General features: G+C 45.2%; 48 protein-coding genes (2 of these 48 only partly in view). 29 read left to right on the top strand and 19 right to left on the bottom strand.

All coding sequences use genetic code 11. From position 1 onward, the window contains the following. On the top strand, positions 1-810 hold the 3' portion of the coding sequence (locus tag JO154_RS03860) for a DUF3857 domain-containing protein (protein WP_291941970.1). Its footprint begins 1,101 nt before the window's first position; only the last 810 of its 1,911 coding nucleotides appear in the window; its start codon lies beyond the left edge, outside the window; the stop codon is at positions 808-810. An 82-nt stretch (positions 811-892) separates the two neighbouring features. On the opposite strand, the gene JO154_RS03855 is transcribed toward JO154_RS03860, so the two are convergent. Continuing rightward, positions 893-2,176, bottom strand: a complete 1,284-nt coding sequence (locus JO154_RS03855; RefSeq protein WP_291941968.1) for an OmpA family protein — start codon at positions 2,174-2,176, stop codon at positions 893-895. Positions 2,177-2,632: 456 nt separating this feature from the next. Between JO154_RS03855 and JO154_RS03850 the strand changes: the two genes are divergently transcribed. The 4 genes from JO154_RS03850 (at position 2,633) to JO154_RS03835 (ending at position 5,817) form a co-directional block, all read left to right on the top strand. After that, positions 2,633-2,830, top strand: coding sequence for a hypothetical protein (locus JO154_RS03850; protein WP_291941966.1), 198 nt, complete (start codon positions 2,633-2,635; stop codon positions 2,828-2,830). A 69-nt stretch (positions 2,831-2,899) separates the two neighbouring features. Then, positions 2,900-4,099: a glycine betaine/L-proline ABC transporter ATP-binding protein gene (locus JO154_RS03845; protein WP_291941964.1), complete on the top strand. Its 1,200-nt coding sequence runs from the start codon at positions 2,900-2,902 to the stop codon at positions 4,097-4,099. A 19-nt stretch (positions 4,100-4,118) separates the two neighbouring features. Continuing rightward, a complete protein-coding gene (locus tag JO154_RS03840) occupies positions 4,119-4,952 on the top strand; it encodes a proline/glycine betaine ABC transporter permease (RefSeq protein ID WP_291941961.1) in 834 nt (277 codons plus the stop codon). A gap of 22 nt (positions 4,953-4,974) precedes the next feature. Continuing rightward, entirely contained in the window at positions 4,975-5,817 is an 843-nt protein-coding gene (locus JO154_RS03835; RefSeq protein WP_291941959.1) for a glycine betaine ABC transporter substrate-binding protein, read from the top strand. A gap of 66 nt (positions 5,818-5,883) precedes the next feature. Here the strand turns inward: JO154_RS03835 and JO154_RS03830 are convergent, their stop codons facing one another. After that, positions 5,884-8,163 carry a right-handed parallel beta-helix repeat-containing protein gene (locus tag JO154_RS03830; protein ID WP_291941957.1) on the bottom strand — a complete coding sequence of 760 codons (2,280 nt, stop codon included), beginning with the start codon at positions 8,161-8,163 and terminating at the stop codon, positions 5,884-5,886. A 200-nt stretch (positions 8,164-8,363) separates the two neighbouring features. Here JO154_RS03830 and clpB point away from each other — a divergent pair, with 200 nt between their 5' ends. After that, a complete protein-coding gene (gene clpB / locus JO154_RS03825; protein WP_291941955.1) occupies positions 8,364-10,964 on the top strand; it encodes an ATP-dependent chaperone ClpB in 2,601 nt (866 codons plus the stop codon). Between the two features lie 112 nt (positions 10,965-11,076). Continuing rightward, positions 11,077-11,556: a nucleoside deaminase gene (locus tag JO154_RS03820; protein WP_291941953.1), complete on the top strand. Its 480-nt coding sequence runs from the start codon at positions 11,077-11,079 to the stop codon at positions 11,554-11,556. Positions 11,557-11,575: 19 nt separating this feature from the next. Here the strand turns inward: JO154_RS03820 and JO154_RS03815 are convergent, their stop codons facing one another. From JO154_RS03815 to JO154_RS03800, 4 genes are all read right to left on the bottom strand, one after another. Further along, complete coding sequence (locus JO154_RS03815) at positions 11,576-11,935, bottom strand: anti-sigma factor (RefSeq protein ID WP_291941951.1); 360 nt, start codon at positions 11,933-11,935, stop codon at positions 11,576-11,578. Positions 11,936-11,950: 15 nt separating this feature from the next. Further along, a complete protein-coding gene (locus JO154_RS03810; protein ID WP_291941948.1) occupies positions 11,951-12,532 on the bottom strand; it encodes a sigma-70 family RNA polymerase sigma factor in 582 nt (193 codons plus the stop codon). Between the two features lie 220 nt (positions 12,533-12,752). After that, positions 12,753-13,895, bottom strand: a complete 1,143-nt coding sequence (locus JO154_RS03805) for a zf-HC2 domain-containing protein (RefSeq protein WP_291941946.1) — start codon at positions 13,893-13,895, stop codon at positions 12,753-12,755. Further along, positions 13,885-14,460 (bottom strand): sigma factor-like helix-turn-helix DNA-binding protein, encoded by a 576-nt coding sequence (locus JO154_RS03800; protein WP_291941944.1) that lies wholly within the window; start codon positions 14,458-14,460, stop codon positions 13,885-13,887. The genes JO154_RS03805 and JO154_RS03800 overlap by 11 nt, the downstream gene beginning before the upstream one ends. Positions 14,461-14,555: 95 nt before the next feature. Here JO154_RS03800 and JO154_RS03795 point away from each other — a divergent pair, with 95 nt between their 5' ends. After that, positions 14,556-15,326, top strand: a complete 771-nt coding sequence (locus JO154_RS03795) for a C40 family peptidase (protein ID WP_291941942.1) — start codon at positions 14,556-14,558, stop codon at positions 15,324-15,326. A 155-nt stretch (positions 15,327-15,481) separates the two neighbouring features. Here the strand turns inward: JO154_RS03795 and JO154_RS03790 are convergent, their stop codons facing one another. From JO154_RS03790 to purE, 4 genes are all read right to left on the bottom strand, one after another. Next, complete coding sequence (locus JO154_RS03790) at positions 15,482-16,021, bottom strand: inorganic diphosphatase (RefSeq protein WP_291941941.1); 540 nt, start codon at positions 16,019-16,021, stop codon at positions 15,482-15,484. 162 nt (positions 16,022-16,183) lie between these two features. Next, complete coding sequence (locus JO154_RS03785) at positions 16,184-16,678, bottom strand: DUF4878 domain-containing protein (RefSeq protein WP_291941939.1); 495 nt, start codon at positions 16,676-16,678, stop codon at positions 16,184-16,186. Between the two features lie 141 nt (positions 16,679-16,819). After that, on the bottom strand, positions 16,820-17,773 hold the full coding sequence (locus JO154_RS03780; protein WP_291941937.1) for a PhoH family protein: 954 nt from the start codon (positions 17,771-17,773) through the stop codon (positions 16,820-16,822). 97 nt (positions 17,774-17,870) lie between these two features. Continuing rightward, positions 17,871-18,326 (bottom strand): 5-(carboxyamino)imidazole ribonucleotide mutase, encoded by a 456-nt coding sequence (gene purE, locus JO154_RS03775; RefSeq protein ID WP_291941935.1) that lies wholly within the window; start codon positions 18,324-18,326, stop codon positions 17,871-17,873. A 262-nt stretch (positions 18,327-18,588) separates the two neighbouring features. On the opposite strand from purE, the gene JO154_RS03770 reads away from it, so the two are divergent. Then, positions 18,589-21,240, top strand: a complete 2,652-nt coding sequence (locus JO154_RS03770; RefSeq protein ID WP_291941933.1) for a PAS domain S-box protein — start codon at positions 18,589-18,591, stop codon at positions 21,238-21,240. Between the two features lie 9 nt (positions 21,241-21,249). Next, a complete protein-coding gene (locus tag JO154_RS03765) occupies positions 21,250-21,639 on the top strand; it encodes a response regulator (protein WP_291941931.1) in 390 nt (129 codons plus the stop codon). Here JO154_RS03765 and rpe read toward each other — a convergent pair. The 5 genes from rpe to thrA all read right to left on the bottom strand — a co-directional run bounded on the left by rpe (position 21,625) and on the right by thrA (position 28,153). Continuing rightward, positions 21,625-22,308, bottom strand: coding sequence for a ribulose-phosphate 3-epimerase (gene rpe / locus JO154_RS03760; RefSeq protein WP_291941929.1), 684 nt, complete (start codon positions 22,306-22,308; stop codon positions 21,625-21,627). The genes JO154_RS03765 and rpe overlap by 15 nt on opposite strands. 34 nt (positions 22,309-22,342) lie before the next feature. Next, positions 22,343-23,359, bottom strand: a complete 1,017-nt coding sequence (locus JO154_RS03755; RefSeq protein WP_291941928.1) for a tetratricopeptide repeat protein — start codon at positions 23,357-23,359, stop codon at positions 22,343-22,345. Positions 23,360-23,370: 11 nt separating this feature from the next. Continuing rightward, positions 23,371-24,696: a threonine synthase gene (gene thrC / locus JO154_RS03750; RefSeq protein WP_291941926.1), complete on the bottom strand. Its 1,326-nt coding sequence runs from the start codon at positions 24,694-24,696 to the stop codon at positions 23,371-23,373. Positions 24,697-24,718: 22 nt separating this feature from the next. After that, complete coding sequence (locus JO154_RS03745; RefSeq protein ID WP_291941924.1) at positions 24,719-25,645, bottom strand: homoserine kinase; 927 nt, start codon at positions 25,643-25,645, stop codon at positions 24,719-24,721. A 66-nt stretch (positions 25,646-25,711) separates the two neighbouring features. Then, complete coding sequence (gene thrA / locus JO154_RS03740) at positions 25,712-28,153, bottom strand: bifunctional aspartate kinase/homoserine dehydrogenase I (protein WP_291941922.1); 2,442 nt, start codon at positions 28,151-28,153, stop codon at positions 25,712-25,714. 862 nt (positions 28,154-29,015) lie between these two features. Here thrA and JO154_RS03735 point away from each other — a divergent pair. Both JO154_RS03735 and hppD read left to right on the top strand, forming a co-directional pair. Next, positions 29,016-30,173 carry a homogentisate 1,2-dioxygenase gene (locus JO154_RS03735; RefSeq protein WP_291941920.1) on the top strand — a complete coding sequence of 386 codons (1,158 nt, stop codon included), beginning with the start codon at positions 29,016-29,018 and terminating at the stop codon, positions 30,171-30,173. Between the two features lie 93 nt (positions 30,174-30,266). Continuing rightward, the gene (gene hppD / locus JO154_RS03730; protein WP_291941918.1) at positions 30,267-31,397 is read left to right on the top strand and encodes a 4-hydroxyphenylpyruvate dioxygenase; all 1,131 of its coding nucleotides are present in this window, start codon (positions 30,267-30,269) and stop codon (positions 31,395-31,397) included. Positions 31,398-31,455: 58 nt separating this feature from the next. Here hppD and JO154_RS03725 read toward each other — a convergent pair whose 3' ends face one another. Then, positions 31,456-32,145 carry a VIT1/CCC1 transporter family protein gene (locus JO154_RS03725; protein WP_291941915.1) on the bottom strand — a complete coding sequence of 230 codons (690 nt, stop codon included), beginning with the start codon at positions 32,143-32,145 and terminating at the stop codon, positions 31,456-31,458. Positions 32,146-32,509: 364 nt separating this feature from the next. Here JO154_RS03725 and JO154_RS03720 point away from each other — a divergent pair, with 364 nt between their 5' ends. The 14 genes from JO154_RS03720 to JO154_RS03655 all read left to right on the top strand — a co-directional run bounded on the left by JO154_RS03720 (position 32,510) and on the right by JO154_RS03655 (position 51,385). Next, entirely contained in the window at positions 32,510-33,322 is an 813-nt protein-coding gene (locus tag JO154_RS03720; protein WP_291941913.1) for a hypothetical protein, read from the top strand. 270 nt (positions 33,323-33,592) lie between these two features. Continuing rightward, positions 33,593-34,342, top strand: coding sequence for a L,D-transpeptidase family protein (locus JO154_RS03715; protein WP_291941912.1), 750 nt, complete (start codon positions 33,593-33,595; stop codon positions 34,340-34,342). A 154-nt stretch (positions 34,343-34,496) separates the two neighbouring features. Beyond that, positions 34,497-35,072, top strand: a complete 576-nt coding sequence (locus tag JO154_RS03710) for a gluconate 2-dehydrogenase subunit 3 family protein (protein WP_291941910.1) — start codon at positions 34,497-34,499, stop codon at positions 35,070-35,072. 88 nt (positions 35,073-35,160) lie between these two features. Next, entirely contained in the window at positions 35,161-36,861 is a 1,701-nt protein-coding gene (locus tag JO154_RS03705; protein WP_291941908.1) for a GMC family oxidoreductase, read from the top strand. A 10-nt stretch (positions 36,862-36,871) separates the two neighbouring features. Then, positions 36,872-38,569: a GMC family oxidoreductase gene (locus JO154_RS03700; RefSeq protein ID WP_291941907.1), complete on the top strand. Its 1,698-nt coding sequence runs from the start codon at positions 36,872-36,874 to the stop codon at positions 38,567-38,569. 151 nt (positions 38,570-38,720) lie between these two features. After that, the gene (locus tag JO154_RS03695; RefSeq protein ID WP_291941904.1) at positions 38,721-39,293 is read left to right on the top strand and encodes an RNA polymerase sigma factor; all 573 of its coding nucleotides are present in this window, start codon (positions 38,721-38,723) and stop codon (positions 39,291-39,293) included. Positions 39,294-39,439: 146 nt separating this feature from the next. Beyond that, positions 39,440-40,603 (top strand): FecR family protein, encoded by a 1,164-nt coding sequence (locus JO154_RS03690; RefSeq protein WP_291941902.1) that lies wholly within the window; start codon positions 39,440-39,442, stop codon positions 40,601-40,603. 275 nt (positions 40,604-40,878) lie between these two features. Continuing rightward, positions 40,879-44,202: a TonB-dependent receptor gene (locus JO154_RS03685; protein ID WP_291941900.1), complete on the top strand. Its 3,324-nt coding sequence runs from the start codon at positions 40,879-40,881 to the stop codon at positions 44,200-44,202. A gap of 10 nt (positions 44,203-44,212) precedes the next feature. Continuing rightward, a complete protein-coding gene (locus JO154_RS03680; protein ID WP_291941898.1) occupies positions 44,213-45,787 on the top strand; it encodes a RagB/SusD family nutrient uptake outer membrane protein in 1,575 nt (524 codons plus the stop codon). Between the two features lie 37 nt (positions 45,788-45,824). After that, positions 45,825-47,333, top strand: a complete 1,509-nt coding sequence (locus JO154_RS03675; RefSeq protein WP_291941897.1) for a redoxin domain-containing protein — start codon at positions 45,825-45,827, stop codon at positions 47,331-47,333. 345 nt (positions 47,334-47,678) lie between these two features. Further along, the gene (locus tag JO154_RS03670) at positions 47,679-49,496 is read left to right on the top strand and encodes a beta-galactosidase (RefSeq protein WP_291941895.1); all 1,818 of its coding nucleotides are present in this window, start codon (positions 47,679-47,681) and stop codon (positions 49,494-49,496) included. Positions 49,497-49,631: 135 nt separating this feature from the next. Next, positions 49,632-50,231 (top strand): TetR/AcrR family transcriptional regulator, encoded by a 600-nt coding sequence (locus tag JO154_RS03665; RefSeq protein WP_291941894.1) that lies wholly within the window; start codon positions 49,632-49,634, stop codon positions 50,229-50,231. 116 nt (positions 50,232-50,347) lie between these two features. After that, positions 50,348-50,833 carry a DUF2938 domain-containing protein gene (locus JO154_RS03660; RefSeq protein ID WP_291941893.1) on the top strand — a complete coding sequence of 162 codons (486 nt, stop codon included), beginning with the start codon at positions 50,348-50,350 and terminating at the stop codon, positions 50,831-50,833. 105 nt (positions 50,834-50,938) lie between these two features. Further along, complete coding sequence (locus JO154_RS03655; protein WP_291941892.1) at positions 50,939-51,385, top strand: CBS domain-containing protein; 447 nt, start codon at positions 50,939-50,941, stop codon at positions 51,383-51,385. A gap of 66 nt (positions 51,386-51,451) precedes the next feature. Here JO154_RS03655 and JO154_RS03650 read toward each other — a convergent pair whose 3' ends face one another. The 3 genes from JO154_RS03650 to JO154_RS03640 form a co-directional block, all read right to left on the bottom strand. Next, positions 51,452-53,890 carry an outer membrane beta-barrel protein gene (locus JO154_RS03650; RefSeq protein ID WP_291941891.1) on the bottom strand — a complete coding sequence of 813 codons (2,439 nt, stop codon included), beginning with the start codon at positions 53,888-53,890 and terminating at the stop codon, positions 51,452-51,454. Positions 53,891-53,942: 52 nt separating this feature from the next. Beyond that, on the bottom strand, positions 53,943-54,188 hold the full coding sequence (locus JO154_RS03645; protein ID WP_291941889.1) for a hypothetical protein: 246 nt from the start codon (positions 54,186-54,188) through the stop codon (positions 53,943-53,945). Between the two features lie 77 nt (positions 54,189-54,265). Next, positions 54,266-55,534 carry an aspartate kinase gene (locus JO154_RS03640; protein ID WP_291941888.1) on the bottom strand — a complete coding sequence of 423 codons (1,269 nt, stop codon included), beginning with the start codon at positions 55,532-55,534 and terminating at the stop codon, positions 54,266-54,268. A 147-nt stretch (positions 55,535-55,681) separates the two neighbouring features. Between JO154_RS03640 and fbp the strand changes: the two genes are divergently transcribed. From fbp to JO154_RS03625, 3 genes are all read left to right on the top strand, one after another. Continuing rightward, the gene (gene fbp / locus JO154_RS03635; protein ID WP_291941887.1) at positions 55,682-56,695 is read left to right on the top strand and encodes a class 1 fructose-bisphosphatase; all 1,014 of its coding nucleotides are present in this window, start codon (positions 55,682-55,684) and stop codon (positions 56,693-56,695) included. Between the two features lie 140 nt (positions 56,696-56,835). After that, positions 56,836-57,498: a GNAT family N-acetyltransferase gene (locus tag JO154_RS03630; RefSeq protein WP_291941886.1), complete on the top strand. Its 663-nt coding sequence runs from the start codon at positions 56,836-56,838 to the stop codon at positions 57,496-57,498. A gap of 128 nt (positions 57,499-57,626) precedes the next feature. Next, positions 57,627-57,671, top strand: the 5' end (the start) of a protein-coding gene (locus JO154_RS03625) for a CAP domain-containing protein (protein ID WP_291941884.1). The gene runs 444 nt beyond the window's last position; 45 of the gene's 489 nt are visible here — the first part of the coding sequence; the start codon lies at positions 57,627-57,629; its stop codon lies beyond the right edge, outside the window.

Raw genomic sequence — 57,671 nt, 5'->3', positions numbered from 1 at the left:
GATTGGTTTAATCACGTGATTGCATGCGTTCCTGGCAAGAAAGATACTACATGGCTGGAATGTACCAGCGCATACCTGCCTGCTGGTTACCTGAGTGGCTTTACTGGCAATAGGGCAGTAGTCGTGTTGGATTCACTGCATAGTAAACTGACACATACGCCACATTATGGTCAGAAACATAATCACAAAAGCTCCCTGGTGAATGCTGTAGTAGATGAAAATGGAAATATGAAGATAAAGGCGGAAATCCGCTCCACTGGCATGATGCAAGACGAGCTTTCTGCAATGATCAACAATATAAGCAAGCAAAAACAGTTGGAAATATTGCGAAATGGCCTGGATTTTTCCAATTATGATGTAACTGCTTACGAAACCAGCGAAGACAAAAAATTACTGCCTACATTAACGGAGAAGTTGGAAATAACGGCAACTAATTATGCTACGGTAACGGGTAAACGAATGTTCCTGCTACCCAATGTCATGAGTAGATACGGTATCAAATTAGAAGAAGATTCTGCGCGATTTTCACCCATCGCTTTTCCGCTGGCATACAGTAAAACAGACACTGTCAACATCACTATTCCGGCTGGATATAAAGTAGAAACGCAACCTAGGCCACAGGTGCTGACTAGCAAATACGGTTCATTATCTACTACCCTGGCGGTGAATGGAAATACCATTATGTATATACGAAAATTAGACATCAATGGAGGTACGTACGCTGTTGCGGAATACAATGAGATCATGAATTTTGCAAATACAATTTATAAAGCAGACCGGAACCGGTTAGTGCTGGTGAAGGAACAGTAGTGTTGGATTTCAAAGATAAAAAAAGGCGCCGGATTTGCATGTCCAGGCGCCTTTCTCTTTGTTATGGGTAGATATGGCTGTTTTATTTTTCTCTTACACTGATACTGATATGCCTGTCTTTTTTCCTTTCTGCATCTGGCGCATTGGCAGCCGCCTTTGCAAATTCAGATCCATACCCTTCAGCACCTTCCAGTTGATTGGGATCCACACTGAGCTTTTTCAGACCCGTTACTACAGCATCGGCACGTTCTTGAGATAGTTTCTTATTAGCGGCAGCATCACCTGTTTTATCGGTATATCCGCCTATTTTGATTTTTGTTTTCGGGAATGCTTTCAGGATGGCAGCAATATTACTTACCTGCTGCATACTTTCTTCTGTTAGCTCCGCACTGCCGGTTTTGAAGTTGAGGTTATCAAAATCAAACCATACATCTTTACCAGCAGCTTTACTATTGTCTTTCAGGAAGGTTACCAACTGATCTTCAATACCACCTTTGAATGCATTGAGTACAGTGCCGTCAGGTAATGTCACCTGAATACTTTCTCTAACGGTTTCTGTATTCATTGGAGCGGCTGTACCAGCAGAATCAGCTAGTTGATTGGTGGTTACACTGTCTACCACTGTTTCTCTGCCTTTATTGCCACCACAACCACGCATCAGGTACCAAAGCAGGATAATAGCCACTAGGATCAATAGTAAAGACCAGATCCATTTGCCGCCACTGCCACCGGCTTGTTTTACAGTATTCACGGTAGAACTGGCTGCACTGCTCATAGTATGACCCAGACTACTAGCCATACCACTCAGTTTGGAACCAATTTCTCCCAGTCCGCCTAATCCCAGCAATCCAGCCAGGTTTACGCCACCAGGAATAGCGCCAACAATTTTATCTTTTTGAGAATGTAGGAAAGACGCGAATCCACCAGCATTCAAATTGTTCTGTATAGCATACTGCCCCACGGTGCCAAGTGTAGCCGGAGCCGCTGATTGCATAAGTGTCTCGGCAGAAGATTCCTTGATGCCTGCATAAGAGGAAATCATGGAGGTAATTCCTGCCGCTTTATCGCCAAATAGGGTCTTTAAAAAACCTGCCCCTTTGGTCAACAGACTGCCAGCTCCCCCTTGCAGGGCTGTACCAATGCTGGAAGGAGATGCCTCTGCTGCAGCTCCTTTCACCATATTCAGTAAACCACCGGCATCACCGCTACTCTCCGTCTTGTGTAACAGTCCAGTTAATACAGTCGGAACAATAGCGGATATCGCTTTCTGGATCCCTTCTTCACTCTCGCCTAATTTGGAGGCGGCCTGACTGATTAAGTTGCCGCTAAAAAGATTTTTTGCACTCTCTAATAAGTCGAATCCCATAATTTAAGGGTTTAATGATGAAGAAAATATATCGGGGTGAAATGTATTTTTTTCTAATAGCCTATAGTAGCCCGTGGTCCGTTTAACATCACTATAACAAAGCTGCCGCCGCCCTTGTTCACAGTTTTTTAAGAATTCGTTTGGCTTCCTGTCCTTTTTTTCGTACCTTCGCTTCGCTTTAACGCATTTTTTAGACTGTTTCAAGTGCCTTCCGAGCACGCTCATTACGATAGAACAGTCAATATTTATTGGTATTGATCATTTCGGGCCACATCGTGCCCGGTTTCATTTCCGAATAACTGTTTCAGTGCAGAAACTGCACAGGAATTCCTGTGTCGCAGAGGAAAACGATCAGCATAAACATATTATAACTATGACTGCTATGATTGGAGAATCATGGATGGTTAGGACCTCCTATGCCATTACATCAACTGTGGCCAACTGTATAACGAAAGAATGAAAATTATCTGCTGCTTGCTCTTTTTCTTTCCATTGATGACTAACGGTCAAGATAGTACGAAAATTAATGAGAAGCCCACACTACATATCGGAGGGGCATTGCGATTTAATTACAATAACTCTTCCTGGAAAAAAGAACAGGTGAAAAGAGGAGGAGATTTCGGATTCGATATGTTCCGCATCAACGCAATTTAAAAATACGGTAGATATGGCACAGCCGCTTTAATGTCAATATCGGTTACTATTTCTAATAAAAATAAACGAATGATGATACCTAAACTGAAAATTGAAAATATTACACTGATCTTCGGACACGATCGAGAGTCCGCTTTAAACTTGCTCCAGGAAGGGGCCAGCAAGGCGGAGATCCTCGCGGAAACCGGGTGTACAGTGGGTGTGAAGGAGGCTTCATTTGACATCCAACCAGGTGAATTCTTTGTAATCATGGGCCTCTCAGGAAGTGGAAAATCTAGCCTGCTCAGATGCCTCAACCGATTGATTGAGCCTACTTCAGGAAATATCTTCCTCAATGATACGAACATCACTGCGCTCAACGATAAAGAGCTCCAACAGATTCGTCGGAAAGAGATTAGTATGGTCTTCCAGCAATTCGGATTGCTCCCACACCGTACTGTCATGGAAAACGTGGCTTTCGGCTTGGAATTGCAAGGCGTTCCTATCACAGAAAGAAAGGAAAAAGCAGCCCAGGTAATTGAGCTCGTAGGCCTCAAAGGCTATGAAGAACAACTGCCTTCTGGCCTCTCCGGTGGTATGCAACAACGTGTAGGCCTGGCCAGAGCCCTCGCCAATGATCCAGAAGTACTGCTGATGGATGAGGCGTTCTCTGCCCTGGACCCACTCATCCGCACACAGATGCAGGATGAACTACTAGACCTCCAAGAGAAAATGCATAAAACGATTGTCTTCATTACGCACGACCTTGACGAAGCTATTCGCCTCGGCGATCGCATCGCGATCATGAAAGATGGAGAAGTAATCCAGGTGGGCACGCCAGAGGAAATCCTCACGGCGCCTGCTACGGAATACGTGTCTTCCTTCGTAGAAAAAGTAGACCGCAAAGCGGTGATTACTGCCTCTTCTCTCATGGATACCAACCCCGTTACCGCCGTTTTTAGAAAAGACGGCCCAGAAGGGAGTCTCCGTAAAATGCGTACCACCGGCCTTAACATCCTCCCCGCTGTCACCATTGATAAACATTTCTTAGGCTTCGTATACCTCCATGAAATACTGGAAGTAAAACGACGCGGCGATAAAACCATCGAAGCGGTCATCCATCGGGAAGTGCCTGTGGCCTACCCAGATACTACTGTAGAACAAATGCTGCCCTTTATCGCAGAAACAGATAAACCCGTTGCAGTAGTAAACCCCGAATCCAACAAGCTGTTGGGACTGATTTCCCAGACTGCACTGATTATTGAAACAACAGGGAGTCAGACTTTATAACCCTTACGATTATACGAATATGATTAAAATTGGAAAATATATAGAACATTTCATTAACTGGCTAACATTGCATTTCGGACCTTTTTTTAAATCCGTGAAGCACGTGGTAGAAGCCATGGTAAACGGAGTGCAATGGGTGCTGGGTATTATGCCCTGGTATGTACTTATCCTGCTGCTGGCCGTTTTCGCATGGCGTAGAGCCGGATGGTCCGCTGGGATATTCACTCTGCTAGGATTAGGCCTGATCTATGGTATGGGCTACTGGCCACAAACAATGGAAACATTAGCGCTCATTTTAGTAGCTGCCTGTATTGCACTGCTGATGGGCATACCCTTTGGCATCTGGGCAGCCAGAAATAAAATGGTAGGCAAAATATTGCGGCCTATCATGGACTTCATGCAAACTATGCCTGCTTTCGTCTACCTAATACCTGCCGTCCTATTCTTCGGATTGGGTAAGGTGCCAGGTGTCTTCGCAACGATCATCTTTGCTATGCCGCCTGCAGTGCGACTCACTACACTAGGTATCCAACAGGTGCCCAAAGACATAGTGGAAGCTACGCGCTCATTTGGAGCGACCTCTACGCAATTGCTCTTAAAGGTGGAATTGCCCCTGGCCATGCCCACTATTTTGGCTGGTGTGAACCAGACCATCATGATGGCGTTATCTATGGTGGTGATTGCGGCCATGATTGCTGCTGGAGGACTCGGAGAAATCGTACTGAAAGGTATCACACAGTTGAAAATAGGTATCGGTTTCGAAGGTGGTATTGCTGTAGTAATATTGGCTATCATCCTAGATCGTATTACACAATCCTTCGGCAAAAAGAAAATTAAAAAAACCAGTAATTAAATAACGAGGAAAACACATGATGATGAGAAAAACAATGCTGGCAATACTGGCGGTGTTACTGATAACGGTATCCGCTTGTCAGAACAATAATCCCGGTGAAAAGAAAATAACCATCGCATATGTCAACTGGGCAGAGGGTATCGCCATGACGCATCTAGCAAAAAGTATCCTGGAGCATAAAGGATATACCGTCACCCTAAAAAATGCGGATGTGGCGCCCGTTTTCGCGGCAGTAGCCGGCGGTGATGCAGATGTATTCCTGGATACCTGGATGCCGGTAACCCATAAAACCTATATGGAGAATTTCGGTGAAAAGATAACCGTCCTCAATACCAACTTCGAAGCGGCTAAAATCGGCCTCGTAGTTCCAGATTATGTAGATGTAAATAGCATTGCGGATCTGGAGAAATATAAATCAACATTCGATGGCAAGGTGGTAGGCATTGATGCAGGTGCAGGTATCATGACGAAGGCGGAAGAGGCCATTCATGACTACAGTCTGGATTATCAACTGCAATCGTCTAGCGAAGCAGCCATGCTAGCTACTTTGAAGAAAAGTATCACAGAGAAACAACCCATCATAATTACAGGCTGGCAGCCTCATTTTATGTTCACGGAATATAAACTGCGTTTCCTGGAAGATCCTAAGAAAGTATTCGGAGATACAGAAAAAATCCTGACCATCGCCAACAATGAATTTACCACGCGCGATACAACTGCCGTGAGTTTCTTCCGCAAATTCAAAATGACGGATTCACAACTGAACTCCCTCCTCGGCGATATTGCAAAAGCGGATGGCAACGAGGAAAAAGGTGTCCGTAACTGGATGGCAGAGAACCCGGAATTAATTCAATCTTGGGAATAACCGTTCATCGTTGTTAATTCCAAACATCTGAAAATGCGCCACTAGCGCATTTTCAGATAATCCCTCTTATAGTGTAACTGCACGTTGTCCTCTGAACACGGTTATTTTAGTATGGCCACCTATCTGTTCTGCAATGGCTTTAAACCCTTGCAATTGGCTGATTTTCTTAGTGCCAACTTGTAAAATAACATCGCCATCTATCAACCCGTAAGCAGGTTGTGGCGCCTTAACCACCAATACGCCTTCACTATCCGGCATACCCGTCGCGGAACGTTCTCCTAAAGTTTCTATATTCTTGAATATGCCACCTTTCCAGGTCCAAGTTGCGGCCTTTTCTGTAGTAGCAGTGACAAGTGCAGGAAACACTGGTTGTTGCGCTATTTTTTTCAGCCTGGCGGATGTAACGCCAAAGTGCTGATCGAAATTGCGAAAACCTGTTTGTAATGCAGCAGGGGCATTGACATGATAATCCCCGTTTTTCGGGTTGCTGAACTGCGGATCGCCGTAACTGCTATGGGCATCTGTAAATACCTGCGCTGCATGCAGACTCTCTTCATCCGGGAAGAAGTTATGATCGATCTCTTGGCCCCAATATTTAATACCAATGGGCCTATAGGCGGTCATCACGATATTATGTACAAATACATCCCCGCTGTATTTAAACCATACGTGTGGATGAAAGGAGTTATTGATGATGATATTGTTATACACTTTGCGGTTAAACCCTTCTCTTAATTTCAAACCGCCATGCAAACAAACATTGCTGTAAATTTCATAATTGGAGGAACCATCGTCCAGGTCGATATCCCAACCATGATCACAACGAAAACGATTGTAACGAAGAATATTTAGGGAGACGGCATCCTGTCGGACCAACCATGGATACAAGGCGGCTAGGCTGTCCATTTCCTGGCGGTCAGGATACCACCAGCGATCCCTGCCCCAGGAGTTGAAAGAGCCGTGATCTCCTGTTTCCAGGACGGTATTGAACACATCGTTGTATTCAATGATATGGCCACCCCAGGTGCCCTCATTGATGTTGATCCCAGCCCTAGGTAGGTTATAAATACTATTATGACGTACCAGGATATTGGCTGCCATGGATATTTGCACACCGGCTACTTGCTTTTCAATGGTGCCAATATCATGAATCAGGTTGTCGATCGCTGCACAGGAATCCGGATAATGATTGTTTTTAGGCCCTTTGGCGGTGTCTATCCTATTGAAATCCTGTCGTTGGTTGTATTCAAATAACGGCGACCTTACTGCATCTGGGTTCCCCACGAAGCATATGCCGTTGCCGCCGATGTCCTGGATGTGGTTGCCGGATATCGTGTCTCTCCGGTTATAATTACTCAGAAATACTGCATTTCCGCCATTATTGCGGAAGTCACAATTTTTGACAGCGCAATTACGGGTGCCATCCATTAAAATAACCCCTCTCCGGTATATGGCCCAGTCGCTCCGCAGCAGGGGCTCACGGGTATCCATAAACGTAGCTGCACACTGTACAAATCGTATATCCTTCACCGTAAAATTCTTGACAGGCTGATCGGCAGTCCCTTTAAATACGATTAGTTCTTTATGTCGGGAAACCACCGCAGTGGCCCCTTTCAAATTGGTCCCGGGAACTGGCTTATAATACAAATACCTGTTGGCCTTATCATAATACCATTCATGCGCCGTGTCCAGCTCTTCTTTAATATTCTCCACAAACCGGATACTATTATGCATGCCCATCTGACGGTTGTTCTGATAACCGCCTTCCAGTTGCAAAGTGCTGTCTGCATTTACACCGATGATACGGTAATGATAACCGCCCCATTCCGCTCTGTGCAAGGCATGGATATAACCTCCTGCTGGATGCTGCCAACTGGCCACTCGCACTTTGCTGATCGCATCGGCGGCAGTGCCATGATAATGCCTGGCAGAGGCGTCGTAATTGGGATACCTAGCTCTTACCTGCTGTTGCCCGTTGATATATAACTGGTCAAATTCATAAGGAATATCCACTGCTGCCCGGTATATGCCATTTTCCCCCGCTTCCCACTGCGGTTGCAACTGTTGGCCTCCGCTGAAAATCACCTTGTCAGGCGTGCCTTGTAATACCGTGTATCCTTTGCCGTTAGTCAATTCGGCAGTAATCACCATAGTACTGTCTAGGTACCAGGTGCCAGGTTTACACTGCAATACCAGGTTACAATCCGGGTACTTGGCCCGGTATTGCTGGATGACAGGCACTACCTCCCGAGGAGTAACTGTCAGCCTGAAGGTTTGTCCCATCGCCGGACAAAAATGCATTACCAACGCGCACGCACAAACGATAAAGTACAGGTGTCTCTTCATAATCATACTTATGAGGCGAATATAATATAGGTGAAGGAAGAGATATGATGCAAAATTAGCAGGTACTATTATTATTTTCTGCTAAAACTGCAGTTGATGTAGCAAAAAGCTGTCAAAATTACCGGTTGGAAAACATTGGTTTACGCTTTGTTGTTAGAAAGAAACGTTTGATGACGCAAAAAAGGAGAAAACATTAACTTATGAATCTTAATAATTTCACTATTAAATCGCAGGAAATACTGCAACAGGCGCAACAATTGGCGTTCAACCATCAGAACCAGGCCATAGAAACGGGGCATATCCTAAAGGCCCTGCTGGACGACCAAGACAGCCCGATTGAGTATCTGTTGAAGAAGAATGATGTAAATACCACCTTCCTCAATAGTAAGCTCAACGAAGCGTTGCAAAAATATCCCCGCATGGCAGGTGGGGAAGGCGGGCAAATGCTCGGCCGTGATGCTAATAACGCCATGCTCCGCGCTGGCGCCGCTATAAAAGAATTTAAAGATGAATTTGTGAGCGTAGAACACCTGTTACTAGGTGTACTCGGTGGCAACGACGATTCCGCTAAACTGCTGAAAGATGCCGGCCTAACTGAGAAAGGGCTGAAAGCAGCTATTAAAGAATTACGTAAAGGGGAAACGGTGAACTCCCAATCCGGCGGTTCACAATACAATACCCTCCAGAAATACGCTAAAAACCTGAACGAACTGGCCCGCGAAGGAAAGCTCGATCCGGTAATCGGTCGTGATGAGGAAATCCGCAGAACACTGCATATCCTCTCTCGCCGATCTAAAAACAACCCTATTCTCGTAGGTGAACCTGGTGTGGGTAAAACCGCTATCGTGGAAGGCCTGGCCCACCGTATTCTCAATGGCGATGTGCCTGAAAACCTGAAATCAAAAATCATCTATGCACTGGATATGGGTGCACTGATGGCAGGCGCTAAATACCGCGGTGAATTTGAAGAACGTTTGAAAGGGGTGGTAAAAGAAGTGGCAGAAAGCGATGGGGAAATTATTCTCTTCATTGATGAAATTCATACCCTTATTGGCGCAGGTGCTATGGAAGGCGCAATGGATGCGGCCAATATCCTGAAACCTGCCCTGGCCCGCGGTGAACTCCGTGCAATAGGCGCTACCACACTGAACGAATACCAGAAATATTTCGAAAAAGATAAAGCGCTGGAACGTCGATTCCAGAAAGTAATGGTGGATGAACCTAGCGTGGAAGATGCGATTTCCATCCTCCGTGGTTTGAAAGAAAAATATGAAAACCACCACCATGTTTTAATCAAAGATGAGGCGATCATCGCAGCAGTAGAGTTGTCTCACCGCTATATCACTGATCGCTTCCTCCCAGATAAGGCGATTGACCTCATCGATGAAAGCGCTGCTAAACTGCGCTTAGAGATGAACTCTATGCCAGAAGAACTGGACGAACTGGAACGCAGAATACGCCAACTGGAAATCGAAAGAGAAGCGATCAAAAGAGAAAATGATGAAGAAAAACTGAGCGAACTGGCTGCTGAAATTTCTCGCCTGAGCGATGAACGCAATACGTTCAAAGCTAAATGGCAAGCGGAAAAAGAAGTAGTGGATAAAATCCAGAACGCGAAGTCTGCTATAGAAAACCTGAAACTGGAAGCGGAACAAGCGGAACGTAACGGCGACTTCGGACGCGTTGCGGAAATACGCTATGGTAAAGTGAAAGAACAGGAAAAATTGGTAGCGGATCTGACCAAAGAATTGGAAGATCTTTCCGCTAACCATAAACGTATGCTCAAAGAAGAAGTGGATGCGGAAGATATCGCTGAAAACGTAGCAAAAGCTACTGGTATCCCCGTTGCGAAAATGATGCAGAGCGAAAAAGATAAACTCCTCCACCTGGAAGATGAACTCCATCAAAGAGTAGTAGGCCAGGAAGAAGCTATCATCGCTGTATCTGATGCTATCCGCCGCAGTCGCGCCGGACTCCAAGATCCACGCCGTCCTATCGGTTCCTTTATCTTCCTCGGTACTACCGGTGTCGGTAAAACGGAGTTGGCAAAAGCATTGGCAGAATATCTCTTCGATGATGAAACCATGATGACCCGTATCGATATGAGTGAATACCAGGAGAAACACAGTGTGAGCCGACTGGTAGGAGCGCCTCCGGGATACGTTGGATATGATGAAGGTGGTCAGTTGACAGAAGCAGTAAGACGTAAACCTTACTCTGTTGTACTGCTCGATGAAATCGAAAAAGCGCATCCAGATACCTTCAACATCCTGCTGCAAGTCCTCGATGATGGCCGTCTGACAGACAACAAAGGCCGCGTGGTGAATTTTAAAAACACCATCATCATCATGACCAGCAACATGGGTAGTCAGGTGATACAAGAAAACTTCGAGAACATTGACGACAGCAACCGGGAACAAATCGTGGATAAAACCAAGGATGAAGTAATGGCACTGCTGAAAGTAACGATTCGTCCGGAGTTCCTGAACCGTGTGGATGAAGTGATTATGTTCCAACCACTGATGCGGGAAGAGATCAAAGGAATTATTAACATACAATTACAGCAACTGAAAGAGATGGTAGCAAAAAGTGGCATGATATTGGAATTTTCAGATTATGCGCTTGAGTTCCTCGCTGTACAGGGTTACGATCCGCAGTTTGGAGCCCGTCCGCTGAAACGTCTCATCCAGAAAGAAATTATCAACCTGCTCAGTAAGAAAATTTTGGCAGGAGATATAGATAAAACGAAACCAGTTTTAATCGATGTGTTTGATGGCGTTGTTGTAATCAGAAATAACTAAGGATAATAAGCAATTCTAAATACGACGATACATAGTTTACGATAAGCCCCGCGATTCCTCGCGGGGTTTTCTTTTTTATTGAGTAAATTAGTAGGAATCAAATAACCAGAATATGATAGGAGAAAGAGAAAGAAGATTTATGCAATATGCAGTAGCCCTTTCGGCGAAGGGAATGAACGCCGGCGATGGTGGCCCTTTCGGTTCAATTGTAGTAAAAGGAGAGGAGATAGTGGGAGAGGGTTGGAACCAAGTGCTTTGTCACAATGACCCTACCGCGCATGCGGAGGTAATGGCTATACGCGATGCTTGTAGCAAACTACAGACTTTCCAGTTGACCGACTGTGAGATTTATACTTCCTGCGAACCTTGCCCTATGTGCTTGGGGGCCATCTATTGGGCAAGGCCTGCCCGTGTGTATTTCGCCAATACCCGCGAGAATGCGGCAGCGATCGATTTCGATGATTCTTTTATCTACGATGAAATTAATCGGCCCATGGACGCCCGCAAAATACCGATGATACATATGCCGGATGCCGCAGCCCTGAATGTTTTCGAGGAATGGAAACATAAAGATAACCGAACCCTGTACTAAAATAGTTACTGTCCGCCTGTTACCGGGGATGCGTGTAAAAATGATATCCCCAGAACAGCGCCAGTACGATGAACAATATTATCAGCACAATAACGGTGAGGTATATATTATAATTCTCCGGCCTTCTGCTCTTCCTGTATTTCTTATGCAGCTTTTTCAGTAGATCCCATTTCATTTCGCGTACCATCGCAGGAATCTTTTCCTTGTCATGGAAAGCGGAAAGCCCTTCCAGCGCTTCACTGCACATCTCACAGTCGGCCAGATGCATCTCCACGTCATGTTGTTCCTCTGGCGTCAGTTTCCCTTGGACATAATCCAGTAACTGTTGCTGTGAAGGACAACCTGTTGTGACAAATATATCTTTGAAATGCTCGTTCATATCACTTGATGCAAATTAACTCTTGTTTGCGCGTTGTTGTTTTTCCAGTATAATTTTCAGATTTCGCTTACCGTTCTGTATGTGACTTTTCACCTGCATCAGGTTATATCCTGTCTGTTCAGCAATCTGCTGGTAAGACATTTTCTGCAAGTAGAAAAGTTCCACACAGATGCGCTGTTCTTGGTTCAGCATACCCATGGCCTGTTGCATGTGTTCCAGCATCAGGTCTTTCTCCTGGTGCTTTCGTTTATCTTCTTCCTCTACGGTAATACTGCCCATCGTTTGGTCAGAAATCTCTTCCTTATACTTCATATGGTTCTGCCGGATTTGCATCAGGCAGTAATTCTTGGCCACCTGGTATATCCAGGCCCTGAAGTACTGAACTTCGTGCTTGTTGACTTCGGATAATACTTTCAGAAATATCTGTTGCACAGCATCTTTCGCGTCTTCCTCGTTCTTCAGGTATTTCATACACATACCCAGTAACAATAGAGCATAGCGATCAAATAGCACACCTATCCAATCGCTGTGGGTGTCAGCTTTATACCGTTGAAGTAATTCCTGGTCTGTTAAGTTATTTATTTCTGGATTGTTCACAGGCTTTAAAATGGAATGCTACAATGATGATGCAGCATATGGCAAAATTCCATAAAGTCCATCTAAAATAAAAATAATACGATAGGATAAATTGTAATTTTTTTCGCCCGCCAGGGTGGAATCTCCGCGGAAACAAAAGGCTGACATCGCAGATGTCAGCCTTTTGTTTTCAAAACATTCTCGGCAGATAAATAATATTTTTGGCAGACAGCCAGTACGCTTACATCGTATCCAACGCTTGCTGCGCCGCAGTCTTCAAACTGCCGTCCATCTTGATGACTTCCTTAAACATCCTCCTGGCTTTCCCCATCTGCCCTTTCATGCGATAGCAGATAGCCAACTGATAACGCGCCATCTCTACATATCTGCCATTACCATTCGCTTCAATACGCCGGTATCGATCCATGGCCTCGTTGATACTTCCTTGTTGTTGTAACTGCATGGCCGTTCGATAGAGATTTTCATCGCTATTGGTTATAGCGGGCACCTCTTTTTTAGGTTCTTCTTTTTTTAAGGCTTCAGGAGGAGGTGGCGGTACTGGCTTTTCCTTGGCAGCATTGGCCTGTTTTTCGGCATCCGTGCGATCCTGTTGCTCTTTCTCTGCCGCCGCTGCTGCTGCCGCTTTCTTCAGACTGTCCTGTTTTTTGGCTTCTAGATCCGCTGCGCGCACTTTGGCAATACTATCGAGCTTTGCTTTCTTTTTGGCGGCGCGTTCGGCTGCTAATTGCTTTAGTTTAACCGAATCCACGGCAACGGGCGCCGTAGCAGGTTTGACAGGCGTAGCTGTTGTATTGGGAGTAGGAGAGGTAGTTGCGGGAGATGCGTGACCCGTCGGGGTGGCATGGTTGGTCGTTATAATCGGTTGAGGAGTCACGGTCTTTTCTGTATGCGCTGCTTCTTCCGTGCTCTCTTTTGTGGCAGGAGCCTGCGTTGCAGGGGATACCACGATGCGGGGTGGAGCAGGAGGCGCATTGCGCATATGCCCTCGAAGCACATATACACTACTCACACCTAGTACGGCAAAGGCTATCAGCCAGAAGTATACCAGTAGGTTCTCCTTTGTTCTTTCTTTTTTGGTAAACTGTGCTACCTTTTGTACATGGGATATAGGTAATATACTCTGATGAATATATCGTTGCAGCTTATTGGTCAGATCATTGTATTGATCGGTATTGGCTTCTTTCTCCAGCGCCTGTATCGCTTCAAAACACAGGTCGCAGTCAGCCAGGTGCTGCTCTACGAGATGTTTCTCTACATCCGTTAGTCTGCCTTCCAGATAGCGTGGGAGCTGATCTTTGCTAAGGCAGCGGATTCCAGAGAAAATCTTGATGACCTTGTCGTTATTGGACGAATTATTTAACATGGGACTGATTAATGTAAAGCTTTGCCAGTTTGTTTTTTGCCGCTTTCAACTGTTGACGCACTTTATCGCGGTTCCAGCCTTTGGAGGCTGTTAGATCAGCAAATGTTTTCTGTTCTATATAAAACTCCAGCAGGATTTCCCTGTCTTCTTCCGGAAGTCGCTGTAGTGCCTGTTCCAGCCGTACTATCAAATCCTGACGGTCTATGGTGTTGGTGCTGGCTTTCTCCACTACATTTTCTATGTGAAGAAAATCCCGTACTTCCCGCGATGGGTAGAAAGGGACGATTTTTTCCTGCTTGGCCATGAATCCGCGCTGAATATGAAGCATCCATTCGTTGGCTTTGTAAATGGATTGGGTTCTCAAACTGGCGCTCAGTCGCTGTAATAAGCCCGGAAAAATTACATTGGGGTCGAGGCTGGGATTCTTATGTAGCTGTGGTAAAGTGATGGCCACCAGCAGGTGACTATACCTATCCATCAATACGCCTTCTGCCTCCCGGTCTTTAAGCTTTCTGGTCCGGGATATTAGTTCCTTATCCGATAAACTGGTTAACTGCTGGTGCATAAACTATATATTTTATATTTACGTATTAAATCGGAAAAAGTTCACTCAGCGAAACATTATTAACAAGGATTATAAAACGGACTTATACAATTCATATGCCATATGCAGTAGTTACTGTGCCAGTTGCGCCCATGCGCATGGATTCGGCACACAGAAGCGAAATGATCTCCCAGTTGCTCTGGGGCGAATGCGTGGAAATCCTGCAATCGGCCCCTGGTGGATGGGTAAAGGTGAAAAACCAATATGACGATTATATTGGTTGGGCTACGGAGAATCACCTCCAATTGGTGGATGAGGCATTTTATCAGCAACCCGCCACTGCTTACTTGCCGGAATGGGTGAATACCGTCACCTTGAATGGAGCGCCTATGCAGGTGCCCTTTGGCTGCCTGGTAAAGGGGAATAAGTCTTCCGACCAATGGGGGGCCTTTTCCGTGGCTATTCCTGGTAATTTCCGGGAGATAACCGTTCCCGCGGCCAATATGGCCTCTCTCATCTTGGAAGCGGGCATGAAATTCTTGAATACGGCCTATTTATGGGGTGGCCGCTCTGTGTTTGGAGTAGATTGTTCCGGATTAACGCAGAATGTCTACAAACTAGTGGGAATCCCGCTGTGGAGGGATGCATATCAGCAAGCCACACAGGGGGAAACAGTGGATTTCCTTCAAGAAGCCCAATTGGGCGATTTGGCTTTCTTTGATAACGACGAAGGTCGGATCACGCATGTGGGAATACTCTTAAACGATCATGAGATCCTCCATGCTTCAGGGAAGGTACGTATCGACCCTATCGATAACCAGGGGATTATTAATAGTGACACGGGCCTGCGTACCCACAAACTGCGCATCATTAAACGACTGATATAGGAGAGATACGTGTCTCCCTAAGAAACGCGAAGCGAAAAAAGCGCTAGTCTATTGTTTCTGCCCGCAGGGCAGGAACAAGGAAATGTATAACAAAAGGGAGTGACGTCGCAGACGTCACTCCCTTTTGTTATGATGCGTTCAAAACAGCCGCTATATTAGCTCTGTTTGAAGATTTTGCGGTAATCTTCAAAGCTTTTTTTGATGATTTCTTCCGCTTTTTCTTTATTCTGGAATTCTTCCACTTTCACTGTTTTTCTTTCCAGTGTTTTGTATTCTTCAAAGAAATGACGCATTTCTTCGATGAAGTGAGGAGGCAATTCGGAAATATCATTGATGTGGTTAACGCTCATATCGTTAGCAGCTACCGCGATGATTTTATCATCTGCTTCGCCACCGTCGATCATTTGCATAACACCGATCACTTTCGCTTCGATGATACACATAGGCACACAGTCTACCTGGGATAATACCAAGATATCCAGTGGATCATGGTCGTCGCAATATGATTGAGGAATAAAACCATAGTTTGCTGGATAATAAACAGAAGAGTACAGTACTCTGTCCAGTTTCAGTAATCCGCTCTCTTTATCCAGTTCGTATTTGGCACGGCATCCCTTTGGAATCTCAATAATGGCATTCACGATGTGTGGGACTTCATTTCCGGGACTCACACTATGCCAGGGATTTGTCATCATAGTCGATCTTTCTTTACTTTTTAGTTTATAGTTCAATGCAAGCTTAAGACAGTCAAAAAGGGGATCTGCCCGCAGTTGCTAATTGCGTGGCAAAATTACGTAACTCAACGTTAATAGCTAAATTATTATTATTCCGGCAGTTACGAAGAGCCGGAATGCAGGCTATTGCTGGAGCTGAGGTGCAGCAGCACCGGGAGCTTCAGCGGTATCAGCAGGCATCATGCCGGTAGAATCCATGGCATTTCCTCCCTGTGGTGAGGAATAATTCGGAATAATGCTTTCGAATGTCAGCGATATTTTCCATTGGCCGCTTTCCTTTACCAACTGTAAAACCTCTTCCTGATGAGCAGATGAGTTCAGTATGGTAACGGATGCATGGTCTCCGGCATCGTTTTCTTCCGTTTTTACTACCGTGATCTGGGCTTTTTTAATCTTTTCTCTTTCTGCTTCGCTACGACGCGCGTCGAAGAAAGAATAAAGCTGTATTACCTGTTGGGATTCTTTTGTGGCATAATCCCTGGCCTTGTCAAAGTTCGAATCCTGGATGGCGTGCATAAAGGCTAGTGCCACTTCATCAGGGGTAGCCTTTTTCTTACAGCTGCTGAACAGCAAGGTTGGTATCACTGCCAGTAACAGGATTCGACGAATATTGGTCATGCGGTGGATAAATTATTAATATATCACTAACAAAAATAGGGTTAAACAATCAAATCTGCAAAGTTCCGTCATTATTCCGTCAGCGAACAACTATAAAGGGCTGACCCAAAGTCCCTGACTTTTAGCCAGCCCTAAAGTGAATTAGTCTTTATTGGCATCGTAAGCCCTGATGATGGCTTTTACGAGCCTATGCCTTACCACGTCTTCTTCATCTAGCTCCAGGTATCCGATTCCTTCGATATTGCGAAGGATACGGGTAGCTTTTTCCAGGCCCGACTTCTGATTCTTAGGCAGGTCGATCTGGGTGAGGTCGCCGGTGATGATAGCTTTGGCGGAAGCGCCGATACGTGTCAGGAACATTTTAATTTGCAGATCTGTCGCATTTTGAGCCTCATCTAAGATAATAAAGGAATTATCCAGGGTACGGCCACGCATATACGCCAGGGGTGCAATCTCGATAATACGGTTGGCCATATAATAGCTCAGCTTTTCAGCCGGGATCATATCGTCCAGCGCATCATAGAGGGGGCGCAGATAAGGATCAATCTTTTCTTTCAGATCTCCCGGCAGGAAACCCAGGCTTTCGCCGGCTTCCACTGCAGGACGCGTAAGAATGATCTTTTTGATCGCCTTATTTTTCAGCGCTCGCACTGCTAGCGCCACTGCGGTATAGGTTTTACCGGTACCTGCCGGACCAATAGCGAAAATGATGTCGTTCTTGGCTTCAAGACTTACCATCTTCTTCTGATTGGCCGTACGGGCCCTGACTGTTCTGCCGTTAGGGCCGAATACCAGTACCTCATTGGGGTTACGGTCACTGAAATTATCGATACCTGTACCCTCCTCATCCCCAAGGATTTGTTCGAAATAGTTCTCTGTAAGATTGCCGTTACGCTCCAGATATTTCACGATCTGGCCAATCTTTTCCTCCGCTGTTGCTACCTCTTCCGGCGAGCCGCTCAGCTTTAGCTGGGTTCCTCTGGACAGGATCTTCAACAATGGGAACTTTTTCTTCAGTAAATCCAGTTTTCCGTTGTTAACACCGAAAAACTCAATGGGATTAATACTATCTAAATTGATAATAGATTCAGTCAATGATCTTTAGATTTTAATTGTCCAGGAAATTGTCGGTTTTCAAACCGAATATATTTAATTCTTACGCAACCTGGATAGCAATCTTGTTAAGCTAACACTAAATTCTATAACCGTTCTGCTTAAATGCTTCTACTTTAGCAGCAACAGCCGGAATACTCAGCGCCAGGATACGTGCAGCCAGTACCGCAGCATTACGCGCACCAGCTTTACCTACTGCCAGGGTTCCTACCGGCAAACCTGCAGGCATCTGTACAATAGAATATAAAGCGTCAACACCACCAGGTAAACCACCTTCCAAAGGTACACCCAGTACAGGCAGAGAAGTGTATGCAGATACTACGCCTGGCAAAGCAGCAGCCATACCAGCAGCCGCAATTACTGCACCAAAACCTTTCTCTTGCGCGGTGATACATAATTCTCTAACCTTGTCAGGATTACGGTGGGCTGAAGCAACAACCATATCGCTTTCAATTCCAAAAAACTGCAAATACTTCTGGGATTCTTCCATTACTGGCTTGTCACTCTCAGAACCCATGATAATCAAAACTTTCATATAACTGGTTTTATAGATTTTTTCCTGGGCACGAAGATATAACCCGTTTGACAATTTCTGCAAATTGAAAAATCCACAATCGTGGATAAACATTTAAACACTTTATCAACTTCCCGCCGCTATACTCGATAATATCCCGCCGGAACCAAATTGCCACCAATAAACATTTTCCCTACATTTATGGAATATTAAAATAATTTCTCCCGGATTATAGCTATTTTGGTCCTTTGCAGACCACAACGATATTAAGTTACGCTATCATATGAACATAGCTATGCTGGATGAGCATTACCGGCATCTACAACACCTGGAAGCTGCCATTAATGCGTGCTCGCTGTCGGTTTCAGTGAATGCAGATGGTACAATCGCCACGGTAAACAGCCTGATGTTGCATGCGCTACAGTTGCCCGCATCGGCCATAGAAGGTCAACATTTTGAAACTATCCTGCTACCTGTCAACCGGGAACAGTGGGAAGGTATTTGCCATAAAATCAATGAAGGACAAGCGGTACGCGAACAAATAGGCTTCCTCATCAATGGTACCAGACCCCTCTGGATAGAAGCTGGCTTCAGTCCCATCCTATCAGACGAAGGCGCCATTGAACAATTCCTTATCATCGGCCTGGATATAACGGAACGTAAACGCTCGGAGCTCCGCATCCAGGAAGATGAACAGTACTTCCGCCAAATCCTAGAAAACTTGCCCATCGGCCTCCAGCAATTCTCGCCTGAAGGGATCAGTATGGAAATGAACAGCCGCCAGCGTGAAATCTGGGGCCAAGATCATCCATTCCTACGCAACCCAGAATATAACTGGTTGCAGGACCCACTGTATCGTATCAACGGATTGGCAAGACTCTTCGAAGAGGTGCGCGAAGGAGGGAAAACACTTAAAAAAGAGGTTTTACTCAACTATTCTGAGAAAAATTATGAAGGAATCACCCGGATCTATCCGGTGTACTTCGAGGCGACCATCTTCACTGTGGTGGTAGACAAACTGGCCAATCTGACGAATATTTTCGTCATCCTGGACGATATCACGGAAAAGAAACTCGCAGAAATCAGTCTTCAGAAAAGTGAACGCCTCCTCGATAATATCATCGAAAACTTACCCATCGGTTATATCCAGTTTGATAACTTCGGCTTTATCCGCCGAATTAATCAAACCCAACGTAATTTCTTTAATTCGCCACATCCCGCGGCACGCCGACAGTTCAACGTTATGAACGATGAGTTTGCTACTATGTTTGAACTGGATGACCTCTTCCAGCAAGCATTGCAGGATAACAAAGCCCTGCGCGTGGAGAAAAAAGTGGACTTCTCCAAAGATGAACGTTGGACCTCCATTGGGCGAGAAGTATTCCTCGATCTTACTGTTTTCCCAGTAGTGAACCCAGTGGATAAGGAACGCATCGTAGTGGCCCTGGTGAATGATATCACCGATAAGAAAATGCAGGAACTGGAGAATGTCAAAAACCAGGAATTCCTCTTACAGACAGGACAGATAGGTAAAATCGGTGGTTGGGAGCTGGAAGTAAACAACGGCAACATCCGATGGTCCGAACAAGCCTGCCGTATCCACGAATGTAGCTCCCGTGTAGCGATTTCGTTGGAAGATGTGTTGTCTTTCTATACTACTGAATCAAAACTACTGCTCAGTCATCATATCGATCTCTGTATTCGTACAGGCAAACCTTTTGATGTACAACTGACGATCGCTTTACCGGATAATACCACCAGGCGTATCCGTTATATTGGTCAGTCGGATGCCGTATCCGGACAACCACAACGCCTATACGGGGTGGTGCAGGATATCACAGAACAATCAGCTATCCGCGATGCGCTCAGTCGCAATACGGAACTGATGCGCCTTTTCTTCGATACCATGGATATGGGGTACGTGGCCATGGAGCCAGATGGTCAGTTGAACTTCCTCAATCAAAAGGCGGAAAAAATGATCGGCCGAAAGGCCCTGACAGGCAGTAATATCTTCGAAGTATTCCCGAAACTGAGTGGCACGGTTTTCTATGCACGCCTCCAGGAATGCATCCGACATAATACCTCTCAGTCTTTCGGCATCTACTTCCCGCTGCAAGATAAATGGTATGATTTCCTCCTGACGCCTATGCAAGACGGCGGTATTTCCGTATTCATCCGGGATATTACCGAGAGCCGGAAAATGCAGAAGGAACTGCGCAAAGCCAATGATCAGCTTTCCAATCTGAATAAAAATCTGCTGAATCAGAATAAGCAGTTGGAAGATTTCGCGCATATCACTTCGCATAACCTGCGTGCGCCTATTGCGAACCTGAAAGCGCTCATGCAGATGCATAATGAAGCCTCTTCCTACCAGGAAAGGGAACTTTATTTAGGGATGTTGCATGAGGTCATCAAGAAAATTGATGAAACCCTCAACGACCTGGTAGAAGTAATACAGATCCGCAAGGATGTGAATGTAGAGAAAGAAAAACTTTTCTTCGCAGACCGATTACAGCGGGTAAAAGATATCCTGCTGGTAGATATTGAAACCAGTCATATCCGCATCACAGCTGATTTTGAAAAAGCGCCTGCCCTGGAATATTCAAAAGTATATCTCGATAGTATCATACAGAATTTTATAACCAATGCCATCCGTTATCGATCCCCAGAACGCACTCCAGCGGTGCATTTACAGACCTGGGTGGAAAACGATAATATTATGATGACGGTAGAAGATAATGGCGTGGGAATTGATATGGAGAGATTTGGTAATAAACTTTTTGGCTTCAGGAAGACGTTTCACAAGAACAAAGATGCTAAGGGAATCGGATTGTTTATCACCAAAACACAGGTGGAAGCAATGGGTGGAAGCATCAAGGCGGAAAGTAAGCCAGGTCAGGGAACAAAATTTATTATTACTTTTAGGCCTGAATAATATGCTTATATGAACCTGATCAATATGATTTTTATTGTGGATGATGACCCTATTCACCAGCAGATCGCCAAAATTATGATCGAGCGACAGGGTATAAGCAATAATATTCGTGTATTCTCTGATGCCCAGGAAGTACTGGACTACTTCAGAGAAAACACGAATGTGCCAGAAGCCCTTCCGGATCTGATCCTATTGGACCTGAATATGCCGGTAATGGATGGCTGGGAATTCCTGGATGAATATGCAGGATTCCAAACATCCCTGCCTAAACAGGTAAAGATATTTGTACTGACATCCAGTATTGATGAGAAAGACAAAGAACGTGTGCGTAGTTATAAGTTTGTAAGCGGTTATCTGACTAAACCACTGTCAAAGGAAATCATATCACATCTTTCCTAAACCTGCCATAGCTGCGGCTTTTAGTCCGCTTATTGTCTGTTCGGGATTCTCTGATGCAAATACAGCACTTCCAGCTACCAGTACATTTGCGCCTGCTTGTATAAGCTGGCCGGCATTCTCTGCACTGATACCGCCATCCACTTCAATGAGCGCGTGGGCGTTGGTGTCGTTAATCAATTGACGCAACTGTGCAATCTTATGATAGGTTTGTTCAATGAAGGTTTGTCCGCCAAAACCCGGATTCACACTCATGATCAGGACCAGATCTAAGTCGCGGATCACATTTTCCAGCAATCCTACCGGTGTATGCGGATTCAAAGCCACGCCGGCTTTCATGCCGAGGTGTTTGATCTGTTGGATATTTCTATGCAGATGTGGACAGGCCTCATAGTGCACCGTCAGTAGATCAGCGCCCGCATTTTTAAATGCTTCTGCATATTTCTCCGGCTCTTCAATCATCAGGTGTACATCGCAGGTTTTTTGGGTGGCCTTTCTGATCTGGGCGATCACTGGCAAGCCAAAGCTGATATTCGGCACAAATCGTCCGTCCATCACATCCAGGTGAAACCAATCGGCCTCACTACGGTTAAGCATATCCGCTTCTTTCCCCAGTTCCAGGAAATTCGCTGCCAGTAGAGATGGCGCAATTAATACAGGTTTTTTTTCCAAAGGCAATGATTTTGTTCGCTGTAAAAGTAAGCAATTACTTGCTCAGTCGTTTGATGGCTGCTTTGGCCTCGGTGAAGTCCTTCTTAAAAGAGGAGGCTTTTATATAATCTTCCAGCGCCATTTCCTTTTTACCCAGATTTTCTTGGCACAGGGCACGCTGATAATAGGCCAGTGCATCTGTAGGAGCTGCTTTGGCAGCCAGGTTGTAAAAAGTATAGGCTTCTTTCCAATTTTTATGATTTCGGTAGATATCACCCAAAGCCATATACGAGGCCTCAAAATTTGGATCGGATATGATGCTCTTGCGGTAAGAGGCTATGGCAGCTTCTTGTTGTGCCATTCGTTCTTGGAAACGGCCTGCAAAATACAAGGGTTCCGCATTCGTGGAATCTAACTTCCATGCCTGTACGTAATATTGTACGGCATCTTTCTGCTTTTGTACACTCAGCAGGTCCGCTAGTTCCATGAGGGCATCATATTCCGGATGATCTCCCGCCACGGCTATCGCCTGGGTGAGATAACGAACAGTAGACACGGTATCCTTGTGATCTTCTGCTATCCTAGCTTTCAGGTAGAATGCCTGGTCTGCACCTTCGCCGGATTTGGCCAGTAGGTCAGCGAGACTATCAGCGCTGGTGTATTGTTTGTTTTCCACCATGGCGGTGGCCAATTTGTATTGCAGGTAAGGGTAATTGGGAGCGGTTTGCAAAGCCCTAGAAAAGAGATGGGCCGCAGTTTGGTGATTACCGGCTACCAATGCCGCTTCCCCGGCACCGGCCCAATAATCTGTATTGGCCGAGTCTAATTTTGCCGCCTGCTCAAAATCTTTCTGCGCCATATCCGGATGGGTATTGAACAGCAGCAGGGCACGACGATAATACAACGCGTGGTTTTGTGGGAATTGTTGCAGGGAATCAGTAATCGGACGAATAATGTCGCTATATAAAACGGAGTCGGCAGATGCAGTGGCCTGGTGCTGGGTGGTTGGCTGCGATGAATTATTGCAGGCACCCATTGCCAGCCCCAGGACGAGGATAGTTAGTTTTCTCATACAGTGCCAAGTTAATGGCTTAATTCTGAATTCTGAAATTCTAACTGCATTAAAGTCTTTTTTACCACCTGATAATCAGCCGCTACCACGATAGAAGATTTCTCCTTACCGTATAACGACATCACTTTTGCCGGGGTATGAATATCATCCCGGATGCTTTTCGGAGCGGTATCTTCAAACTTCACCGGATGTGCAGTTTCCAGGAATACGCCTGTGATATCAGGATCTTCCGCCAGGTATTTTTGAAGGCCCAGGTAGCCAACGGCGCCATGTGGGTCTAGCATGTAATGGGATTCTTTCCATACCCGTTCCATAGCGCGGGCAGTATCTTTATCATTAAAGCTGTAGGAACTCATACTGGCAGCCAGTTGCGGGAAGTTCTTGCCATACAGCTCCAATATACGTACAAAATTACTTGGATCTGCTACGTCCATCGCATTAGAGAGGGTAGGTACTGCACGTCCGGGCTCGTATTTACCGCTTTGCATAAAGCGAGGGATGGTGTCATTGACATTCGTAGCAGCAATGAAATGCGCTACTGGTAATCCTATTGCCGCTGCCATCATACCCGCGCAGATATTCCCGAAATTGCCGCTGGGCACGGAAAATACCACTTTCGGATGGGCCGCTTTCATCTGTTTGTAGGCAATGAAATAATAAAACATCTGTGGCAGCCAGCGGGCTACGTTGATAGAGTTCGCAGAAGTGAGCGGACGTTTAGCCTGTAGTTCCTGATCCAGGAAAGCCGTTTTAACGATACGCTGACAATCGTCGAAGGTGCCTAGTACTTCCAGGGCGCGTATGTTGCCACCGAGAGTAGTCAATTGTTTTTCCTGGAGGGTGCTCACCATTCGGGAAGGGTAGAGGATCACGACTTCCACGCCAGGCACATTATAGAAGCCACTGGCCACAGCAGCGCCGGTATCGCCGGAAGTGGCTACCAGTACAGTCACCGGTTGCTTGCTATTACGACGGAAGTATCCGAGGCAGCCAGCCATGAAACGGGCCCCTACGTCTTTGAACGCGAGGGTAGGGCCATGAAAGAGTTCCAGGGCATAAGATGCACGCGAAACCTTTTGTATAGGGAAAGGGAAATGTAACGTTTCAGCTACTATCTCCCGTAATTTATCTTCCGGAATTTCATCTCCAACAAACGCTTTAATTACCTGGTAGCCTATTTCCTGATCGCTGTATCGATGTAGGTTTTCCAGGAATGCAGGGTCCAATTGGGGAATACTTTCAGGGAAATATAAACCTTTATCCGGCGCCATGCCTTCTGTCACTGCTTTTTCAAAGGATACTTTATATTCCGGATTGTGCAAGCTATAGTATTGCATAATGCATTATTCATTAAATTAGTTAGTCAATCACTTTTACTCCCGCAGTGTTGATTTGGGAAACATATATTTTATAATCCACGCCCAGTGGCGCATACACTTTATCCATCATCTCTGCCACTTTGCGGGCATTGGCTTCTCCTTTACTCAGCATAAATACAGAAGGGCCTGAACCGCTGATACCTCCGCCCAGTGCGCCCGCTTCCTTACATTTTAATTTCAGTTCGTGAAAAGCTGGAATCAAGATGCTGCGCACAGGTTCTACGATCACGTCTTCTAGGGAGCGACTGATCAATTCATAATCTTCTTGGAAAAGGCCCGCCACCAGGGCGCCCACATTGCCCCATTGACGGATGGCATCTGTCATGAGTACTTTCTGTTTGAGGATTTCCCTGGCATCAGAAGTTTTTACTTCTATTTGTGGATGTATCACCGTCACCCAGAGTTCAGCGGGAGAGTGGAGCGTAATAATATCCAGTGGCCGATAACTGCGCACCATGGTGAAACCGCCCAATATGGCCGGCGCCACGTTGTCCGCATGCGCGGAGCCAGAGGCCAGTCTTTCGCCTTCCATAGCGAAGCGCACGAGTTGTTTGCGGGTGAAAGGCTCTCCCAGCAAGTGGTTGACGCCTACTACAGCGCCCGCACTACTGGCAGCGCTGGAGCCGATACCGCTACCAGGATGTATATTTTTAAAGATTTCTATTTCAATACCTGTATCTGGTTGGTCGTATTTTTGCAGCAGGGCCTGTACTGCCACGCCAGCAACGTTCTTTGCCGGGTCTAGCGGCAGATCGGCGCCATGTACAGCAGTAATGCGGATGCCGGGTTCCTTGCTCCTGCGTAGAATCATTTCATCGCCGGGTGCGTCCATGGCCAGTCCTATTACATCAAAGCCGCAGGCAACATTCGCAACAGTGCCGGGAGCAAATACTTTAATACAATCCATATAGTTAATTTAATACTTGAAATTTAGGAATGGTAAATGCATTCAGAAGGGTAACGAAAGATTAATCTATCGGGCGCTTCTGATGATGTCAGCAAATATGCCGGAGGCGGTCACGTCTGCACCTGCACCTGCTCCTTTCACAATCAGTGGCTGTTCACGGTACCTGCTGGTAGTATATAATACGATGTTATCTTTTCCTTCCAGGTTATAGAACGGATGATCCGGTGATACACATTGTAGTCCTACAGAAGCTTTGCCTTCTTCATAACGGGCTACGAATTTAAGTCGCTTCCCTGCAGCCACTGCGTTACTGAGCAGTTGCCCGAAATGACTAGCATGTACGTCTAGCTGTTCGTAGAAATCGCCTACAGAAGGGGCATTCAGACAATCATCTGGCAAAAACAGGTGATTGGTGATATCGTTCATTTCCATTTTCGCTCCGCTCTCTCTGGCCAGGATGAGGATTTTACGCATCACGTCTACACCGCTGAGGTCTATACGTGGATCTGGTTCAGTGTATCCTTCATCTTGTGCTGCCTGCACTACATCGCGGAAGCTAGCGCCATTCACGAAATGATTGAACACGAAATTCAGACTGCCGCTCAACACCGCTTCTATGCTATGTATGCGGTCTCCGCTACGGATAAGGTCATTCAGTGTATTGATCACCGGTAGTCCTGCACCTACGTTTGTTTCAAAGAGGAAAGAGGCATTGTAACTACGTGCCAGTTCTTTCAGTTGCTTGTAATATTGATAGTCAGACGAGCAGGCGATCTTGTTACAAGTCACCACAGAAATACCATTTTGGAGAAACTCATGGTAGGTTTTGGCTACCTCTCCACTGGCGGTATTATCAACAAATACGCTGTTACGAAGGTTGAGTGATTTTATCTGTTCTATAAATTGCTTCATATCGCTGGCATCGCCCTGTGGCAGTTGTTCCCGCCAGTCGCTTAGCTTAATGCCGTATTCGCTGAACAGCATGTTTTTACTGTTGGCCATACCGGCTACGCGTATCTGCAAGCCTAGTTCTTCTTGCAGGTATCCCTGTTGCTGTTGTAGTTGTTCCAATAATTTACTGCCCACATTGCCTACCCCTGCGATAAAGAGGTTTACTTGTTTCAAGGGTTTCTCGAAGAAGGCTTCGTGTATTAAGTTCAGCGCTTTCTTCACATCTGCCTTGTTGATCACAGTAGAGATATTCTTTTCAGTAGAACCCTGTGCGATAGCGCGAATGTTCACCCCATTGCGGCCCAGGGTACCAAACAGTTTACCGCTGGTGCCATGGTGGTTTTTCATCTTATCGCCCACAACGGCAACAATGCAAAGGTCTTTCTCTACCAGGAGTGGGTCTATTTTCTTCTCGTGTATTTCCTGAGCGAATTCCTCATCCACAGCGGTTTTAGCGCGCAGCATATCGCCTTCGTGTATACCTACGGTGATAGAGTGTTCGGAGGAGCTTTGTGTAATTAAGATAACGTTGATGCGTTCCCGTAAGAGCGCTTCGAAGAGGCGTTTTGAAAACCCAGGAATGCCCACCATACCGCTACCTTCCAGTGTCAGCAGCGCGATGTGCTGAATTCCGGAGATACCGGTTACTGGATAGTTACGCTCGGTGCTGTCTTGTATCAGGGTGCCATGATCTTCCGGCGCAAAGGTATTTTTGATCCATACCGGGATTCGTTTATCCATGACCGGTTGGATAGTGGGTGGGTAGATGACTTTCGCGCCGAAGTGCGATAGTTCCATTGCTTCCTCGTAGGAGATATGGGAGATAGGTATGGCTTGGCTGACCATTCTAGGATCGGCGGTCATCATGCCGCTAACATCTGTCCATATATCCAATAGGCTGGCGTTCACTGCTGCCGCGATGATAGCAGCAGTATAATCGGAACCGCCTCTGCCGAGGGTGGTAGTTTCGCCGTCAGGGGAGGAGGCAACAAAACCGGGGAATACGGTATATTCCGCGGTGGAGGCTTCCTGCCAGGCTTTAATATTATGATTGGTGCTAACGAAGTTAACGGCAGCATGACCAAAGTTGCTGTCTGTTACGATGAGATCGCGACTATCTTTACAGGTTGCGTTGAGTCCTTCCTGTTTCAGTTTTTCTGCCACCATGTAGCAGGAGATTAATTCTCCATAGCTCATGATTTTATCTAAGGAGCGGGCGCTGAGTTCACCCACCTGGAAGATGCCATCACAGAGGTTTTCCAGGGCATTCAATTTCTTTTTCAGTTGGCTGATCTGGCCACTTTGTGCGGTGATAGGGAACAACTCACGAATGGCGGTGAGGTGACGTTGTTCAATTTCTTGGAGTACTGATTTATATTCTTCTTTGCCGGCGCCTGCTAATTGGCCACAGCTAATAAGTTTATCGGTCACACCACCCATTGCGGAAACTACGATGGCATATTTTCCTGCTGGTTTATATTTTTTAAGTATCTGGCAAACCTGTTCTATTGCTTTGGAGCTACCAACGGATGTACCGCCGAATTTTAAAACTTGCATAATGAATAAAGTTTATACGTAGAAATAGTCCGATCCTTCCGGTTGTATACCACTGTATCAGTGGTCATTGGATGATATGTGAACTTTAACCCCGCACTGGGGTTGTAATAATTGTGGACGTAATAATAGCGCTCATGCATTCCCGGGAGGTGGGAGTGAAGGAGAGATGATATGTAGATTTCTGTAGCACTATTACTGTTTTGTGACGATTGTGTTACAAAAGTCTATATTTTCACCTGTAAATAAAAGCGCAGTAGCGATATTTTTAAAAATTTCAATGGAAGGGGTGTTTTTTGAAATTATTTCTGTTAAATGTGACTTATTTTGAAATAAGTCATATCTTATTGCGAAAATGATGTGTTTTGTATATCCATTTAAGTATTAATTATATCGCTCTATTTCATAATTCAATGACAATAAAATGACAAATTATGCCTTTCAAATGAAGGTTTGATGGCCGCATTTGTCATCTGAAGAAAAAATTGGATTAATATAAAATATCATTAACTTTAGCAGGTAAAATCAAAAAGAACTGCATTGCCGGAATTATTAAAATATACTTCCAATAGTCAGCTTCGCTACTATTTTCTCATGGCTACCCTCGCCATGGATGCGGCAATTGCATAACCCATCTCTGCCACCTGTAAAACAGGCTTTCCGTTATTTATTGGCGTAACTTTGTAGCAGCTTTTATTTCTACTGCTTCCCAGTTCATTCTTATTTCAGCTGCTGTCCGTAAGGGCCTGTCGGCTGCAACACCTACCCGGTAAATTTCTTAGCCTGTAGACTGGCACCTTACATCAGCATTTATTTTTTTCGGATACATACACCAAAACAATCCTATTCATTCAATATTCCAGTTATGCCACATTATCATAAACTTGGTCAAATTCCGCACAAACGCCATACGCAGTTCCGTAAGCCGGATGGCGGACTGTATTCGGAACAGTTGTTTTCTACAGAAGGATTTTCTTCCCATTCGACCTTGTTGTACCATTGTCATCCGCCTACCGAAATCGTGAAAGTAGATGAACCATACAGCGTAGCGCCGAAAGTGGCAGAAGAGAAAATGCTGAAACACCGTAGCTTCCAGGGATTTAATATTCAGCCGGAAGAGGACTTCCTGAAAAGCCGGAAAGCGGTGCTGGTGAACAATGATCTCCATATTGTATTGGCCGCTCCCCGTCAGAGTATGACCAATTACTTCTACAAAAATGCCGATGCCGACGAAATGATTTTTGTTCATGAGGGTACAGGTACGCTGAAAACCCAATACGGACAACTGAAATTCGGTTATGGAGATTATCTCGTTATCCCAAGGGGAACCATTTACCAGATTCATTTTGATACGCCAGACAATAGACTCTTTATCGTAGAATCGTTTAGTCCTATCCGTTATCCGAAACGTTATCTCAGCAAATACGGCCAATTATTGGAACATTCTCCGTACTGTGAAAGAGATATCCGTCAGCCGGAAAACCTGGAAACCATTGATCAGGACGGCGATTTCTTGATCAATATCAAGAAGAAAGGCGTGATGTATCCCATTCATTACAAACATCATCCATTTGATGTAGTAGGTTGGGATGGTTGCGAATATCCGTTTGCCTTCTCCATTCATGATTTTGAACCGATTACAGGTAGGGTGCATCAGCCGCCTCCAGTACATCAGACTTTCGAGGGCACCAATTTCGTAGTGTGCTCTTTCTGTCCTCGGCTGTTCGACTATCATCCACAGGCCATCCCTGCGCCTTATAACCATAGTAATATTGATAGCGACGAGGTATTATATTATGTAGCTGGCGATTTCATGAGCCGCAAACATGTTACCAGGGGAATGATTACCCTGCACCCTGCTGGTATTCCGCATGGGCCGCATCCAGGCGCTGTAGAGAAGAGTATCGGCGCTAAAGAAACGAAAGAGCTGGCCGTTATGGTAGACACCTTCCATCCATTGCAGATTACAGAAGCTGCCTTGGGTATTGAAGATGGCTCCTATGTGATGAGCTGGGCAGAATAAACTACACCAACCAAGGTTACAACAACATTTTAACAGGTTACAACAACATCTAAACGGGTTACAACAAAATCTTAAACCTCTTAATCAAAAGTTATGGAAACAGCTACAGTAAACACTTCCAGTATGACAGGCCAGCAGGATTTTCTGCCGCTCAACGGAACTGATTATGTAGAATTTTATGTAGGTAATGCCAAACAGGCGGCCCACTATTATAAAACAGCCTTCGGTTTTCAGTCTGTCGCTTATGCAGGTCCTGAAACTGGCGTAAGAGACCGTGTGTCTTATGTATTGGTGCAGAACAAACTGCGCTTTGTATTGACTTCCCCATTGCATCCGGATAATCCCATTGCAGAACATATCAATCAACATGGTGATGGTATCAAAGTGCTCGCGCTGTGGGTAGATGATGCGCGCGCTGCTTTCGAAGAAACCGTTAAACGCGGCGGTAAACCATATATGGAGCCAGTGGTAGAAAAAGATGAATTTGGAGAAGTAGTGCGTAGTGGAATTCATACGTATGGAGACACGGTTCATATTTTCGTAGAGCGTAAAAATTACAAGGGCGCTTTTCTACCAGGCTTTAAGGAATGGAAATCTGCCTATAACCCTACTGATACCGGTTTGCAGTACGTAGACCATTGCGTAGGTAACGTAGGTTGGAACCAGATGAATACTTGGGTATCCTTCTATGAACAGGTGATGGGCTTTAAAAACCTGATCTCCTTCGATGATAAGGACATTTCCACCGAATATTCCGCCCTCATGAGTAAAGTAATGAGCAACGGTAACGGTCGCGTAAAATTCCCTATCAACGAGCCTGCAGAAGGTAAAAAGAAATCCCAGATCGAAGAGTACCTGGATTTCTATAACGGCGCGGGCGTGCAGCACGTAGCCATCGCTACGAATGATATCGTGAAAACAGTATCCGAACTCCAGGCTCGTGGCGTGGAATTCCTTACTGTTCCGTCTTCTTATTATGAAACGCTGCTGGACAGAGTAGGTAAAATCGATGAAGAAATTGCGCCACTGCAACGCCTGGGTATCCTGGTAGACAGAGACGATGAAGGTTATCTCCTCCAGATCTTCACCAAACCTATCCAAGACCGTCCAACCGTGTTCTTCGAAATTATCCAGCGTAAAGGAGCTCAATCTTTTGGAAAGGGCAATTTCAAAGCGCTGTTTGAATCTATTGAAAGAGAACAGGCCCTGCGCGGTAACCTGTAAAAATATAAATGCCGAAATGCATTTAATACGCATTCCGGCATTTTTTATATCGTTTCAATTAGCCTCCAATCAATCGGGCAATGCCAAAGGCACAGCCAGCGGCAATAGTACCGATAACGGCTACACGAATACCACCCATCACTGGATTTAAGCCCGTTAAGCGACTTTTAAAGTAGCCAAAAACAAACAGGCAGATGATGGTAATGATAGCGGAGACTTTAAGTCCTTGTAGTCCACTACTCGCGAAGAAGTAAGGCATCAGCGGAATCAGGCCGCCTACAATGTAGGAAACACCAATATTTAGCGCACTTTTAGTGGCCCTGCTGGCGTCTGGCTTTTCCAGTCCCAGTTCATATTTCATCATGAAATCTGCCCAGCGGTCTTTGTCTGTAATCAGTTCTGCTGCGGCTTTCTGTTGGAGTTCGCGACTCAATCCCAGTTCAGCGAAAAAATATTCCACTTCCTCCTTCTCTTTTTCCGGCACGCTTTCTATTTCTTCGTATTCTCTTTTTAACTCACTGTTGTAATGGTCCTGTTCTGTTTTACCTGCAAGGTATCCGCCGAGTCCCATCGCAATAGAGCCTGCCGCAATTTCAGCTAGCCCGGCTATCACGATAAGATTCACGTCCTTTACGGTGCCGCTAAGCCCTGCTGCCAGCGCAAAGGGAACAGTAAGACCATCAGACATGCCAATGACGATATCCCGTAGCAATTCAGAGCCTGTGAAGTGTTTTTCCTGATGTGTCATAAAATGAAACTGTTTGAAATACGGTAACAAGGAAAATGTTGCACAAAAGTAAACCGACAATGTGGAATAATAATAAAGATTAATGCAACAAATATGCAATTTTATTGCATGTGTACTTCGGGATCCTGCCAATATATTGCAGTAACCGTTAGAGAGATATGTGTCTTAATGAATTGATGTTTAATATCTTATGAGATTTTTTGCTTTCAAATATTAAATTAATGAAATAATAATATGTTGTTTAAATCCATATGACTCCGGTTTTCGTAAATGCTGTACCACCTATGGCCAATTTATTCAAGCCTCTTGTTTGAATAATTACAAATTATTATTTTTATTAATATATAATCTAAACGTAGCACCTATGCACAACACACACATTGCCCGAAGGGTAAGCCATGTCCTTTTGCTGGCAGGTTTAGGCCTGACCACTGCATTCACCACCATTCCCGGAGAACCAGAACCTACTTATCTGCATGCTATTATTGCAGGTGGGAGTCGGACTACCGTAGAGTACAACGCCGACAAATCCATTAACAGGCTTGTTCAGGTACACAAAGGGGAGAGTGGAGAATACCAGGAAGTAATAGTACCCGTTTATGAAAATGGTCGATTAGTGAAGACCATGACAGCCGAGAACTCCGTGTCTCCCGCTACTGATCTGAACACCAGCCTGGAATATACCGCTGCAGGCCAAGTACAGCGTATCTCTTATTACCGGGATAATGCTATTTATGCATACGATTCTCTTGCCTATGGTGATGGCGGTCATCTTTCCGTTAGATATCATTTTGCTAAATTAGCTGGCCGTAATACCTGGGAAAACAGCGGCTATCAGCAGTTTACTTGGGATGGAGAAGGTAATATTGTTCGCCAAGATAACTATGGAAAACAGCCAGGGTACTCCAAATTTGTGGCGGTTTCAAGTATTAGTTACCGTTACGATAACAAATCAAATCCAAGGCAACAGCAAGGGCTGGCATGGTTGATGGAGCTCCAACCAGCATATCTTTCTGCCCATAATGTAATCGGTGAAACCCTTGTCAGCAACCACTCTTCAAGGGCAGTCAACAGTACCTGCGTGTATTCATATACTGGTGGAAAATTCCCCCTGAAAGCGACGTACACCACCGATGCAGATCCTGGAATTGTTAAAATGGAGTTTAAGAGGTTGTAAGTACCCGGACAATAACCTAACTTTACATACAATATAATTTGTAATTGTTTCGTTGGTTATGAGTATACAGACGCTGTTCGGGATATTGTTTTTGTTGAGTGGAATTTTTCAGGCATTCACCGCCGTTTTGATTTATTTAGGACACAAAAGCTATATTTTGAGATTCATGAGTAAAAAAATGGCGCTAATATTACATTGCGTCTTGGCCTTTTTCTTATTTTTCCTGGCATATATAAACCTGGTCTAACTTTAAAATTTTGTTGAAATAGTATGAAGCGACTTGTAGTACTCGCACTGATGTTGTTGGCAGGGGGCGCCGTTTTTGCCCAGCAATCTTTTCTTGAAAACCAGAAAATGTATCCTAAAGTCGGAGAGGCTTATCGAGAAAAAGAGGAATTGTTAAAAAAAGAATTTGAAAAGAAAGGACTGACTTATCCTGCTAAATATATCTTCATACGCTCCTTTAAACTGGATAGCGAAATGGAGATCTGGGTGAAGAATAACCCTCAGGATACTTTCCGCCTGTTTAAATCATATCGGGTATGCACCCTCTCCGGAAGAATGGGGCCTAAACGCCGCGAGGGCGACCGCCAAGTTCCGGAAGGATTTTATTATATCAACGACTTTAATCCAAACAGCAACTACCATCTCTCCCTGGGTATTAATTATCCGAACTTTTCCGATCGCATTCTCAGCGATCCTAAAAAGCCAGGCAGCGAAATCTATATCCATGGCAATTGCATTACGGTAGGCTGTATTCCTTTAACCGATGAATTCATCGATGAAGTGTACATCCTGGCGGTGAATGCTAAAAATGCTGGTCAGGATTTCATACCAGTGCATGTATTCCCGATTAAATTTGGCAATAGCCGCTCTGTGGACTATCTGAACACCGTTCCGGTGACAGATAGTATCAGTCGTCCTTTCTGGGCCAACCTTCGCCATGCATATGACTATTTCGAAAAACATCATAAGCTGCCAGTTGTAATGATCGATGACAAAGGAAGATATACCTTGTAGTATAGCCTTCCCATACTATATAATCTTTTCAGGCAAGGTCCCGCTCATAGCGGGACCTTGCCTTTTTTATACCAGAAAAACGGTTCATCCATGTTAATTTGGATTTTAGGTTATTTTTTTTAAACTTACCGTTCGGTCAAATCAAATCCTTATTATGCATAGAAGAGACGCAATTAGGAATGTGGCGATTTTGTTGGGTACTGCCATTTCCGCTTCCACGTTATCAGCCTTAGAAAGCTGCACAAGTTCCGCTCCGAAAAACTATGATCTTCACACGCCACAAACGAAAACCATGGTGGCCGAAGTCGCGGAAACAATCATTCCAACCACCGACACCCCAGGCGCTAAAGCGGGTAAGGTAGATGAATTCATCATCACGATGATGAATGACTGCTATAAAAAAGCAGATCAAGACATCTTCCTCGATGGCCTGAAAAAAATTGATGAAGCGAGTAAAAAGAAATTCAAAATCAATTTCCTCGAGTTAATGCCGGAACAACGCGCCGAAATCCTCACCGAAATCGATAAAGAACGCGTTGCCTACAATAAACGTGAAAATAAGAAAGATGGGGATCCTACCCATTATTTCCAGTTCATGAAAGATCTTACCCTACTCGGTTACTTTACTTCTGAACCAGGTGCTACCAAAGCCCTGCGTTATGTAGCCGTTCCAGGTAAATACGATGGCTGCGTGCCTTACAAAAAAGGCGACAAAGCGTGGGCTTCCTAAGTGCTGCCGCTATCTGATCATGACTGATGCCATCAGTAACGTCTATAAGACTACTGATGCTTTCTTGTTCTCTTAAACTTTGCCGACAATGAATCTAAATACTAAAGCGCAGGAACAAAATACCTATGATGCGATTGTCATAGGCTCCGGTGTAAGTGGTGGCTGGGCTGCCAAAGAACTGACCGAAAAAGGTCTGAAAGTGCTCATGCTGGATCGTGGTAAACAACTGGAACACGTGAAGGATTACGATACCGCTATGAAAGATCCATGGGAATTCCCGCACAGAGGAAAAATTACCCAGGAACAAAGGGATTCCCATCCTAAACTGAGCCGCGACTATCCTTACTCTGAGCACAACGAAAAATTCTGGATCAACGACTCCCAGAGTCCATATAACGAAGTAAAAAGATTTGACTGGTACCGCCCGGATATCGTGGGTGGTAAATCCATCATGTGGGGCCGCCAGTCATACCGCTGGAGTGACCTCGATTTCGAAGCCAACTTAAAAGACGGCATCGCTGTTGACTGGCCTATCCGTTATAAGGATATCGCGCCATGGTATGATTATGTAGAGAAATTCGCTGGTATCAGCGGTTCCCGCGAAGGCTTACCACAGTTGCCAGACGGCCAGTTTATGCCGGCAATGCCAATGAACTGCGTGGAATTAGATGTGAAAAAAAACATCGAATCCAAGTATAAAGGTCGTATCATGACCATGGGACGTGTGGCCAATATTACGGAACCATTACCTGGCCGTGAAAAATGCCAATTCCGTAACCTCTGTAGTCGTGGTTGTCCTTTCGGCGCTTACTTCAGCACGCAATCGTCTACACTGCCTGCAGCCACCGCTACTGGTAACCTGACGCTCCGTCCTGATTCTATCGTAAATTCTATCATTTACGATGAAAAGAAAGGTAAAGCTACCGGTGTGCGCGTGATCGACAAGCACTCCAAGCAAATGATAGAATTCTATGCGAAAATCATTTTCGTAAATGGTTCTACATTGGGTACCACCTTCGTGCTGATGAATTCTACTTCCACCCGTTTCCCTAACGGCCTTGGTAACGACAGTGGCGTACTGGGTAAATACCTGATGGATCACCATTTTCGTACAGGCGCTTCCGGTACCGCAGAAGGCTACGATGATAAATATACTTTTGGTCGCCGTGCTAATGGTATCTATATCCCACGTTACCGCAACGTTGGTAGCGATAAACGTGATTATCTCCGTGGCTTCGGCTACCAAGGCGGCGCTAACCGCGGTGCATTGTGGAGTAAAGGGATTGCGGAAATCGGCGTAGGTAAGGACTTTAAAGATTCACTGGTGGAACCCGGCAACTGGTCAATGGGACTGGGAGGCTTCGGAGAATGCTTGCCTTATGAAGATAACGTGGTAACGCTGGATACCTCCGTGAAAGATGCATGGGGGCAGCCTGTTCTCAAATTCGATGTAGAATTCAAAGAAAATGAGAAAAAAATGCGCGTAGATATGATGAACGATGCGGCTGAAATGTTGGAAGCAGCAGGTATGAAGAATGTGAAGACATACGATAATGGTTCCTATCCGGGTATGGCTATTCATGAAATGGGTACTGCTCGTATGGGTCGTGATCCTAAAACTTCCATCCTCAATGGTTACAACCAGATGCATGCGGTGCCTAACGTATTCGTTACAGATGGCGCTTGTATGACTTCCGCCGCCTGTGTGAATCCTTCACTCACTTACATGGCGCTGACAGCACGTGCGGCAGATTATGCAGTGAAAGAACTGAAGAAAGGAAACCTCTAAAATTGTAAGTATGAACCTAAACATAAAAGCGACCAAAGAAAACACTTACGATGCCATCGTGGTGGGTTCGGGTATTAGTGGGGGATGGGCTGCCAAGGAATTGTGCGAGAAAGGCCTGAAAACACTCGTATTGGAAAGAGGTCGTAATGTAGAGCATATTAAGGATTATACCACCGCCATGAAGGACCCTTGGGAGTTCCCTCACCGGTTGCGGCATACCAACGAAATGCGAGAGCAACACCCTATTCAAAGTCGCTGCTATGCCTTCGATGAAGCTACCCAGCAGTTTTGGGTGAATGACAAAGAAAACCCCTACAATGAAGTAAAGCCGTTCAACTGGCTGCGCGGATATCATGTAGGTGGCCGCTCGCTCATGTGGGGCCGTCAGGTGTACCGCTGGAGTGATCTCGATTTCGAAGCCAATGCGAAAGATGGTCATGGCGTAGATTGGCCGATCCGTTATAAAGACATTGCTCCTTGGTATGAGTATGTAGAACGATACATTGGGGTGAGTGGACAAGCAGAAGGCCTCCCACAACTTCCAGATGGTATCTTCATGCAGGCCATGGAAATGAACTGTCTGGAAAAACATGTAGCAGCCAGAATTAAAGAACAATACAAAGACCGTATCATCACGATCGGTCGTGTAGCACATGTTACAGAGAAACATAATGGTCGGGGACCTTGCCAGTACAGAAACCTCTGTGCTCGCGGATGCCCTTATACCGGCTATTTCAGCAGTAATGGCGTAACGTTGCCAGCGGCCGCAGCTACCGGCAATCTCACACTGCGCCCGGATTCTATAGTACTGGAAGTCCTGTACGATAAGGATACTGCCAAAGCCACCGGCGTACGTGTAATGGATGCACATACCAAACAAACCGTAGAATATTACGCTAATATCGTCTTCCTGAATGGTTCTACTTTAGGTACCACTTGGATTATGCTCAATTCTGTATCGGATCGTTTCCCTAATGGATTCGGTAATGATAGCGGACAACTGGGCCATAACCTGATGGACCACCACTTCGGAGTGGGTGCTGGCGGAGAATTCGACGGTTTTGAAGATCAATATACCAGTGCTGGCCGTAGGCCCAATGGAATCTATATTCCACGTTTTCGTAACGTCAACGCAGGAACGATGCGTAAAGATTATGTACGTGGATTTGGTTACCAAGGTGGCGCTGGCAGAGGTCGCGGCGTAAGCAACGAAGGCATCGGCGTAGCCCTGAAAGAATCACAAACCATTCCTGGAAAATGGGGTATGGGTATTGGTTCTTGGGGTGAGCATCTACCTTATTTCGAAAATAAGGTAACCTTGAATAAGGAGAAGAAAGATGTAAACGGATTGCCTACATTGGATATCGACTGCGAATTCAAAGAGAACGAACTCGCCATGCGTAAGGATATGCAGCAATCAGCCATCGAAATGCTCGAACGCGCAGGATTGAAAAACGTACATGGTTATGACGGTGCACCTCCTCCAGGCCACTGTATCCACGAAATGGGTACTGCACGCATGGGACGTGATCCTAAAACCTCTGTACTGAATGGTTTCAACCAGGTGCATGCTGCTAAGAACGTCTTTATCACAGATGGCGCCTGCATGGCTTCCTCTTCATGTGTAAATCCAAGCATCACCTATATGGCACTCACGGCAAGAGCCTGTGATCATGCGGTATCAGAGCTGAAGAAAGGAAATATTTAGTCCGGAAATCTACTGCCTGTCGCCCTGGCCCAGTGGACCGGGGCGACAGGATATAAGAAAATGGCGTGACGTCGCAGACGTCACGCCATTTTCTTATATTTTTGATACAGCCTGTTATTTTTTACATTTACACCAGACTAACAGCGGAATATTGGACAGCAACAGGTTTCATATTGACACAACGATACTTGTCAACATATCAGAGGGTAGTGAAGAGGCATTCAGGCAATTGTTCTTTGCAGTGCTTCCTTGGCTTACTCCGTATGTGCGGAAGGTGATAAGAGACCCGGAGAGCGTAGAAGAAGTAATCCAGGAAACTTTCATACGTATCTGGATCAGTCGAGATAAATTACCTGGCATCGAAAACCCCAAAGCCTGGATCATGCGTGTAGCCAGTAATGAATGTTTTACCTGGTTCCATAAACAGGCGGCCGCCCGAATGACTACTGCCCTCCCTGATTCCTTGCCGGAAGCTGCCGTCAATCAGGTAGAGGAGCTAGTGGCTAGTAGGGAAACGCTTACCCTCATTAAAGAAGCAGTAGATCATCTGCCACCACAACGCCGCAAAATATACCTCATGAGCCGCGAACAAGGGCTTAAAACCCAGGAAATTGCGGATAAACTGCACTTATCACAGAGCTATGTGAAAAATACATTGAGCGCAGCACTGAATAATATCCGAGAATTTCTGCAGGCAGCCGGTAAGTCGATTCCATTCTTGTAGGAATATCGGCCAGCAGAGCGACTGTCGTCTCCCTAAAAATATTTTTTTTTATCCGATAGGTACCAACACGCTTTTTTCCATTCTTACCTATATAACACTGCTTGACAGTGTACCTGTAATTAATTACTACGTTTTGAAAACCATATATGGAAGCGCGAATCATCTTTTTAATAAAAAAGAGCCAGGATACTGTGCTCACGGAGGCGGAAGAAAAAGAACTGCATGCGTTCTTTTTGAATGAGGCCAACCGCGAAGCCTTTAACTTGGAAATGCAAGGAAGTGCGGATGACATAACGGAAGAAGTAGATAGGGCGCAATGGGAACCCGTATTACAAAAGGTTTTGCGTTCGGATAATCGCGCTACAGGGAGAGTGGTACCAATAGATACTGCGAGCAAGCAGTACTTCCATAAATGGTGGAGATATGCTGCTGCAGTAGCGGTTATCGCAGTCGTAGTTGGCGTGTGGCTCAATAGGAGCGCGCCATCGCAACATGCATTGCCAAGCGTAGCCATGATAGCACCTGCGGCCAATAAGTCCATCCTGCGGATGAGCAACGGCGAAACAATTGTGCTGTCTGATGCCAGCAACGGCGTGGTTTCCCAACAAGGCAATATGAGCATTGTGAAGTTGGATAGCGGATTGCTTGCCTTCAAAGGAACAGAAAATGGTAATGAGCATAGTGTCAATACATTGATCACACCAAAGGGCGGACAATATTGCGTTATCCTTCCCGATGGTACGAAAGTATGGATGAATGCCGAGAGCGAACTTAGTTTCCCTTCTGCTTTCAGTAGTAAAGAAAGAGCAGTGACGCTTGCAGGTGAAGCCTATTTCGAAGTGACCAATGCGGCCGATCGTCCGTTTATAGTGAACACCAAAAATCAAAAAGTGCAGGTATTGGGAACCAGTTTTAACATCAACGCCTATACGAATGAAGCGATGATCAGTACTACACTGATCTCAGGAAAAGTGAAAGTAAGCGCAGGTGATAAATCAACAGTACTGCTCGCAGGACAACAGTTGCAGCAAAATAGCAGCAACTGGAAAATCCTGCCAAATACCGATACAGACGCAGTTTTGGCGTGGAAGAACGGTTACTTCTCATTTAATAATGCAGATATTGTCACCGTCATGAGACAACTCGAAAGATGGTACGATATTAAAGTTGTTATCGAAACTAAAACGACATCACATCAGTTCGTAGGGGAAATACCAATGAATATTACGTTAGATAAAACAATGGAAATTTTAAAACAAAGTGGAATAGATTATACCATCTATGGTAACACAGTAACCATCACCGACTAGGAGAAAATACCGTCAAGCACAACCAATTCTATATCGTACACCAACCAAAATAGTATCAACCAGAAACCAACCATTCATTAGTATGAAAAAAAACAGTTCCTAAAAACACAAAAACAGAAGTGGTTGCAACACTTCTGTTTATTTATTCGGGTTCGTCGATAACCATCCGACCAAGAACGCTTATCTCTTCACCCTAACATTACAAATTTATGCAATTAACAGATTGCTACAGGCATTTTTTTGCCCGTTCCCTACTTAAAAAAACGATGCTCATTATGAAGATCAATTTCTTCCTGATCCTGGTAATGTGCTTGCATGTGAGCGCTAAAAGTCTGTCACAGGATATATCCATATCTGTAAAAGAGGCACCATTAGAGCAGGTGCTCGCTAATATCAAAAAGCAAAGCAACTACCATTTCTTTTATGATGCACAGCAGTTGAAAACTGCGTTGCCAGTAACTTCCGTGCTGGAGAAAACTTCGCTGAAGAAAGTGCTGGAATCCGTAATGAAAGGACAACCGCTAACCTGGTACATCGATGAAGAGCACAAATTAGTGACCATTGGTCGTGCGCCTACCAACACTGTTTTTGCAGTACCTGTGGTCAACGGCGCTATCAATGGGATAGTGGTGGATGAGAAAGGTAAACCGATTCCCGGCGCCACCGTTAGTATCAAGCCTTTCAACAAAGGAATGGCTACAAATGAGGAAGGCCGTTTCAATTTTCCTAACCTGCCTCCGGGTGAATACCAGGTGACAGTCACCTTTATCGGCTATGCTTCCTATCAAACCAGTGTGCATGTCAATGGTGCTGCAGTAACGATTAGCGTGCCCTTAAAACCAGGTCTTACAGAACTGAATGCCTCCGTAATTATTGGTTACGGTGCCACCACACAACGTGTAAAAACGGAGTCGATGGCTACCATTAAATCGGAAGAACTCGCACAGAACCATTCCAGTGCAGCGGTATCAGATATGCTTGCTGGTCGCTTGCCTGGTCTGTATGCGGTGAAGTCGGGCGGCGCTCCCGGTGCCGGAAGTACGCTGTTTGTACGCGGCCTCAGTACTTTCAATAATTCTGCCCCACTAGTAGTAATTGATGGTATTCCGGATAGAAGATTAGATGATCTGAATGCGACAGACATCGAAACCATTTCTGTATTGAAAGATGCATCTGCTATTTCGGTATATGGCGCCCGTGCAGCCAATGGCGTTATTTTGGTGACTACTAAGAAAGGAAGCCTTGGTAAATCTAATATCACTTTCACAGCCAACCTGATCAACCAACGTCCTACGCAGTATTATAAGCAGATGAATTCTTATGATTACGCCACGCTTTACAATGAGGCATTGAAGAATGAGAATGCCTATAATCCTAATCTGGGCGTAGGTTTTAGTGATGTGGCATTACAGAAATATAAAGATGGTACTGATCCTGACCATTATCCAAACACCAATTGGCTGGATCAAGTGCTTGCCAAATCTATCTGGCAGCAAAACTATAACCTGTCTGTATCCGGTGGTTCTGATAAAGTACGTTACTTCCTCTCCGGTGGCTATACGAACAATGATGGCCTCGTGGATGTAGAAGGCTACAAACGCTATAACCTCCGCAGTAACCTGGATGCAAGAATCACCCGCGATCTGAAGGTGACCTTGAATCTGAATGGCTCTTTCTCCAATACCAATGGGGAAGCGGTATATGGCACTGAGTATGTAATCAGAAACATGTATGGTACACCGCCAACAAGGGTAAACGAATTCACGAATGGTACCTATGCCAACGTCCCGGAACAGCGTGGTAATGCTTACTTGCAGTCTATCGGGAAATCTGGATACTGGTTTACGAATACCAATATTTTCAACTCGGTAGTCAACTTGCAGTATGATGTACCTTTCATTAAAGGGCTCTCCCTGAGAGGTAATGCGGCATACGATAAGCTCTATTCATTTGGAAAGCGCTTTGCTACACCATATGATCAATACAGTATCAATGCAGCAGGCGCTTATACCAAAGTAGCGGCTTATCCTACAGATCCTTACCTGAGAGAATACTTCTCGCAGAACTATAGTACCACGCTGGAAGGAGGTTTGCAGTATGATAACAGGTTTGGTAGACATAACCTCTCTAGTATGTTGCTGTATACGCAAACAAATGCTAAGATAGATAACTTCGATACCCAACGCAGCGGGTTTATTTCTTCTAGTCTGTCTGAATTAGGACTGGGAGATCCTACAAGGGCCACCAATGGCGGAACTGCCTCACAATCCGCCAGGAGAGGCCTAGTAGGAAGGGTAAGCTATAATTATGATGCACGTTATTTGCTCCAGTTCAACTTCCGCTACGATGGTTCTGACATCTTCCCGCCGGAACATCGCTTTGGATTCTTCCCATCATTCTCCGCAGGTTGGATCCTTTCTGAGGAACCTTTCATGCATGCCATTGCAGACAAAATCAGTTTCCTGAAACTGCGTGCATCCTGGGGCCAGTTGGGTAACGACCGCGTAAATCCTTACCAGTTCCTCACTACGTATGCACTCAGCACTTCTGGTGGTTATAATTTGGGAGGTGCTTCACCAACTTTCTATCAGACCCTCATGCCGAATGTACTGGCGAATCCTATGTTTACATGGGAACGTGCCAATATTTCCAATGCAGGTTTGGAACTGCATCTGAAACGTGATCTAATCACACTGGAAGCAGATTACTTCTATAAACGCACCAAGGATATCCTGGCGCCACCAGCAGCGCAAGTGCCTTCTGTGATTGGTATTGGCCTGCCTTCTACCAACGATGGTATTGTGGACAGCAGAGGTATAGAATTGAACTTGACGCACAGAATGCACTTCGGTAAATTTAGTTACTATGTTTCGCCGAACGTAAGTTTCGCAAAGAATAAAGTAATACACTATCCTGAGTCACAAAGCGTTCCAGATTGGCAGAAAGTGAGTGGGAAATCTATCGGTTACTTCAACAACTCGGTAGGTGGCAATTACTTGGGGTATGTGTCCGACGGACTTTATCAATCAGATGATGAAGTGGCTAAAGGTCCAAAACCGCTGTATCCAAACGTGAAAGCAGGAGATATCCGGTATAAAGATGTAGATGGTGATAACAAGATCACTACTGCAGACCGTGTACTCATTGGAGCCGACCTATTCCCTAAGATTCAATACGGTGTTAGTTTCGGCGCTAAATATGAAGGGTTGGAATTGAATGTCCTCATGCAGGGTGCTGGTAATGTGAAAGGTTATGCCTATATCAATCTGCCTGCATCAGCACAAAAACTGGACAGATGGACACCTGATAATCCCAACGCTTCTTACCCACGCCTCTGGTATAATAACCAGAACAATCAGCAGACATCTACCTACTGGTTGCGCAATACAGCTTACATGCGTGTGAAGAACATTGAACTGGCATATGCGTTGCCAGCAAGGGTATTGCATCCTATTCATGCCAATGCACTGCGCGTATTTCTGACTGCCAACAACGTATATACGTTCACGCACTTTAAGTTATTTGATCCGGAAAGTGCAGGACAGGTGCGTGATCCGCTGATGAAATCGTATACAGCCGGTCTTACTTTGCAATTCTAATCTTACTGATATGAAAAAAATTCTTACTTATATAACGGGAACGCTTATACTTGGTTCCGTAGCCTGTAACAAGGATGCGTTGAACAAAGGACCGCTGAACCTCTACAGCGATAACAATATCTGGAAAGATAGTGCCTTGATTAGTCGCGTGGTATTGCAATCTTATTCTGGTATTCACTGTATCTATGGCGATGCCGGCAACTGGATGCCCATGGATATCACAGATGAAGGAAAATCTGCCAGATCATTCCAGAGTTCAAACCTCATTAATACAGGGCAATATGCCCCTGCCAACGGCATTTACAGCGATGTATGGGATAATACTTATACCAATGTCCGGAACTGTAACAATGTGATGGAGCATTTGTCGGCCATGCCGCTCAGTGATGCCACCAAACAGCGCATTAAGGGAGAGATGCTGTTTTTGCGAGCGCTCCACTATATGGACCTGTATTCCATTTTTGGTCGTTTCCCAATCGTCGCCAAGGTTTTGACCTTACAAGACGATCTCACCATGGCACGTGGTACGGATGATGATTGTGTGAAATTTATGCTAGACGACCTTACACAGGCGGCAGCATTACTCCCAGCATCATATTCCAAAGCGGAAGCAGGCCGCGCTACGAAGTATGCAGCAATAGCCATGAAATGCAGATTGCTGTTAAATCATAAAGATTACCAAGCGGCTTCCGACGCTGCGAAAGAGATCATCGACAAAGGTGGTTATAGCCTGTTCCCTGATTATGGCGCTATGTTCTTCCCGGAGAATGACGATAATAAAGAGGTCATCTTCAATAAAGAATATGGTAGCGATCAGAGTGGAAGTACACATTCACTGGACCTCTATGACAACTCCACTTTTTTTACAGGTTTCAGCAGCCTGATAGATTGCCCTACCCAGAATATGGTGGATCAATACCTGATGACAGACGGCTTGCCCTGGAATCAATCGCCCCTGTTCGATCCTGCGCACCCATATGCCAACAGGGATTCGCGTTTACATGCCAGCATCATCTATGATGGCACCGATTGGATCAACCAAACGATGGATCTGAAGTTGGGCTCCAAGTACAATCCTTCTACATACAGCACGGCCATCACGGGTTATATGTTGCGGAAGTTCTTGAATCCTCGTTATGTGTTCAATGGTAATAACAGTAATTATCAGAACTGTATTATGATGCGTTTAGGGGAGATATATCTCAACTATGCAGAGTGTCAACTGAAACTAGGAAATCCCGAAGAAGCTAGAACCTACCTCAATTTCCTACGTCAGCGTGCAGGCATGCCCGTTATACAGGCAGGCCAACTTACATGGGATTTGTATGTACGCGAACGCACAGTAGAACTGGCATTTGAAGGGCAACGCTTCAACGACATTCGTCGTTGGGGTACTGGCTCTACTATGATAGGCGCGGCTATTACCGCTGTACAGATCACCGAAACAAATGGGGTGAGAAGTTACAAAACGGTACCACTGGAACAGCGCTATTGGAATGATAAAATGTACTATTTCCCGATCCCACAATCCCAGTTGCAGAAATATCCTGCTGGCAAAGTACCTGAACAAAATCCAGGTTGGTGATCGCGTTAAAAAATATTCATCCTAAAAAAACTCAGTTATGAAATTGTATTCAAGAAATACAGCCATGGCAATGGCTTTCATGGCCATTCCAGGCATGGCCGCCGCACAGAAGCTGGAGAAAAAGCAGGTAGATAGCCTGGTGTCGGTCATCACAAAAAATCCGGATAACATTGCTGCAATAGACGCCTTTAACCGCTCTACAGGCCGCGATACAACTGTCAGGTTGAATACGTTCAGGACATTGCTGAAAAAATATCCGAAATCAGCGGGTCTCAACTATGGTATGGGCGTGCTGTACACGCAACAGGAAAGTCCTGCTGCAAAGCCATACCTCCTGAAAGCAGTAGCCGCCAATCCTAAGCTGGCAGAGGCTTACGCAGAATTGGCAATAGATGCGGAAAGATGGGGTGAATTTGATAAAGCTGCTGAATACAAAGGAAAAGCATATGAGGCAAATCCTAATAGTCCGGATTACCTCTTCCAATACATGTATAGTTTCGAAACTGCTGATCCGGCTAAATGGGCAGCACTGTTGAAAGAGCTGAGAACCAAATTCCCGGAGAGTGACCGTGGTGCGCAAGCCATGTACTGGAAAGCTTTGCGTACATCCAAACGTGATGAAAAGCTGGCGATCTATGAAGATATGAAGCAGCATTATCCTATCAATAAATCACGTTGGTCGAGTTACGGCATGAATGATTATTTTGATGCATTGCTCGGATTCAATCCAGGGAAAGCTGCTGCCGTGGCTGGAGAGCTCGCAGCAACACCAGGTATTGAAACATCTACGAAGGAGGAATTTGCAGGCGATAAAGTAATGGCAGAGCAGTTGATGCAAGCAGATGAACTACTGAAAGCCGGTAAAACGGCTGAAGCCACAGCCCTGCTGAACACAGTAAAAGCAAAACGCTGGGGCCCAACCATCAGTATTGTCGCACTGGCGAAAGGTAGAGCAGCAGCGGCTGTCAGCCCTCAGCAAGCATACGATACGTTGATGAAAGCCTACCTGAAAGAGCCTGCACGTGCCCTGAAGGAGCCTTTGTTCAACTATGGCCGTCAGACCGGCAAAACAGATGAAGCGATCGTAAATGATATCAAATCTAGACTGTTGGCTACCTCCAAGCCTGCTATTTTCTCATTTGACGCTTACATGGAGCCAGGTAAGAAAAGCATGCAGGATTACAAAGGCAAAGTGGTATTACTCACTTTCTGGTTCCCCGGTTGCGGTCCATGCAGGGGCGAATTCCCTCACTTTGAAGAAGTGCTGAAGCATTTCGACCGAACTAAAGTGAATTATGTAGGAGTAAACATTATGGCCGACCAGGATGACTATGTAATTCCTTTTGTGAAGTCTAGTAAGTATACTTTCACGCCGCTGAAAGATAAAGAGGCGGATCGTACGAACCTGCCAGTAAGAGGTGCACCAAGCAACTTCTTAATAGACCAAGAGGGTAGAATCATCTTCTCCGGTTTTATGATTCAAACACCAGAAGCGCAGTTGATGATGCAAGATATGATCAACCTGTTGTTGGATAAGAAAGCCTAAGTAAGCAAAACTCTTCTGCTTGTCCCAGTAGTACTGATCCCAAAGGGAAAGACGACAAAACTTTCCGGCTTGTTGTCCCTGCCCGGTGGATAGGGACGAGGGAGAAACTAAAAAAACGGGAGTGACGTCGCAGTAGTTCTAATCCCCAAGGGAAAGACGACAAAACTTTCCGACTTGTTGTCCCTGCCCGCAGGGCAGGGACAACTAAAAAAATAAAAAAGGGCTTTGACGTCGCAGACGTCAAAGCCCTTTTTTATCAAAATTACTTTTGATACAGCATAATTATTTAATAAAAACCGTATTTTGGACACTTAATAATCCTAACATCAACAACCACTTAGAGCAATGAAAAAAGTGATTTTGAGCGGCATGCTGGCATTATCCTGCTGGATAGGACAGCAAGTGCAGGCACAAAGCAAACACACCTTCCAACTGGATAAAACAGAATTTCTGCTGGATGGAAAGCCTTTCCAGATCATTAGCGGCGAAATGCATCCTGCCCGTATTCCCCACGAATACTGGCGTCATCGTATTCAAATGGCCAAAGCGATGGGCTGTAACACCATCGCAGCATATGTATTTTGGAATTACCACGAACAGGAGAAAGGGAAGTTTGATTTTACCACCACTAATCACAACATTGCCGAGTTTATAAAAATTGCGCAATCAGAGGGCATGTGGGTGATGTTGCGCCCAGGTCCTTATGTATGCGCGGAGTGGGAGTTTGGCGGTTTGCCTCCATACCTGTTGCAAACGCCTGATATCAAGGTGCGTTGCATGGACCCTCGCTACATTGAAAATGTAAAACGTTATGTGGATGCCTTGGCGGCGGAAGTGAAACCTTTACTGGTAACCAATGGCGGTCCTGTAGTAATGGTGCAGATTGAAAATGAATACGGCAGCTATGGTAACGATAAAGATTACCTGTATGCCCTGCGCGATATGTGGGTAAAGAATGGTATTAATGTACCTTTCTATACCGCCGATGGTGCAACGCCATTTATGCTGGAAGCAGGATCTGTGGCCGGAGCGGCGATCGGACTGGATTCCGGTGGCTCTGAAGCGGATTTCGAACAAGCTAAAAAACAGAATCCAAACGTACCAAGCTTCAGCAGTGAATCTTATCCTGGTTGGCTGACGCATTGGGGCGAAAAATGGCAACGCCCTGGAACGGAGGGTATCGCCAAGGAAGTTAAATTCCTCATGGATACCAAGCGTTCATTTAACCTCTATGTAATTCATGGTGGTACCAACTTTGGCTATACTGCCGGCGCCAATTCTGGTGGTAAAGGATATGAGCCAGACGTAACCAGCTACGATTACGATGCGCCTATCAATGAGCAAGGCGATACGACCTCGAAATATATGGTGCTGCGCAAACTGATTGGATCGTATCTGCCGAAAGGCAAAAAATTACCTGCCATTCCTGCACCAATACCTACCACTACTTTCCCAGCAATAACGTTGCAACCATTTACAACTGTTTGGGAACATCTGCCTAAAGCAGTGAAAATGCCGCAGCCAGTGCCTTTTGAAGCATTGGGCCAGGACTATGGTTTTATGCTGTACAGAACAAAACTGATTGGGCATAAAAGCGGTAAACTCACTATTAAGGAGCTACACGACTATGCCACTGTTTTCCTGAATGGAAAATATATAGGTAAGCTGGATCGCAGATTGGGAGAGAAAACCATCGATCTGCCGAAATCCGATGTACAAGATCCTGTATTGGAAATCCTCGTGGAAGGTATGGGCCGTATCAATTTCGCAGATGCGATTATTGACCGCAAAGGTATTACAGATAGGGTAGTGCTGAATGGTATGACACTGATGAATTGGGAAATTTTTGGTTTGCCAATGAACGAACAGTTCGTACAACAACTGTCTGCTTCCTCCGCTACCACTGATGGCCGTGAAGGGAAATTCTTCCGCGCTACCTTCCAACTACCTGAAGCAAAAGATACTTACATTGATATGGCTGCCTTTAAGAAAGGCATCGTATGGGTGAATGGCCATAACTTGGGCCGCTATTGGGAAATCGGTCCGCAGAAAAAACTGTATTGTCCTGCGCCATGGCTGAAGAAAGGCGAAAACCAGATCCTGGTATTTGACCTGCATCAGCAAACAGCGGCTCCTGTGAAAGGAGAGAAAACATTAGAATAATTATTTAGGGAGACACGCCCTTATCTATCCCTGCAGCCGACCTCGCTGCAGGGATTTTTTATTTCATTGCTGGAAATCCAGTTTTCATTCGTAGCTTTGCCGAACAGTGTTCGGTAATAAAACATTATTTGGATTATGGGAAGTAAGGAGCGAATAGCGCGGGAGAAAGCGCAGGTCCGGAAAGACATCCTGGATGCAGCGCTGGAGATCATTATAGAAGAAGGCTGTCTAGCATTGAGTATGCGCAAGATAGCGGACCGTATTGAATATGCGGTAGCCTCCATCTATGAGTACTTTGCCAATAAGGATACTATCCTGGCGGAACTGACAGGGCAGGGGTATACCCTATTGTCTGAAGGATTGCGCAAAGCGGCGGCGCGCCAAAAAACGCCGTATGCCAAGCTGGAAGCCATGTGGCTGGCCTATTGGCAATTCGCTTTCAAACATGGTGAACTATACAAATTGATGTATGGTATTCAAACTAGCTGCCCTAAGCCGGAGGCAGCGATTCTTAATGCTACCCTGCCACAACAACTTTTCCAGGAAGCCATTGCGGTAGTCCTCCATGCAAAAGATCCGGAGCATAAAACCGTCCGCGATACCTATTTCTCCCTCTGGGCCATGGTACACGGTTTGGCTGCTATCAATATTACCAACGACCAACTAAGTAAAGAGATGAACCTCCGCATTCTGAAAAATGCAATCGGGGCCATCGTTCGAAATCAAGTATCCTGATGTTGTAAATACACCGCACCGTCCCCTCTCATCCAGGAGCCGGTGCTTTTTTTGTCATATTGCCGAACAGTGTTCGGTAACCTATTCACTGTTCGGAAGTATAAATTCGATTATATATGGAGATCATCTTAAAAACAATCCTGACGGGCATTGGCGCCACGCTAATAATGGATATCTGGGCCTGGCTGCTACGCAAACTATTTAATATACAAGGACTTAACTACGCTTTCGTAGGGCGATGGATCGGGCATATCTTCAAAGGGAAATTTACCCATAACCCCATCATGGCCTCAGCACCCATTCCTGGCGAACTAACCCTAGGATGGATGGCGCACTATGGCATCGGCATCACCTTCTCCATTCTCCTGGTAATGCTCTGGGGGCCCGAATGGCTCGTGTCTCCCACTATCCTGCCTGCTTTAATCATAGGTATCGGCACTACGGCAGCGCCTTTCTTCCTGATGCAGCCCGGTATGGGATTGGGAATAGCCGCCTCTCGCACCCCAAAACCTGGAATCGCGCGCGGGAAGAGCCTGATGGCACATACAGTATATGGTATCGGCCTATATCTGGCGGCTTTGTTACTGACTCTACTGCCATAACTACATGCCAGCCTGACGAATGAGAATCGATGCTTTTTAATATCAGTAAAAAAGATTATCTTAGGAAAGAGTCGATTTTCAATTCTATCACCAAATAGGCTTACCATGGGAACAGTACGCACCATCCTGGAGGCCAAGGGTCACGCAGTCTATGCTATTCGTCCAGACAATACCGTCTATGAAGCGATTCAAATGCTCGTAACACATAATGTGGGAGCATTGACGGTTGTCGATGAAAATGACAATTTCCTTGGCATATTCTCCGAACGCGATTATGCCCGCCGTGTTATCCTCAAGGGCAGATCCTCTAAAGAAACGCTTATCAGGGAAATTATGACAGAAAATCCCATCACAGTTACGGAAGAAACTTCTATTGAAGACTGTATGGTGAAAATGACGGAGAAGCATATCCGTCATCTTCCTGTTGTAAATGAACAACAACGACTCATTGGCCTAGTCTCTATCGGTGATGTGGTGAAGTATATCATTGATGACCAGAAATACGTCATCACAAACCTGGAGCACTATATCAATGGTACACGTAGTGCCTGATTGAGAAAAGGGCCGGTTGCTCATACGAACAACCAGCCCTTTTTTAACTGATGATGATGACGAAAATCAACCAGCGCGTTTGCTCTCTGCGCTGGTACCAGTTTGCCGGTCACGAGCGGCCTTAATGGAGTTATTGCCGAATTTATAACTGAAATAGATACTGTAACTTCTGTATTGCCAGATATTGTAAATGTTCATATCCAAATTGGCATACTGTGCCCGACCCTTGAAATACTGCGGATGCAACAGGTTATTGCAGTTCAGTTTAATCGTCGCTTTCTTGTCCAGGAAGGTTTTCTGAATGCCCAAATTCATATTATACTGCGGATCCCCCTTGAATATACCGAAGATAAATGGTGACTGGTAAAAACCTGTTACTTCTACCTTGTAATCCTTTGGCAAGGTGATCGTTTGTGTGGTATTTACATTGTAATCCCAGATAGAACGGGTTTGCAACGGTCCATTACCAGCCTGCACCAAGTAACTAGTGTAACCAGCATTGAGGTTGTTATCCATATGCCACCACTTGGTAGGATCAAATGGCGCGGTAACAGAGAGATTCACACGATCAGAATGATCAAAGTTGAGATCCTTACTGATGGTGATTTTGGTAGCATCGTCCTGGTCTAGGAATTCTTCCATTATTTGCTTGGTCCGACTATAATTCAACGTGAAAATGTATTTGTCCTTCAAAACATAACTGAACTCAGTAGAGTTGGTATACTGCGGCCGCAGATAAGGATTCCCACGACGATAGGTATAACGATCCAGGTAGTAGATAAATGGATTCAATTGGCCATAATCCGGACGATCAATACGACGAGTATAGGCGAGACTGATCTTATTTTTATCATTCAGTTTCTGCTCTACAGAAACATTCGGAAAGAAATTCAAGTAGTTATTCTCTACAGTACTATCCATACTATGAGATACCCCTTTGGAATTGGTATACTCGAATCGGCCTCCCACATTGAAACTGGTGGATTTGATTGTTTTCTTATAAGCAGCATAGGCGGCGTAAATATTTTCTGAGTAATCAAATTCATCGCTCTGTGATTGGGCGCGCACATATTTTCCATTTTGCAGGGAGTCATACAGCATGATGTTGTTTATAGAAGCCAATCCTACTTTTGCGCCGGCTTCCAGTTTTCCCTGCTTACCAAGTGGCCAGGTCAGATCTGCTTTCAGACTCTTAATGGTGATTTTCGCAGTAGCATTGCTCTGTACTCCATTCATATTCCTGAATTGCCCAAGGTGGTTATCCAGCATACTGTCGTTCAGCGTTAAATGACGGGCATTACGGAAGCTGGCATAATCCGCGTCTACACTGATTTCTTTTCCTGATGTATCCAGTATGCCTTTATAGTTCAGATTGACAGCGACATTGTGGAAGTGATTGTCATTGGCGGTGAAGGACGAAAGGATAGAATCCGGACGCTGTCCTGGTTTAAATAGTGGGGTAGTACTGGGAACAGTCGAAGTGAAAGCATTATTGTAACCGTTCACCAATACGCCCACGGTATGTTTATCGGTCAGGAAGTAGTCCAAACCAACTTTGTAATCCCTATCAATGAATTTACCAAGTTGAGAAATGGCTTGGGTGAGCATAGAGGTATCGTGGGCATCACGGAAGGTACGTTTGAACTCTCTGTCCACCCGATTCCGGTATTGTCCGATGTTACCATTTCCATACAGGTTGAATTTCTCTGTTCTCCAGTTGAAATTACCACCACCATTGAAGCTCGCATAATATCCCTGGTTGTAGGTTCCGTTGACTGTACCATTGATACCAGTCAGTTTACCTTTTTTAGTTTTTATGTTGATGATACCTCCGGTACCGGCAGCATCGTATTTTGCAGGAGGAGTGGCCATCAGTTCTATCTGTCCGATATTCTCTGCTGGCGTAGTTTTGAGCAGATTGGTTAGTTGTTCTCCAGTCAGGTAGGTAAGCTTACCATCTATCATCACCTGCACAGATTTACCTTGCAGTACAATGTTTTCGTTATTGTCGATTACAACGCCGGGTGCTTTACGAAGCAGGTCCAGTGCGGAGTTACCAGCAGCGGTAGGACTGCTTTCTACATTCAGTACGGTTTTACCAGGTTCTCTTTCGATATAAGGCTTTTGTGCAGTAACGTTTACACCTTGTAATGTTTTGGAAAGTGGCACCAGTACAATACTATCTATATTGATTTTCCTGTGACCGGCGTCTATAGTGAAATTAGGTGTATATGCGGTGGTAAAACCCATCTGGGAGGCTTGTAGAAAGTATTGGCCTTCTGGAATTTCCTGAAATCCAACGGCACCAGTTTCCGTACTTAATTCTCCTTTCACCAGTGCAGAATCCTTTACGTGACGCAATAATACACTGGCGAAAGGCAGCGGTTTTCCCGCTTTATCAATGATTTTGATACTTACTTGTCCGTTTACAGCGGAAGATTTTTGGGCATGGGAGGTCAACATCAGGAGCATAAGCATCCCCAAAGCCATCATGAACTTTTTCATACTATCGAAGCAGTTATAATTCTCTTAGCAAAAACTCAGGTGAGCAAACCTGTTATTTGATATCTTTTATGAATATGCTACGCAACAAAACCTTGAAATCTGTTTCTCTGGTTTCCGTCTTTAGATTGGTGATATTGCTAGGGCATTCTGTACCGGCTGGAGCTTGGAAGGTGCCGGCACTAATTAAGTCGAAGGGTAGTACATCGGGGGTGACATCCGACCTGTGGCTTGCCCAGATTTTTCCCCCGCAGGCCACGGCCATCACACCCACTATATATAAAAATGCAACTTTTTTCATACCTCGTTTTTTATAAAGACGCACGGGTATAAAAAAAGTTGCACAATGATTTTAAAATAAATTCGTAGAAGATAACTTTATTTCTTCCACAAGCGCTGAATCGTCATCGGAGAGCGCTGTTCCAGTAATATAGGATGTCCGTTACTCAGTTCTTCCAACAGTCCGTCGTGGTAATAACGTACGGTCAGCAATTCCAATCCTTCGTTATAATTGATCTTGAAATCGTTATGCAATGTCTTAATCAGGAGTTCTATTTTTTCCGGATTATGATCTATACAGCAGGAAAAGCTGATAGCGCCATTCTGCATAAGATTGATCTTGATTTTCAATCCGTGAAATATTTCATAAATATCGCTGATCTTCTCTTCCGTGATAAAGGAGTAATCTTTGGAAGTTATATGTAGCAACACCTGATTTTTCTTCAGCACTATAATAGGAGGCAAATTGCGCACATCGGCCACTTCTTTGATAACGGTACCAGGGAGGTTTTTATCCAAGAAACATTTTACCAACAAAGGTATCTGCTTGTTTTGCAGTGGTTTGATGGTTTTCGGGTGAATTACTTGTGCACCGTAGAAGGCCATTTCGATCACTTCTCCGTAGCTGATTTCTGGAATATTCACGGTATTCTTGAAGAGCTTTGGATCTGCGTTTTTCAGCCCTTCCACATCTTTCCAGATGGTTTGGCTCTCAGCATTCAGCATATTGGCAAAAACTGCGGCGGAATAGTCACTCCCTTCTCTGCCCAAGGTTACACTTTCATTCTGATCTGTAGCGCCAATGAATCCCTGCGCGATGATGATGCCGGTCTCATTAAACAGGGGCTGTACTTTCTCGGTCACCTGGCGTTGGGTATACGCCCAGTCAATATTACCGTCCCGGAAGTTATCATCTGTACGGAATACATCCCTTACGTCCAGCCAGATGTTATTGATGCCCACTGAATTGAAATAGGCGCTCACAATGGCAGTACTGAGCAGTTCACCCATACTTACCAACTGGTCGTAATAATAATCATATGCGCGCATTGGTTTCTCGCCGAGGGTCCATTCTGCTTCCGTGAAGAACTGCTGCAGTTGCAGATACAGCGGGTTTTCCCGGGTGCCCAGGAGCATTTCCGCTATCTGTATATGCTGTTGCTCAATGTTATAAAGTAATTGTGCAGCGATTTCCCGCTTACGCAGATAGTAGTTCTGTGCCACTTTTTCCAGCTCATTGGTCGTTTTACCCATAGCAGAAATAACGATCAACAGCTTATCATCTGGGTAAGACTGTATAATTTGTCCTACCTGGCGAATACGTTCAACACTTTCTAAACTTGCGCCTCCGAACTTGAAAACCTTCATATGATAGTTTAAATTCTATTAAAAAAATATTCGGCAAAGTAAGACAAGTTTAGAATTGTTTTAAAATCTGTTTACAGAGAAATGACAGTTTCATTAAAATAAAATCCATTTGCAGTAAATTCGCCAGGAAACTTAGTTAGTAGCGTTATGAATCACAAGGAAAGAGTAATGACCTTGGATGAGTTCACCATCCAAGAATTACGAAATTATCCCGGTGCAACCGGTCAGCTCTCCGGTTTATTGCGAGATATAGGTCTCGCTGCCAAAAGGGTCAATGTGGAAGTAAACAAAGCCGGTATCGCTGATATTCTCGGCGAAGCGGGTAAAACCAACGTCCAGGGTGAGTCTGTGAAAAAGCTGGACGAATTTGCAAACGATCAGTTTATTGCTTCTCTGAGAAGCAGCATTTACTGCTGTGGCGTGGCCTCCGAAGAGGAAGAGAACTTTATTCCATTCACAGATGAACACTCCAAGAAATCCAAATATGTTGTTTTAATGGACCCTCTCGATGGTTCTAGCAACATTGATGTAAACGTTTCCATCGGTACTATTTTCTCTGTTTACCGCCGACTGTCTGCGGAAGGAGAGGAGTGTAACCTGGAAGACTTCCTCCAGCCAGGCACCCAGCAAATCGCTGCCGGTTATATTATCTATGGGTCTTCTACTATGATGGTATATGCCACCCGCCGTAGTGTACAGGGCTTTACGCTGGATCCTTCTATTGGAGAGTTCTGCCTGTCGCACCCAAACCTGAAATGCCCTCCTGAAAGCGATATTTTCTCTGTAAACATGGGATACTATCACCTGTATGATGAAAATGTCAAGCACACCATCGACCACTTCATGGCCCGCAATGAAAACGACCGTATTTATCGTCATCGTTTCGTAGGTTGTATGGTGGCGGAGATTCACCGTACGCTGATCCAAGGCGGTATCTTTATGTATCCGGCCTTTGGCAAGTGGAAAGCAGGACGTTTGCGTCTTTGCTATGAGTGTAATCCGATGTCTTTCTTGATGGAGAAAGCCGGCGGCGTATCTATGGCAAATGGTCGTCAGCGCCTGTTGGAGCTGAAGCCTGTTCAGTTGCATCAGCGCGTGCCTATCTTCATCGGTTCCAAAAACATGATGGATACTTGGCAGGATATTATCAACAAAAGATAAGACAACTGTTTACGTATATTAATGCATCTGAAGCCGGCTCTTGTTTTGAGCCGGCTTCTTTTTTACCTAAGGAATTTCTCTTGCCTGTCGTTCCTGCCCAAATCCGTTTTTTAAACAGCTTTCTTTATCTTTATTTTCATATGCCATCGCGCTATCCATACGATCCCGTTGATCCCATCCTGGTAGAAACTTGGCTGAAAGGTTGGGCCATCGCTCGTGGCACTATGGCGCCCGTGCCGGATCAGGGTGGATTCCGAATTGACGTAGGCTGGCCCGATCAACAAGTACGCTATGTTTTCCCTGAGCTATCGTATGGATGGCAAGCGCTCCAGCAAACAATTACCCAACCTTATATTTTCCTGAAAGCCTGTGCCACACCGGAGCAGATTCGCCCTATGCTACTGCCACCCTGGGAAATTTGTCCGCCTGGATTTATGATGACCAGGATATTGGGAGACAGCCAGGCCTCCGTGCACCTGCCCCCCTCATATTACCTGGAAACAACGCGAGGCGCTCACCCAACTGCCAAGGTGTATACTTCATTCGGTGATTTGGCAGCCATGGGAAGTATTGTCATAGTTGGTCAATATGCCATTTTTGATCGTATAGCCACGGAACAGGCTCACCAACGCAAGGGCCTAGGATCCGCTGTCATGGCTACTCTCAGCGATATCGCCCGCCAAGAGGGAGCAACCACCGGATTACTCGTAGCTACCAGCCAAGGAAAAGCCTTGTACACGCATTTAAACTGGCAACTCTATGCACCCTACACCACCATCGTGATACCGGCGGTGGAACGATAGTTACGTGTCTCCCGAAAAAAAATATCAAGCAAACGCATACATTCTTGCGCAAAAAATAAACCTTGGCATAATTTTTAAGTCAGTGCTATAATCACATTAATCATTTTTTATTATTAACCATTATTTTTATGTTCGTTTTGAAAAGCCGCCACATCTTTGCATTTCTGGTAGCC

This window comes from Chitinophaga sp. (assembly GCF_019236475.1).
Classification (GTDB): Bacteria; Bacteroidota; Bacteroidia; order Chitinophagales; family Chitinophagaceae; genus Chitinophaga.
The sequence above is the reverse complement of the archived record's forward strand: the minus strand, read 5'-3'. Positions and strand labels throughout refer to the sequence as shown.

Coding starts and splice junctions, on each gene's coding strand:
- JO154_RS03855 (WP_291941968.1), bottom strand. CDS start 2,176: ATGGGATTCGACTTATTAGAGAGTGCAAAAAATCTTTTTAGCGGCAAC.
- JO154_RS03850 (WP_291941966.1), top strand. CDS start 2,633: ATGAAAATTATCTGCTGCTTGCTCTTTTTCTTTCCATTGATGACTAAC.
- JO154_RS03845 (WP_291941964.1), top strand. CDS start 2,900: ATGATGATACCTAAACTGAAAATTGAAAATATTACACTGATCTTCGGA.
- JO154_RS03840 (WP_291941961.1), top strand. CDS start 4,119: ATGATTAAAATTGGAAAATATATAGAACATTTCATTAACTGGCTAACA.
- JO154_RS03835 (WP_291941959.1), top strand. CDS start 4,975: ATGAGAAAAACAATGCTGGCAATACTGGCGGTGTTACTGATAACGGTA.
- JO154_RS03830 (WP_291941957.1), bottom strand. CDS start 8,163: ATGAAGAGACACCTGTACTTTATCGTTTGTGCGTGCGCGTTGGTAATG.
- clpB (WP_291941955.1), top strand. CDS start 8,364: ATGAATCTTAATAATTTCACTATTAAATCGCAGGAAATACTGCAACAG.
- JO154_RS03820 (WP_291941953.1), top strand. CDS start 11,077: ATGATAGGAGAAAGAGAAAGAAGATTTATGCAATATGCAGTAGCCCTT.
- JO154_RS03815 (WP_291941951.1), bottom strand. CDS start 11,935: ATGAACGAGCATTTCAAAGATATATTTGTCACAACAGGTTGTCCTTCA.
- JO154_RS03805 (WP_291941946.1), bottom strand. CDS start 13,895: ATGTTAAATAATTCGTCCAATAACGACAAGGTCATCAAGATTTTCTCT.
- JO154_RS03800 (WP_291941944.1), bottom strand. CDS start 14,460: ATGCACCAGCAGTTAACCAGTTTATCGGATAAGGAACTAATATCCCGG.
- JO154_RS03795 (WP_291941942.1), top strand. CDS start 14,556: ATGCCATATGCAGTAGTTACTGTGCCAGTTGCGCCCATGCGCATGGAT.
- JO154_RS03790 (WP_291941941.1), bottom strand. CDS start 16,021: ATGATGACAAATCCCTGGCATAGTGTGAGTCCCGGAAATGAAGTCCCA.
- JO154_RS03785 (WP_291941939.1), bottom strand. CDS start 16,678: ATGACCAATATTCGTCGAATCCTGTTACTGGCAGTGATACCAACCTTG.
- purE (WP_291941935.1), bottom strand. CDS start 18,326: ATGAAAGTTTTGATTATCATGGGTTCTGAGAGTGACAAGCCAGTAATG.
- JO154_RS03770 (WP_291941933.1), top strand. CDS start 18,589: ATGAACATAGCTATGCTGGATGAGCATTACCGGCATCTACAACACCTG.
- JO154_RS03765 (WP_291941931.1), top strand. CDS start 21,250: ATGAACCTGATCAATATGATTTTTATTGTGGATGATGACCCTATTCAC.
- JO154_RS03755 (WP_291941928.1), bottom strand. CDS start 23,359: ATGAGAAAACTAACTATCCTCGTCCTGGGGCTGGCAATGGGTGCCTGC.
- thrC (WP_291941926.1), bottom strand. CDS start 24,696: ATGCAATACTATAGCTTGCACAATCCGGAATATAAAGTATCCTTTGAA.
- JO154_RS03745 (WP_291941924.1), bottom strand. CDS start 25,645: ATGGATTGTATTAAAGTATTTGCTCCCGGCACTGTTGCGAATGTTGCC.
- thrA (WP_291941922.1), bottom strand. CDS start 28,153: ATGCAAGTTTTAAAATTCGGCGGTACATCCGTTGGTAGCTCCAAAGCA.
- JO154_RS03735 (WP_291941920.1), top strand. CDS start 29,016: ATGCCACATTATCATAAACTTGGTCAAATTCCGCACAAACGCCATACG.
- hppD (WP_291941918.1), top strand. CDS start 30,267: ATGGAAACAGCTACAGTAAACACTTCCAGTATGACAGGCCAGCAGGAT.
- JO154_RS03725 (WP_291941915.1), bottom strand. CDS start 32,145: ATGACACATCAGGAAAAACACTTCACAGGCTCTGAATTGCTACGGGAT.
- JO154_RS03720 (WP_291941913.1), top strand. CDS start 32,510: ATGCACAACACACACATTGCCCGAAGGGTAAGCCATGTCCTTTTGCTG.
- JO154_RS03715 (WP_291941912.1), top strand. CDS start 33,593: ATGAAGCGACTTGTAGTACTCGCACTGATGTTGTTGGCAGGGGGCGCC.
- JO154_RS03710 (WP_291941910.1), top strand. CDS start 34,497: ATGCATAGAAGAGACGCAATTAGGAATGTGGCGATTTTGTTGGGTACT.
- JO154_RS03705 (WP_291941908.1), top strand. CDS start 35,161: ATGAATCTAAATACTAAAGCGCAGGAACAAAATACCTATGATGCGATT.
- JO154_RS03700 (WP_291941907.1), top strand. CDS start 36,872: ATGAACCTAAACATAAAAGCGACCAAAGAAAACACTTACGATGCCATC.
- JO154_RS03690 (WP_291941902.1), top strand. CDS start 39,440: ATGGAAGCGCGAATCATCTTTTTAATAAAAAAGAGCCAGGATACTGTG.
- JO154_RS03685 (WP_291941900.1), top strand. CDS start 40,879: ATGAAGATCAATTTCTTCCTGATCCTGGTAATGTGCTTGCATGTGAGC.
- JO154_RS03680 (WP_291941898.1), top strand. CDS start 44,213: ATGAAAAAAATTCTTACTTATATAACGGGAACGCTTATACTTGGTTCC.
- JO154_RS03675 (WP_291941897.1), top strand. CDS start 45,825: ATGAAATTGTATTCAAGAAATACAGCCATGGCAATGGCTTTCATGGCC.
- JO154_RS03670 (WP_291941895.1), top strand. CDS start 47,679: ATGAAAAAAGTGATTTTGAGCGGCATGCTGGCATTATCCTGCTGGATA.
- JO154_RS03665 (WP_291941894.1), top strand. CDS start 49,632: ATGGGAAGTAAGGAGCGAATAGCGCGGGAGAAAGCGCAGGTCCGGAAA.
- JO154_RS03660 (WP_291941893.1), top strand. CDS start 50,348: ATGGAGATCATCTTAAAAACAATCCTGACGGGCATTGGCGCCACGCTA.
- JO154_RS03655 (WP_291941892.1), top strand. CDS start 50,939: ATGGGAACAGTACGCACCATCCTGGAGGCCAAGGGTCACGCAGTCTAT.
- JO154_RS03650 (WP_291941891.1), bottom strand. CDS start 53,890: ATGAAAAAGTTCATGATGGCTTTGGGGATGCTTATGCTCCTGATGTTG.
- JO154_RS03645 (WP_291941889.1), bottom strand. CDS start 54,188: ATGAAAAAAGTTGCATTTTTATATATAGTGGGTGTGATGGCCGTGGCC.
- JO154_RS03640 (WP_291941888.1), bottom strand. CDS start 55,534: ATGAAGGTTTTCAAGTTCGGAGGCGCAAGTTTAGAAAGTGTTGAACGT.
- fbp (WP_291941887.1), top strand. CDS start 55,682: ATGAATCACAAGGAAAGAGTAATGACCTTGGATGAGTTCACCATCCAA.
- JO154_RS03630 (WP_291941886.1), top strand. CDS start 56,836: ATGCCATCGCGCTATCCATACGATCCCGTTGATCCCATCCTGGTAGAA.